Source organism: Pseudomonas sp. 43(2021) (assembly GCF_017490805.1).
Taxonomy (GTDB): domain Bacteria; phylum Pseudomonadota; class Gammaproteobacteria; order Pseudomonadales; family Pseudomonadaceae; genus Aquipseudomonas.
Genome location: NZ_JAFGYJ010000020.1, coordinates 56,270 through 111,851 on the forward strand (window position 1 = coordinate 56,270; position 55,582 = coordinate 111,851).

General features: G+C 63.3%; 53 protein-coding genes (2 of these 53 cut by a window edge). 27 read left to right on the forward strand and 26 right to left on the reverse strand.

What is annotated here, in order from left to right; translation table 11 throughout:
* The 3 genes in view from J5M71_RS17875 to J5M71_RS17885 are tightly spaced (at most 37 nt apart) and all read right to left on the reverse strand, a layout consistent with a single transcriptional unit that may run on beyond the window.
* A protein-coding gene (locus tag J5M71_RS17875) for a cob(I)yrinic acid a,c-diamide adenosyltransferase (protein WP_207834537.1) crosses the window boundary here: on the reverse strand, nt 1-40 show its beginning. It extends 527 nt beyond the left edge of the window; only the first 40 of its 567 coding nucleotides appear in the window; its start codon is at nt 38-40; the stop codon falls past the left edge of the window.
* Between the two features lies 1 nt (nt 41).
* Nucleotides 42-2,072, reverse strand: a complete 2,031-nt coding sequence (locus tag J5M71_RS17880; RefSeq protein ID WP_207834546.1) for an ATP-binding protein — start codon at nt 2,070-2,072, stop codon at nt 42-44.
* 37 nt (nt 2,073-2,109) lie between these two features.
* On the reverse strand, nt 2,110-3,027 hold the full coding sequence (locus tag J5M71_RS17885) for a putative 2-dehydropantoate 2-reductase (RefSeq protein WP_207834549.1): 918 nt from the start codon (nt 3,025-3,027) through the stop codon (nt 2,110-2,112).
* A 100-nt stretch (nt 3,028-3,127) separates the two neighbouring features.
* On the opposite strand from J5M71_RS17885, the gene J5M71_RS17890 reads away from it, so the two are divergent.
* The 3 genes from J5M71_RS17890 to J5M71_RS17900 all read left to right on the forward strand — a co-directional run bounded on the left by J5M71_RS17890 (nt 3,128) and on the right by J5M71_RS17900 (nt 5,930).
* Entirely contained in the window at nt 3,128-3,613 is a 486-nt protein-coding gene (locus J5M71_RS17890) for a YajQ family cyclic di-GMP-binding protein (RefSeq protein ID WP_013974099.1), read from the forward strand.
* Between the two features lie 113 nt (nt 3,614-3,726).
* Nucleotides 3,727-4,569: a mechanosensitive ion channel family protein gene (locus tag J5M71_RS17895; protein WP_207834551.1), complete on the forward strand. Its 843-nt coding sequence runs from the start codon at nt 3,727-3,729 to the stop codon at nt 4,567-4,569.
* Nucleotides 4,570-4,685: 116 nt separating this feature from the next.
* Nucleotides 4,686-5,930: an MFS transporter gene (locus J5M71_RS17900; RefSeq protein WP_207834553.1), complete on the forward strand. Its 1,245-nt coding sequence runs from the start codon at nt 4,686-4,688 to the stop codon at nt 5,928-5,930.
* Nucleotides 5,931-6,062: 132 nt separating this feature from the next.
* Here the strand turns inward: J5M71_RS17900 and J5M71_RS17905 are convergent, their stop codons facing one another.
* On the reverse strand, nt 6,063-7,610 hold the full coding sequence (locus J5M71_RS17905) for an AmpG family muropeptide MFS transporter (protein WP_013974096.1): 1,548 nt from the start codon (nt 7,608-7,610) through the stop codon (nt 6,063-6,065).
* Between the two features lie 43 nt (nt 7,611-7,653).
* Nucleotides 7,654-8,007 (reverse strand): MGMT family protein, encoded by a 354-nt coding sequence (locus J5M71_RS17910; protein WP_085592113.1) that lies wholly within the window; start codon nt 8,005-8,007, stop codon nt 7,654-7,656.
* Nucleotides 8,008-8,173: 166 nt separating this feature from the next.
* Between J5M71_RS17910 and J5M71_RS17915 the strand changes: the two genes are divergently transcribed.
* From J5M71_RS17915 to groL, 5 genes are all read left to right on the forward strand, one after another.
* The gene (locus tag J5M71_RS17915; RefSeq protein ID WP_207834555.1) at nt 8,174-9,184 is read left to right on the forward strand and encodes a DUF481 domain-containing protein; all 1,011 of its coding nucleotides are present in this window, start codon (nt 8,174-8,176) and stop codon (nt 9,182-9,184) included.
* Between the two features lie 182 nt (nt 9,185-9,366).
* Nucleotides 9,367-10,098, forward strand: a complete 732-nt coding sequence (locus J5M71_RS17920; RefSeq protein WP_063913289.1) for a DUF2470 domain-containing protein — start codon at nt 9,367-9,369, stop codon at nt 10,096-10,098.
* A 67-nt stretch (nt 10,099-10,165) separates the two neighbouring features.
* Nucleotides 10,166-10,627, forward strand: coding sequence for an FxsA family protein (locus tag J5M71_RS17925; RefSeq protein ID WP_063913288.1), 462 nt, complete (start codon nt 10,166-10,168; stop codon nt 10,625-10,627).
* Nucleotides 10,628-10,961: 334 nt separating this feature from the next.
* The gene (locus tag J5M71_RS17930) at nt 10,962-11,255 is read left to right on the forward strand and encodes a co-chaperone GroES (protein WP_003260750.1); all 294 of its coding nucleotides are present in this window, start codon (nt 10,962-10,964) and stop codon (nt 11,253-11,255) included.
* A 48-nt stretch (nt 11,256-11,303) separates the two neighbouring features.
* The gene (groL, locus tag J5M71_RS17935; protein ID WP_063913287.1) at nt 11,304-12,944 is read left to right on the forward strand and encodes a chaperonin GroEL; all 1,641 of its coding nucleotides are present in this window, start codon (nt 11,304-11,306) and stop codon (nt 12,942-12,944) included.
* A gap of 80 nt (nt 12,945-13,024) precedes the next feature.
* Here the strand turns inward: groL and J5M71_RS17940 are convergent, their stop codons facing one another.
* Both J5M71_RS17940 and J5M71_RS17945 read right to left on the reverse strand, forming a co-directional pair.
* Nucleotides 13,025-13,960 (reverse strand): RHS repeat-associated core domain-containing protein, encoded by a 936-nt coding sequence (locus J5M71_RS17940; RefSeq protein ID WP_207834557.1) that lies wholly within the window; start codon nt 13,958-13,960, stop codon nt 13,025-13,027.
* Between the two features lie 151 nt (nt 13,961-14,111).
* Nucleotides 14,112-14,840: a phosphatase PAP2 family protein gene (locus tag J5M71_RS17945; RefSeq protein WP_207834565.1), complete on the reverse strand. Its 729-nt coding sequence runs from the start codon at nt 14,838-14,840 to the stop codon at nt 14,112-14,114.
* Between the two features lie 183 nt (nt 14,841-15,023).
* On the opposite strand from J5M71_RS17945, the gene colR reads away from it, so the two are divergent.
* The 5 genes from colR to J5M71_RS17970 all read left to right on the forward strand — a co-directional run bounded on the left by colR (nt 15,024) and on the right by J5M71_RS17970 (nt 18,736).
* Nucleotides 15,024-15,707: a two-component system response regulator ColR gene (gene colR, locus J5M71_RS17950; protein ID WP_063913285.1), complete on the forward strand. Its 684-nt coding sequence runs from the start codon at nt 15,024-15,026 to the stop codon at nt 15,705-15,707.
* Entirely contained in the window at nt 15,697-17,004 is a 1,308-nt protein-coding gene (locus J5M71_RS17955) for a HAMP domain-containing sensor histidine kinase (RefSeq protein ID WP_207834567.1), read from the forward strand. Before colR ends, J5M71_RS17955 begins: the two co-directional genes overlap by 11 nt.
* 110 nt (nt 17,005-17,114) lie before the next feature.
* A complete protein-coding gene (locus J5M71_RS17960) occupies nt 17,115-17,798 on the forward strand; it encodes a class I SAM-dependent methyltransferase (protein WP_207834569.1) in 684 nt (227 codons plus the stop codon).
* 6 nt (nt 17,799-17,804) lie between these two features.
* The gene (locus J5M71_RS17965) at nt 17,805-18,506 is read left to right on the forward strand and encodes a lipopolysaccharide kinase InaA family protein (RefSeq protein WP_063913282.1); all 702 of its coding nucleotides are present in this window, start codon (nt 17,805-17,807) and stop codon (nt 18,504-18,506) included.
* Nucleotides 18,503-18,736: a hypothetical protein gene (locus J5M71_RS17970; RefSeq protein WP_063913281.1), complete on the forward strand. Its 234-nt coding sequence runs from the start codon at nt 18,503-18,505 to the stop codon at nt 18,734-18,736. The genes J5M71_RS17965 and J5M71_RS17970 overlap by 4 nt, the downstream gene beginning before the upstream one ends.
* Nucleotides 18,737-18,903: 167 nt before the next feature.
* Here the strand turns inward: J5M71_RS17970 and J5M71_RS17975 are convergent, their stop codons facing one another.
* The 11 genes from J5M71_RS17975 to J5M71_RS18025 form a co-directional block, all read right to left on the reverse strand.
* Nucleotides 18,904-21,948 (reverse strand): multidrug efflux RND transporter permease subunit, encoded by a 3,045-nt coding sequence (locus J5M71_RS17975; RefSeq protein ID WP_207834571.1) that lies wholly within the window; start codon nt 21,946-21,948, stop codon nt 18,904-18,906.
* A gap of 12 nt (nt 21,949-21,960) precedes the next feature.
* Nucleotides 21,961-23,109, reverse strand: coding sequence for an efflux RND transporter periplasmic adaptor subunit (locus J5M71_RS17980; RefSeq protein ID WP_207834573.1), 1,149 nt, complete (start codon nt 23,107-23,109; stop codon nt 21,961-21,963).
* Between the two features lie 233 nt (nt 23,110-23,342).
* Nucleotides 23,343-24,440 (reverse strand): DUF1513 domain-containing protein, encoded by a 1,098-nt coding sequence (locus J5M71_RS17985; protein ID WP_207834575.1) that lies wholly within the window; start codon nt 24,438-24,440, stop codon nt 23,343-23,345.
* A 2-nt stretch (nt 24,441-24,442) separates the two neighbouring features.
* Nucleotides 24,443-25,507, reverse strand: coding sequence for an imelysin family protein (locus tag J5M71_RS17990; protein WP_207834578.1), 1,065 nt, complete (start codon nt 25,505-25,507; stop codon nt 24,443-24,445).
* 20 nt (nt 25,508-25,527) lie between these two features.
* Nucleotides 25,528-26,955 (reverse strand): di-heme oxidoredictase family protein, encoded by a 1,428-nt coding sequence (locus J5M71_RS17995; RefSeq protein ID WP_207834580.1) that lies wholly within the window; start codon nt 26,953-26,955, stop codon nt 25,528-25,530.
* Nucleotides 26,956-27,151: 196 nt separating this feature from the next.
* Complete coding sequence (locus tag J5M71_RS18000) at nt 27,152-28,489, reverse strand: imelysin family protein (RefSeq protein WP_207834582.1); 1,338 nt, start codon at nt 28,487-28,489, stop codon at nt 27,152-27,154.
* Between the two features lie 157 nt (nt 28,490-28,646).
* Nucleotides 28,647-30,701, reverse strand: a complete 2,055-nt coding sequence (locus J5M71_RS18005) for a GGDEF domain-containing phosphodiesterase (RefSeq protein ID WP_207834585.1) — start codon at nt 30,699-30,701, stop codon at nt 28,647-28,649.
* 425 nt (nt 30,702-31,126) lie between these two features.
* The gene (locus J5M71_RS18010) at nt 31,127-32,095 is read right to left on the reverse strand and encodes a TauD/TfdA family dioxygenase (RefSeq protein WP_144171236.1); all 969 of its coding nucleotides are present in this window, start codon (nt 32,093-32,095) and stop codon (nt 31,127-31,129) included.
* Between the two features lie 29 nt (nt 32,096-32,124).
* Nucleotides 32,125-32,862, reverse strand: coding sequence for a TSUP family transporter (locus J5M71_RS18015; protein WP_043935892.1), 738 nt, complete (start codon nt 32,860-32,862; stop codon nt 32,125-32,127).
* 190 nt (nt 32,863-33,052) lie between these two features.
* Complete coding sequence (locus J5M71_RS18020; protein ID WP_207834587.1) at nt 33,053-35,509, reverse strand: membrane-bound PQQ-dependent dehydrogenase, glucose/quinate/shikimate family; 2,457 nt, start codon at nt 35,507-35,509, stop codon at nt 33,053-33,055.
* Between the two features lie 212 nt (nt 35,510-35,721).
* Nucleotides 35,722-36,624: a GntR family transcriptional regulator gene (locus J5M71_RS18025; protein ID WP_015271681.1), complete on the reverse strand. Its 903-nt coding sequence runs from the start codon at nt 36,622-36,624 to the stop codon at nt 35,722-35,724.
* 93 nt (nt 36,625-36,717) lie between these two features.
* Between J5M71_RS18025 and J5M71_RS18030 the strand changes: the two genes are divergently transcribed.
* Nucleotides 36,718-37,467, forward strand: a complete 750-nt coding sequence (locus tag J5M71_RS18030) for a TIM barrel protein (protein WP_054573318.1) — start codon at nt 36,718-36,720, stop codon at nt 37,465-37,467.
* 118 nt (nt 37,468-37,585) lie between these two features.
* Here J5M71_RS18030 and J5M71_RS18035 read toward each other — a convergent pair whose 3' ends face one another.
* Nucleotides 37,586-38,182 (reverse strand): Fe-Mn family superoxide dismutase, encoded by a 597-nt coding sequence (locus J5M71_RS18035; protein WP_207834589.1) that lies wholly within the window; start codon nt 38,180-38,182, stop codon nt 37,586-37,588.
* A 283-nt stretch (nt 38,183-38,465) separates the two neighbouring features.
* Complete coding sequence (locus J5M71_RS18040) at nt 38,466-39,065, reverse strand: LysE/ArgO family amino acid transporter (RefSeq protein WP_207834591.1); 600 nt, start codon at nt 39,063-39,065, stop codon at nt 38,466-38,468.
* Between the two features lie 104 nt (nt 39,066-39,169).
* Here J5M71_RS18040 and J5M71_RS18045 point away from each other — a divergent pair, with 104 nt between their 5' ends.
* The 3 genes from J5M71_RS18045 to J5M71_RS18055 all read left to right on the forward strand — a co-directional run bounded on the left by J5M71_RS18045 (nt 39,170) and on the right by J5M71_RS18055 (nt 42,062).
* A complete protein-coding gene (locus J5M71_RS18045) occupies nt 39,170-40,060 on the forward strand; it encodes a LysR family transcriptional regulator ArgP (RefSeq protein WP_207834594.1) in 891 nt (296 codons plus the stop codon).
* Between the two features lie 49 nt (nt 40,061-40,109).
* The gene (locus tag J5M71_RS18050; RefSeq protein ID WP_207834596.1) at nt 40,110-41,105 is read left to right on the forward strand and encodes an NAD(P)-dependent oxidoreductase; all 996 of its coding nucleotides are present in this window, start codon (nt 40,110-40,112) and stop codon (nt 41,103-41,105) included.
* An 87-nt stretch (nt 41,106-41,192) separates the two neighbouring features.
* Nucleotides 41,193-42,062: an ATPase gene (locus tag J5M71_RS18055; RefSeq protein WP_207834598.1), complete on the forward strand. Its 870-nt coding sequence runs from the start codon at nt 41,193-41,195 to the stop codon at nt 42,060-42,062.
* Between the two features lie 108 nt (nt 42,063-42,170).
* On the opposite strand, the gene J5M71_RS18060 is transcribed toward J5M71_RS18055, so the two are convergent.
* Together J5M71_RS18060 and J5M71_RS18065 are read right to left on the reverse strand one after the other, a co-directional pair.
* Nucleotides 42,171-43,220 (reverse strand): alkene reductase, encoded by a 1,050-nt coding sequence (locus tag J5M71_RS18060; RefSeq protein WP_207834600.1) that lies wholly within the window; start codon nt 43,218-43,220, stop codon nt 42,171-42,173.
* A 17-nt stretch (nt 43,221-43,237) separates the two neighbouring features.
* On the reverse strand, nt 43,238-43,540 hold the full coding sequence (locus J5M71_RS18065; protein WP_063913266.1) for a helix-turn-helix transcriptional regulator: 303 nt from the start codon (nt 43,538-43,540) through the stop codon (nt 43,238-43,240).
* Between the two features lie 150 nt (nt 43,541-43,690).
* On the opposite strand from J5M71_RS18065, the gene J5M71_RS18070 reads away from it, so the two are divergent.
* Complete coding sequence (locus J5M71_RS18070; RefSeq protein ID WP_207834602.1) at nt 43,691-44,275, forward strand: ACP phosphodiesterase; 585 nt, start codon at nt 43,691-43,693, stop codon at nt 44,273-44,275.
* A gap of 122 nt (nt 44,276-44,397) precedes the next feature.
* Here the strand turns inward: J5M71_RS18070 and J5M71_RS18075 are convergent, their stop codons facing one another.
* Together J5M71_RS18075 and olsB are read right to left on the reverse strand one after the other, a co-directional pair.
* A complete protein-coding gene (locus J5M71_RS18075; RefSeq protein WP_207834604.1) occupies nt 44,398-45,186 on the reverse strand; it encodes a lysophospholipid acyltransferase family protein in 789 nt (262 codons plus the stop codon).
* Nucleotides 45,186-45,941, reverse strand: coding sequence for an L-ornithine N(alpha)-acyltransferase (olsB, locus tag J5M71_RS18080; RefSeq protein WP_207834606.1), 756 nt, complete (start codon nt 45,939-45,941; stop codon nt 45,186-45,188). Before olsB ends, J5M71_RS18075 begins: the two co-directional genes overlap by 1 nt.
* A 160-nt stretch (nt 45,942-46,101) precedes the next feature.
* On the opposite strand from olsB, the gene J5M71_RS18085 reads away from it, so the two are divergent.
* The 6 genes from J5M71_RS18085 to J5M71_RS18110 all read left to right on the forward strand — a co-directional run bounded on the left by J5M71_RS18085 (nt 46,102) and on the right by J5M71_RS18110 (nt 50,892).
* Nucleotides 46,102-46,989, forward strand: a complete 888-nt coding sequence (locus tag J5M71_RS18085; protein ID WP_207834608.1) for an acyl-CoA dehydrogenase — start codon at nt 46,102-46,104, stop codon at nt 46,987-46,989.
* Nucleotides 46,990-47,102: 113 nt separating this feature from the next.
* A complete protein-coding gene (locus J5M71_RS18090; protein WP_207834610.1) occupies nt 47,103-48,185 on the forward strand; it encodes a serine hydrolase in 1,083 nt (360 codons plus the stop codon).
* The gene (locus tag J5M71_RS18095) at nt 48,182-48,478 is read left to right on the forward strand and encodes a hypothetical protein (RefSeq protein WP_063913260.1); all 297 of its coding nucleotides are present in this window, start codon (nt 48,182-48,184) and stop codon (nt 48,476-48,478) included. Before J5M71_RS18090 ends, J5M71_RS18095 begins: the two co-directional genes overlap by 4 nt.
* A gap of 44 nt (nt 48,479-48,522) precedes the next feature.
* Nucleotides 48,523-49,104, forward strand: a complete 582-nt coding sequence (locus tag J5M71_RS18100; RefSeq protein ID WP_207834612.1) for a YceI family protein — start codon at nt 48,523-48,525, stop codon at nt 49,102-49,104.
* A gap of 1 nt (nt 49,105) precedes the next feature.
* Nucleotides 49,106-50,263, forward strand: a complete 1,158-nt coding sequence (locus J5M71_RS18105; protein WP_207834614.1) for a phosphatidylserine/phosphatidylglycerophosphate/cardiolipin synthase family protein — start codon at nt 49,106-49,108, stop codon at nt 50,261-50,263.
* Nucleotides 50,264-50,313: 50 nt separating this feature from the next.
* A complete protein-coding gene (locus tag J5M71_RS18110) occupies nt 50,314-50,892 on the forward strand; it encodes a DJ-1/PfpI family protein (protein WP_063913257.1) in 579 nt (192 codons plus the stop codon).
* A gap of 118 nt (nt 50,893-51,010) precedes the next feature.
* Here J5M71_RS18110 and J5M71_RS18115 read toward each other — a convergent pair whose 3' ends face one another.
* Nucleotides 51,011-51,409: a nuclear transport factor 2 family protein gene (locus tag J5M71_RS18115; protein ID WP_025340507.1), complete on the reverse strand. Its 399-nt coding sequence runs from the start codon at nt 51,407-51,409 to the stop codon at nt 51,011-51,013.
* Nucleotides 51,410-51,524: 115 nt separating this feature from the next.
* Here J5M71_RS18115 and J5M71_RS18120 point away from each other — a divergent pair, with 115 nt between their 5' ends.
* Both J5M71_RS18120 and J5M71_RS18125 read left to right on the forward strand, forming a co-directional pair.
* On the forward strand, nt 51,525-52,115 hold the full coding sequence (locus J5M71_RS18120) for a GNAT family N-acetyltransferase (protein WP_063913256.1): 591 nt from the start codon (nt 51,525-51,527) through the stop codon (nt 52,113-52,115).
* Nucleotides 52,112-52,984, forward strand: coding sequence for a carbon-nitrogen hydrolase family protein (locus J5M71_RS18125; RefSeq protein ID WP_207834616.1), 873 nt, complete (start codon nt 52,112-52,114; stop codon nt 52,982-52,984). Before J5M71_RS18120 ends, J5M71_RS18125 begins: the two co-directional genes overlap by 4 nt.
* A 119-nt stretch (nt 52,985-53,103) precedes the next feature.
* On the opposite strand, the gene J5M71_RS18130 is transcribed toward J5M71_RS18125, so the two are convergent.
* Entirely contained in the window at nt 53,104-54,627 is a 1,524-nt protein-coding gene (locus J5M71_RS18130) for a fumarate hydratase (RefSeq protein ID WP_207834618.1), read from the reverse strand.
* Between the two features lie 277 nt (nt 54,628-54,904).
* Here J5M71_RS18130 and J5M71_RS18135 point away from each other — a divergent pair, with 277 nt between their 5' ends.
* Nucleotides 54,905-55,582, forward strand: partial view of an iron-sulfur-binding ferredoxin reductase gene (locus J5M71_RS18135; protein WP_207834619.1) — the 5' portion only. 243 nt of this gene lie beyond the right edge of the window; 678 of the gene's 921 nt are visible here — the first part of the coding sequence; the start codon lies at nt 54,905-54,907; its stop codon lies off the right edge, out of view.

The window sequence follows — 55,582 nt, forward strand, 5'->3', positions numbered from 1 at the left end:
CGCCGGTGCGGGTGTAGATCTTCGACAGGCGGTAGCCCATGTCACTTCTCCGTTTTGGCCGGCGCCGCCGTTGCCGGCTGGCCGAGGGGCAGGCGCAGGGTGAAGCAGGTGCCCTGGCCGGGCGTGGACTGCACTTCCATCTGCCCCTTGTGGTTGTTGGTGATGATGAAGTACGAGACCGACAGGCCCAGGCCGGTGCCCTGGCCGATTTCCTTGGTGGTGAAGAACGGCTCGAAAGTGCGCTTGCGCACCCCCTCGGGCATGCCGACGCCGTTGTCCTCGACCTGGATTTCCGCCCATGGCGGGTTCAAGCGGGTACGCAGGATGATGCGCCCGGGCTCGCTCGGCTGCGGCCGCTGGTGGATGGCCTGGGCGGCGTTTTTCAGCAGGTTGAGCAGCACCTGCTCCAGTTCGTTGGCGGTGCATGGCACCGGCCCCAGTTCGGGGTCGAACTGGCGCACGATGGCCTGGCCCTTGAAGTCGAAGCCGATGGCCAGGTCGAAGTCGTTGCTGGCAATCTCCACCGCCTGGTCGATCAGCGCCGGCAGGTCGCATGGCGCCAGCTGGCGATTGCTGCGTCGGCTGAAACTGAGCATGTGGGTGACGATCTTTGCCGCCCGGGCACCGGCCTGCTGGATGCCGTCGAGCAATTGCGGCACTTCGCGGCTCTCCAGGTAGCGGTTGACCGTGGGCAGGTCGATGCCCAGTTCCTCGGCCTGCTCCTGGTTGCGCGGCAGCTCTGGTGACAGGCGCCGGCGGATGTTCTGCACGTTGTGCAGGATCGCGCCTAGCGGGTTGTTGATCTCGTGGGCCATGCCGGCGGCCAGGCCACCGACCGAAAGCATCTTCTCCGATTGCACCATCATTTCTTCCAGCGACAGGCGCTGGGTGATGTCGTCGATGCGGATGACCACGCCACGGCCGCCGCCACCGGTCAGCGGGTAGAAGGTCAGGGCGTAGTGGCGCAGGTCGTCGCCCTTGGGCCAGGTGACCCGCTCGATCTTCGCAACGCGGTGTTTCTCCACGGTTTCCTTCAACTGCGGCAGGAACGGCTTGAGCGGTTCGAAGGCGATGAAGATCGGCTGGTTCAGCGCTTCGTCCAGTGGCGTGCCGGAAAGCACCGTGGCTTCGTGGTTCCACTGGGTCACGTAGAGCTGTTCGTCGAGGGCGATCAGCGCCGAGGGCATCGAGTCGATGATGCTGTTGAGGTAGTTCTGGAAACCGGTGAGTTTTTTCTCGATCTTGCTGCGCACCTGGACTTCCAGCTCCAGTTTGCGGTTGGTGTGGCGGGTTTCCTCGGCCAGGCCCTGGGCCTGGTCATAGGCCTCCTGGAACTCGTCGCGGGTGCGCTTGAGTTGCTGTTCGCGGGCCTCGATGCGCGAGAGCATGGTGTTGAACGCTTCGGCCAGGCTGCCGATTTCGTCGTCGTTGCCGCGCTGCGCACGCAGGGCATAGCTCTCTTCGCGGGTGACCTGGCGGCTGAGCTCTTCGAGCTGGTTGATCGGCTGGGTGATCAGGCGTTTGATTTGCCTGGCAATGACGATCCACAGCAGGATGCTGAACACCAGGATGCCCAGGCTGGCGCTGAGAGTGCCGGTGTAGAAGGCTGTGGGCAATTCGCTGCTGGCCACCAGCAGCAGGTGCGCTGGCGGGTTGGCGTCACGTGGCATGCGGATCAGCTGGGTGCTGCGAAACTCCATCAGGCGCCAGCCGTCAATGTCGCGAAAACGCTTGGGCAGGGCCAGCGGCTCGCCGTGCTGCAACTGCGCCAGTATGCGGCCATCGCCTCCATAGACAGCGGCGGCGCGCAGCGGCGTATAGCTGTCCAGTTCCTTGAGCAGGGCGCTGGCGGTGTCCGGCGCATCGCCGGCGCGTGCCGCCAGCTGCGGGTTGGCCACCAGCCGGCCGATGGTGTGCAGTGCCTGCGGTGCCATGCTTTCCTGGGTAATCCAGTAGGCGGCGCTGATGAAAGTGAGGTTGGCCACCAGCAAGATGGTCACCAGCAACACCAGCAGGGCCGCCAGCAGTTTCTGCCCGACCGGGAGGTTTTCCAGGCGTTGGCGCAAGGTCATGGGCTAGGCAATATCCGTATCCGTTTAAAGGGCCGCGTCAGTCGCAGGGCAAACCACGCACGCGCAGGTTATCGACCAGGCGCTGCAGCAGGCGTTCCAGCTCTGGCAGCTGCAGGCCATGGCGGCCGGCGGCGCGACAGGCGTGGCCAAGCAGGTAGTGCACCTCGGTGCGTCGGCCTGCGCGTACATCCTGGTACATGGAAGAGTAGTTGGCCGCGGTGGCGAGGATCACCCGCTGTACTTCTTCGTCCAGCCCGTCTGCCGCTTCTGGCTGGCCACAGCGGCGCAGCAGTTGGGCCAGCTCGCCGCACAGGGCATCCACTTCACCCAGGTGCCCCAGCAGCCCGCCGTTCTGGCAGTCGTGCAGTACGGTCAGCGGGTTGATGGCACAGTTGAGCGCCAGCTTGCGCCACAGGCGGGTGAGGATGTCCAGCGTCCACTCGGCGGGGATACCCGCCTGGTGCAGGTCGTCGAACCAGGCCGGGATCGTCGGGTTGCGTGGGTCACCCAGCCAGTTGAAGCCGTGGCCGGCAAAGCGTACCTGCCAGTCACCCTCGCGAAACGCCCCTTCGGTACTGGAGGCGAAGATGCAGCGCGTGCGCGGCACCAGGTCGGCGACTTCGTCCTGGCTGCCCAGGCCGTTCTGCAGCAGTAGCACTTCGGCGCCCTCGGCCAGACGCGGTGCCACGCCGGCGATAGCCGGGGCGGCGTCGTAGGCCTTGCAGGCCACCAGCAGGCGATGGATCGGGCCGGGTGCCTGCGCGGTTTCGGCGGGGATGGCGAAGTGGCGGGGCTGGTCCTGTTCGACCAGGGTCAGGCCGCCGGCCTGCTGGTAGGCCTGCAGCCGTTGCCCGTCACGCAGGATCAGGCGCACTGCCTTGCCCGCGCGCGCCAGGCGGCAAGCCCATAGGCTGCCCAGGCTGCCGGCGCCGAGAATATGCCAGGTGCTGCTCATATGCGTTTCGCAACCCGTTATAATGAGCCCGCATTTTAACCGTCAAACCCAGCGCGCTCCATCTTCAGCCTGAGCGCGCTTTTATTTTGGGAGAACAACCATGCCTTCGTTCGACGTGGTATCGGAACTGGACAAGCACGAAGTGCAGAACGCGGTCGACAACGCCATCAAGGATCTGGACCGCCGCTACGACCTCAAGGGCAAGGGTACCTTCGAGTTCAAGGACAAAGAGCAGACCGTGATGCTCACCGCCGAGGAAGAGTTCCAGCTCGAAGCGATGCTGGAAATCCTGCGCCTGGCGCTGGTCAAGCGCAAGATCGACGTGAAGTGCCTGGAAACCAAGGACCCGTACGCCTCGGGCAAGGAAAAGAAGCAGGAAGCCAAGTTCCGCGAAGGCATCGACAAGGACCTGGCGAAGAAGATCGTCGCCACCATCAAGGATGCCAAGCTGAAAGTGCAGGCCGCGATCCAGGGCGAGCAGGTGCGCGTTACCGGTAAAAAGCGTGACGACCTGCAGGAAGCCATTGCCCTGCTGCGTACCAAGGAATTCGACATGCCGCTGCAGTTCAACAACTTCCGCGACTGATCGCAGGGTTGTCCGGAACCCCGATGGCGTAATGATGTCCATGGGGGCCATGGCCGCCGAACCGACGGCGGCCTGCTATACGTGTACATGCCGCTCGGCATCAGGAGATGAATATGGATTTGAGCGCTGAAGTCGATCAGCTGGTCCGCCAATCGCAGACCTGGGTCCCCTTGATCATGGAATACGGCAGCCGCCTGCTGCTGGCACTGCTGACCTTGGCGATCGGCTGGTGGCTTACCAACGTGGTCAGTGATCGACTCGCCAGGCTGGTGGGTTTGCGCGTACAAGACCCGGCACTGCAGGGCTTCATCCGCACCCTGGCTAACATCATCCTCAAGGTCATGCTGGCGATCAGCGTTGCCTCGATGATCGGCATTGAGACCACTTCGTTCGTGGCCGCGATTGGTGGTGCCACGCTGGCCATCGGTCTGGCGTTGCAGGGCAGCCTGGCAAACTTCGCCGGTGGTGTGCTGATCCTGCTATTCCGCCCGTTCCGCATCGGCGACTGGATCGAGGCGCAAGGCGTGGCCGGTACCGTCGACAGCATCCAGATCTTCCACACCGTGGTGCGTACCGGTGACAACAAGACCGTGATCATGCCCAACGGCAGCCTGTCCAACGGCATCATCACCAACACCAACCGCCAGCCGACGCGCAAGGTGGTATTCGACGTGGGCGTGGACTATGAGGCCGACCTGCAGAAGGCCCGCAACGTGTTGCTGGAGCTGGCGCAGGACCCGCGTGTGCTGTCCGACCCGGCGCCGCAGGCGGTGGTCGCGACCCTGGGCGACAGCTCGATCACCGTGTCGTTGCGCTTGTGGACCAAGACCGCCGATTACTGGGATGTGATGTTCATGCTCAACGAGCATGCGCGTGACCGGTTGAAGGCCGAAGGGATCGACATTCCGTTCCCGCAGCGGGTGATTCGCGTGGTGCAGGAGACTGCAGCGCAGTAATACCGCGCTGAAGCCGGGGCACAAAGCGGCCCCGGCTTTTTTACACTTGTTCACAGCAATACCCCGGGATTTCTGGCATATAGCCTGACCCCACCTGCCACACCCGATACGCCATCATGAAACCACTGCTGTACATCACCCCCCTGCGCGCCTTGCTGTTCGGCCTGACCCTGGCCCTGTTCGAGCTGCTCACCTACCTGGCCAGCGATGCCGTCATGCCGGCCATGCCGGTGGTGGTCGGCGACCTGAACGCCAGCCCCGAATACATTCCCCACGCCCTCAACCTGTACCTGCTGGGCGGCGTGGTGCTGCAATGGCTGATCGGCCCGCTGGCCGACCGCTATGGCCGGCGCCCGTTGCTGCTGACCGGTTGCGCGTTCTTCGGCGCGGCCTGCCTGGCCTCCTTCTGGGTCCACGACATCGGCCTGTTCAACGTGCTGCGCCTGCTGCAGGGTATCGGCCTGGGCTTTGTGGTCACGGTCAGCTACCCGGCCCTGAACGAAGCCTTCAGTGAGGCGGACGCCGTGCGCATGATGGCCCTGCTGGCCAATATCGCCTTGCTCTCGCCACTGCTCGGGCCGCTGGTGGGCACCTTGCTGCTGCAGTGGCTGGACTGGCGCTGGCTGTTCGTGGCCTTTGCCATCGGCGCGGTCGTGGCCTGGCTGCTGCTGTACCGGCTGATGCCGGAAACCCTGGGCGTGGAGCGCCGTGACGGCTCGCGCCTGGCGTTCACGCCGATCCACCTGCTGCCGCTGCTGGCCGGTTACGGCCAGTTGCTGGCCAACCGCCGCTTTGTCGCTGGCAGCGCAGCCCTGGGCCTGGTCGGTTTGCCGCTGATTGGCTGGATTGGCCTGTCACCGGTGCTGCTGATCCACGACGAGGGGTTGAGCACCATGGCGTACGCCTTGTGGCAGTTGCCGGTGTTTGGCGGACTGATCCTTGGCAACCTGATCATCAACCGCATCGCCGACCGCTATCCGCTGCCGGCGCTGGTGCGCGGTGCGTTGTGGCCTTACCTGGCCGGCCTGTGCCTGATGCTGCTGGCGACCTGGTACTGGCCAAGCGTGACCAGCGTGGTGGCGGGCATGTCGCTGTACGCGCTGGGGTTGGGCGTGGCCAACGCGGTGCTGTATCGCATGACGCTGTTCGCCAGCGAGCAGAGCAAAGGCCTGGTCTCGGCCATGCTGGGGATGATCACCATTGCCTTGCTGGGGCTGGGTGGGGCGGTGCTGGCGATGATTGGTGCCGGGGCCAGCTTGCTGCACTTTGCCCTGGCGGCGGGTGTGGCGGGGGCATTGGCGCTGTGGCCGCTGTGGTTCGTGGTGGGTGGGCGGCCTGGGGAAGGGGCTGTCACTCAATAATCTTTGATTACCTGTACCGGCCTCTTCGCGGGCTTGCCCGCTCCCACAGGGATTGCACAGCTCTCAAGGGCAGTGCTTTACCTGTGGGAGCGGGCAGCCCGCGAAGAGGCCGGTACAGGCAATACAAATCTGTCAGGGCCGCTCGGCCGCCGAACCTTCCTCAGCCACCGGCTTGCCCGGCCCGGCTTCCTGGCGCCACTGCAGGGCAATCAGGATCAACGTCGGCACGCCCAGCAGGGCAGTGATCAGGAAGAAGTCGTGGTAACCGAACTTCTCCACCATGACCCCTGAATACCCCCCGATCAGCCTCGGCAACAGCAGCATGATCGAGCTGAGCAACGCATACTGGGTGGCCGAGAACTTCAGGTTGGTCAGGCTCGACAGGTAAGCGACGAAAGCCGAAGTGGCCAGGCCGGAGCTGAAGTTGTCCAGCGAGATGGTTACCACCAGCATTTGCAGGTTCGGGCCCATGTCGGCCAGCATCAGGAACAGGATGTTGGTGCCCGCCGAGGCCGCACCGCCGATGAACAGGATCGGCATGATGCCGAAGCGCACGATCAGCAGGCCGCCAACCCCGGCGCCGACCAAAGTCATGATCAGGCCGAAGATCTTGCTGACGCTGGCGATCTGGTCCTTGGTGAAGCCCATGTCGATGTAGAACACGTTGGCCATCACGCCCATGACCGTGTCCGACATGCGATAGGTGGCGATCAGGCCGAGCAACAGCAAGGCCTGCCAGCGGTAGCGGGCGATGAAGTCGTTGACCGGGGTCAGCACCGGGGCCAGGCCGCGACGGCCCAGGCTCGACAGGCACGCCCAGGTCAGCAGCACATAGAGGATCAGGCGCAGGAAGGCGCGGTCTTCCAGCAGCAGGTCCAGTGGCGTGGCATCACCGGAGATGACGCTGGACCAGCCGGTATTGAACATCTGGGTGAAGCTGGCCGGTACTGACACCAGCAGGATGATCAGCACGAACACCGAGGCCAGTTGGTGCACCAGCCCATAGCGCGCTGCCGACAGCTGGGTACGCATGGGCACGGGTGGCTCGCGCATGATCAGGGTGGTGAATACGGCGGGCAGCATCATCACCGCGAACATGACGTAGGTGCCGGCCCAGGCCTTGTGCAGGTAGCTGAAACCGGTGGAGCCGAACCACTCGGCGAAGAACAGTGCACCAGCCGTGGCCAGCAGGGCCGCCACCCGGTAGCCGGCCATGTAGCTGGCGGCGAGCGCGGCCTGGCGCTGGTCGTCGGCGATTTCCAGGCGGTAGGCATCGACGGCGATGTCCTGGGTGGCCGAAGCGAAGGCCACCAGTACCGCCAGGGCGATCAGCCATGACAGGTGCTGCTGCGGGTCGCACAGGCTCATGCCGACCAGTCCGATCACCACCAGCGCTTGTGACAGCAGCAGCCACGAACGCCGGCGCCCCAGGCTGCCGAGCAGCGGCAGGCGCCATTGGTCGAGCAGCGGTGACCACACCCACTTGAAGGCGTAGGCCAGGCCGATCAGGCTGGCGTAACCAATGGTCTCGCGGGCCACGCCCGCTTCGCGCAACCACACCGAAAGGGTGGAGAACACCAGCATGTAGGGCAGACCGGCGGCGAAGCCGAGCAGCAAAAGTACCAAGGTTGACGGGCTGGCATAGGCAGCAAGCGCAGCGCGCCAGGTTTTACGGGGCATGGGCCAACATCTGCCTCAAGTTTGCGAAAACAAAGCGCGCACTCTAACCGCTGTGCTCCATCGGGCGCCAGCCATGGCGCGTCATATCCACACGATTGTTGGTTACATTTACACCCTCCGCGCGCAGCCGCGCCCGTTGTTCATCCCCCGACGGGGTACCCAGTGCCAGGCTCAGCCGGCCGCCTGCGCCGAGCACCCGGTGCCAGGGCAGACGGGTGTCCGCGGGCAGTTGCCCAAGGGTGCGCCCGACCCAGCGTGCCGCCCGCCCAAGCCCCGCCAGCTCGGCCAGCTGGCCATAGCTGACCACCTTGCCGGCCGGCACTTGGCCGAGTACCGAATACAGCGCCGTCCGTCGGCCCTCGGCGGAGTCGAGGGCGTGTTCATATCCATCAGACATCAGGCCCTCCCTGGGCTGCAGATGAAACCGGACCGGCGGTCTGGCAAATGAGAGTTGAACTCAACGGCATGCTCCCGGTCTGTCCTTGCTCTGGTCGTCGTTATCTGGATAATGCCCGGCTTTTTTCGTCAAATCGAACCCGTAGTCTGCAAACAATAGCCCGCTTATGTATTCTAGATCCTTGTTGTGCCTGCTTGCTGTTTCCCTGTGCGCCTCCCCGGTGTTCGCCGACACCGTGTGGATGAAGAACGGTGATCGGCTCAGCGGCAAGATCAAAGTCTTCGACGGCGGCAAGCTGCTGCTGGAAACCCCCTATGGCGGTTCCATCGCCCTGGACTGGAAAGAGGTCCAGACCCTGCAGAGCGACCAGGAAATGCTGGTCAAGCAGGACGCCTACAGCGGTGAGCGGGCCAAGTCGCTGAAGGCCGCCGAGCCCGGCAAGGTGACCCTGGCCAATGGCGATGCGCCGAAGACCGTGGAGCTGGCCAGCATCGAGCAGATCATGAAGCCCAAGCCGCTGGTCGAGGACTTCGTGTGGAAGGGCAACGTTGACGTGGCGCTGGACTACAAGCGCGCCGAGAACGACACCGACGACTACGACGTCGGTTTCAAGACCAGCGCCCGCCATGGCCGCTGGCGGCACAACGCCGAAGGCGAATACAACCGCGAGACCAAGGACGACGTCACCACCACCGACAACTGGAGTGCCGAGTATGCCCTGGACCGCTTCCTCACCGAGAAGTGGTTCTGGCAGGGGCGCATGGAGTACAAGCGCGACCGCATCGAAGACCTGGCCCGCCAGCGCACCGTGGGTACCGGCCCGGGTTACCAGTTCTGGGACGACGAACTGGGCGCGTTCTCGCTGGGTTCGCTGATCAACCGCACCGACTTCGAATACCAGGATGGCGCCAAGGACAACTTCTATTCTGCGGCGGTGAAGTGGGACTACACCCGCTACCTGATCGGCAAGAACGTGCAGCTGTTCACCAACGGCGAGTTCGCCAAACCGCTGGGTGGCGTGGCCGATTATGCACTGGATGCCGAGGTTGGCCTGCGCTACAAGGTCACCGAGTGGGCCTCGCTCAACCTCAAGGCGGAGAAGGACATCATCACCGGTACGCGGGACAGTGACCTGGACAAGACCCGCTATACCGCAGGCTTCGGCGTTACCTGGTAAACCGCCGGGGGCGCGTTGCGCCCCTTTCGCCACACAAGGCCGCTCCCACAAAGGCAAGATGTACATCGGTCCATGTGGGAGCGGCCTTGTGTCGCGATGGGCTGCAAAGCAGCCCCATTGGCACTGGATCTGATAATGCTTATCTTGTCCCCATCCAGTCTGCCGCCAGGAGCCGCCCCCAAGTGAGTACCAACGCCATCCGTCCCGCCCGGGAGCTGCTGCTCAAGGAATACCGCGGCGTGCTCTCGACCCATTCCAAGTCGATGCCCGGCTACCCCTTCGGCTCGGTCGTGCCGTACTGCCTGGACGCCCAGGGCAACCCGCTGATCCTGATCAGCCGCATCGCCCAGCACACCCACAACCTGCAGAAAGACCCCAAGTGCTCGCTGCTGGTAGGTGAGCGCGAAGCCGAGGACGTACAGGCCGTGGGGCGCCTGACGGTGATGGCCGAGGCACACAAGCTGGTGGAGGAGGCCGCCATCGAGGCCGCCGCCGAGCGTTACTACCGCTATTTCCCGGACGCAGCCAACTACCACAAGGCCCACGACTTCGACTTCTGGGTGCTGCAGCCGGTGCGCCACCGCTACATCGGCGGCTTCGGCGCGATCCACTGGCTCGACCAGGTGACCCTGGCCAACCCGTTCGCCGGCAAGGCCGAGGCAAGCATGGTCGAGCACATGAACAATGACCACGCCAACGCCATCGCCCATTATGTGGAGCTGACCGATTTGCCACGCCATGCGCCGGCGCAAATGGTCGGGGTGGACAGCGAAGGCATGCACCTGCGTATTGGTCAGGCGGTGCACTGGTTACCTTTCCCCAGTACTTGCAACACACCGACACAAGTCCGCGAAGCCCTGGTTTTACTGGCCCGCGCCGACCAGTGGCCGGTTGCGACGGAAGTCGAGGGTTGAAAAGCCGAGCGCACGCATCCATCTGTTGGTCTTACAGGAAGGTTCTCTTCCAACGAGGAATGCTTTGATGCGTGCTTTTCTATTGTTGTTTCTCCTGTTTCCCGTGCTGGAGCTGTTCGTCTTCGTGAAGGTCAGTGCCGCCATCGGTTTTTTCCCGGCGCTGCTGCTGATCATCGCCGGCTCCGCCCTGGGTGTGCTGGTGATGCGGGTGGCCGGGCTGGCCACCGCATTGCGCGCCCGTGAAAGCCTGCAGCGCGGCGAACTGCCCGCCGAGGACATGTTCCAGGGCATGATGCTGGCTGTTGGTGGTGGCCTGCTGTTGCTGCCAGGTTTCATCAGCGACGTGCTGGGCCTGCTGTGCCTGCTGCCATTCACCCGTCACCTGGCTGCGCGCAAGATGCGCGAGCGTGCCGAGGCCCAGGCCATGCGCCAGCGCGCCTTCCAGGACGACCCGTTCCAGGCACAGCCGCGTGATGGCGGGCACCGTCCGAACGTGATCGAAGGCGAGTACGAGCGCCGCGACAAGTAACAACCGGGGGCCGCTTCGCGCCCCTTTCCCGACGCAAGGCCGCTCCGGCAGGGGACGCATACCTCCTGTGGGAGCGGCCTTGTGTCGCGAAAGGGGCGCGAAGCGGCCCCAGCTTTTTACGGGGCCAAAGACGCTAGTGAAAAATTTTCTGAAGCAAGCCTTGTAATTGAATATGGCGGCCTCATGTAGTGGTCACCGCAAGGTTTCTGGTGGCAACACCAGGCATAACTCAGGTGGTTCGCCCATTGCGGGCCACCCCCGGCAACGCCGGACAGCATCAACCCGCCGGTGTCGACACCGGCCGATGAAAACCACTATTTGGGAGAGATCGACAATGAAGCTTCGTCCTCTGCATGACCGCGTAGTCATCCGTCGCAGCGAAGAAGAATCGAAAACCGCTGGCGGTATCGTCCTGCCAGGTTCGGCCGCTGAAAAACCAAACCGCGGCGAAGTTGTCGCCGTCGGCACCGGTCGCATCCTGGACAACGGCGAAGTGCGTGCGCTGGCCGTGAAAGTGGGTGACAAAGTGGTTTTCGGCCCTTACTCGGGCAGCAACACCGTGAAAGTCGATGGCGAAGACCTGCTGGTCATGGCCGAGAACGAAATTCTCGCCGTTATCGAAGGCTGATTTCCCCGACTTCCCGTTACTCCAAAGAATTCCAAGGATTAAACGATCATGGCTGCTAAAGACGTAAAATTCGGCGATTCCGCTCGTAAAAAAATGCTGGTTGGTGTCAACGTTCTGGCTGACGCGGTAAAAGCTACCCTGGGCCCGAAAGGCCGCAACGTAGTGTTGGCCAAGAGCTTCGGCGCGCCGACCATCACCAAGGACGGCGTATCCGTCGCCAAAGAAATCGAGCTGAAAGACGCTTTCGAAAACATGGGCGCCCAGCTGGTCAAGGAAGTTGCTTCCAAGGCCAACGACGCTGCCGGTGACGGCACCACCACCGCTACCGTTCTGGCTCAGGCCATCGTCAACGAAGGCCTGAAAGCCGTCGCTGCCGGCATGAACCCGATGGACCTGAAGCGCGGCATCGACAAGGCCACCGCTGCCGTTGTCGCCGAGCTGAAGAACCTGTCCAAGCCATGCGCCGACTCCAAGGCCATCGCCCAGGTAGGTACCATCTCCGCCAACTCCGACAACTCCATCGGTGAGATCATCGCCGAAGCCATGGAAAAAGTCGGTAAAGAAGGCGTGATCACCGTTGAAGAAGGCTCGGGCCTGGAAAACGAACTGTCCGTTGTAGAGGGCATGCAGTTCGACCGTGGCTACCTGTCGCCGTACTTCGTCAACAAGCCGGACACCATGGTTGCCGAGCTGGAAGGCCCGCTGCTGCTGCTGGTCGACAAGAAGATCTCCAACATCCGTGAGCTGCTGCCAGTTCTGGAAGCCGTTGCCAAGGCCGGCCGCCCACTGCTGATCGTTGCCGAAGACGTTGAAGGCGAAGCCCTGGCTACCCTGGTAGTCAACAACATGCGCGGCATCGTCAAGGTTGCAGCGGTCAAGGCCCCAGGCTTCGGCGACCGTCGCAAGGCCATGCTGCAGGACATCGCCGTCCTGACTGGCGGCCAGGTCATCTCCGAAGAAATCGGCCTGTCCCTGGAAACCGCTACCCTGGAGCACCTGGGTAACGCCAAGCGCGTCATCCTGTCCAAGGAAAACACCACCATCATCGACGGCGCTGGCGCCGACGGCGAGATCGAAGCACGCGTCAAGCAGATCCGTGCCCAGATCGAAGAGACTTCCTCGGACTACGACCGTGAGAAGCTGCAAGAGCGTCTGGCCAAGCTGGCTGGCGGTGTTGCCGTGATCAAGGTGGGTGCCGGCACCGAAGTTGAAATGAAAGAGAAGAAAGCCCGCGTTGAAGACGCCCTGCACGCTACCCGTGCAGCCGTTGAAGAAGGCGTGGTGCCTGGCGGTGGTGTGGCCCTGGTTCGCTCCCTGGCTGCCATTGCCAACCTCAAAGGCGACAACGAAGACCAGAACGTCGGTATCGCCCTGCTGCGTCGCGCCGTTGAAGCGCCGCTGCGCCAGATCACTGCCAACGCCGGCGACGAGCCAAGCGTTGTCGCTGACAAGGTCAAGCAAGGTTCGGGTAACTTCGGTTACAACGCTGCCACCGGCGAATACGGCGACATGATCGAGATGGGCATCCTGGACCCAGCCAAGGTCACCCGTTCGGCGCTGCAAGCTGCTGCTTCGATCGGCGGTCTGATGATCACCACCGAAGCCATGGTTGCCGACCTGCCGGAAGACAAGCCAGCTGCTGGCATGCCTGACATGGGCGGCATGGGTGGCATGGGCGGCATGATGTAAGCCAGCCTTACCCCCTGCACCATCAGAAAGCCCCGGCTCGTGAGAGCCGGGGCTTTTTGCTTTCAAGGTTAATGTCAAAGTCAGATGGGCGATAGGTAATGCTTTTGATGTCCTTGCCGGATGCCGAGGATTCCGCGGGGACCAACAAACACGGAGGTCGTGGTTGAAGTTCCCTGATAACTGTCTGCCTCTCTAGAGGTCTGCCACACCTTCATGAGATCCTTGGCTCCAGGTTTGTAATCAGGGTAGCGCTCAGCGGCCATTTCTAAAGCATGTTTTGGCAGAATACCCTCCCGATTACCTTCAGCTGCAGCGAGAATCTCCATTGAATCGGAAAGCTGTTTAGCCCTATGCAAAGAGCGGGCGCCGATGGTGTTCGCGAGCGCTTTGGATGTTTGGGAAAGGTTTATGAGATCCTTATTACCCAGATGTGAAAGAATCTTGTCCATGGGCGGCAGGTGCGAAATTTTTTCTAGCCCTGCAGGTACACCCTGTAGTTCTGGCATGGAGAGTCTTCGCAATTTAGGTTGGGCGTGCAGGGTTGGTACTGAGTTGGACCTTCGTAGCCGTGAATGTCCGCTGGGGTCAGAGGCATTGATTGGGTCCCCTGCACAGTAAGCGTAAGCATTGAGCCCACCTGCGCCGAACGGGCTCAAGGTATCCGGTGAGTGAAACCGCATTTTCGTCGGACTATAAGCCCTATAGCCTGATCCCAAGAGGTAGGCATTGGTGGGGATGTCGAGATGCTGCCCGCTGAAGCTGAGAAAAAGCAATGCTGCTGAGGCATCGCTGCAATGTCCATAGACGCTATGGACGAATTGCAGCGTACTGCCTGCGAGATGCCAGTGCTGCACTGTATTTTGAGTGTCAGTGGTGAGCAGTGCCGCATTGCTTGCCGTTGAATGAAGCTGGGCCAGCAAGTGATGACTTGCTTGAAATGCGTAGCGCGACTGCGTTTCGGACAGCTCTACACTTAATTGGCTGCTGAGGTAAAAGAAATTGCATCGAGTAGTCATCGAATTTCAAGCTCTTCTCATCTGGCCTGGAAAGTGTGGCCGATAACTTGAGTCGAAGACACTGGTAAAAATGTCAGGTAAGGCTTAATGCCAGGAGCGCTGTGCCGTTTTGCACCTGCAACTGTGAGTAGGCCGCAAAGCGGCCCCTGGGTCAGGCGACGCTACGCTCAGCGGCAGGTACCTCAGCCATTCCCCGACGATACAGAACCAGGTAATACGACCCCAACCCGATCAACCAGCAGAACACCGCCGTCCACACGTTATGCGAAAGGAAGTGCGCCCCTTGCATCATCCTGCCAACCGACAGCACTGAGCCGGCTATCAGCGCCACTGCAAATGCCACCCGCGCCAGCCGCGGCTTGCGGTCACGCAGCATGAAGAACAAGCCAAACAGGCAGAACCCGGTCGCCGCATGCCCGCCCGGCCAGCACAGCCCGGGCTTTTCGGTTGCCGGTCGCGGTTCCAGCAGCTTGCTGTAGGTCTCGGTGCCGCCAAACTGGGTCAGGCTCCACGGGCACTGCACCTGGGTGACCTTTTTCAGCGGCGTGACAAACGCCGTGGACAGGCCCAGTGCCAGCACCAGGCAGCCCAGTTCACGGCGCCAGCCGAACAGGCGCTTCACGAAGAAGCTGGCGGCAAAGGTCAGTAGCGACAGCACGCCCAGCAGGATCACCACTTGCTTGACCCGGTCATGCAGGATGTTCTCCAGCAAGTAACTGTGGCGGCCGATGAACTGCCCGGCAGCAGGGTCGAAGAACAGGTTGGCAATGTCCATGTCGATCGAGGTCAGTTCCAGCAGGATCAAGCCCAGCGCGGTCGCCAGGGGGAGCCCAAGGTACAGCCAGAAATTGATCGGGCGAGGGCGGGTTGGTTGCTGCATGACGGCTCCAGGGCGCGAAAAAGATCGGGCATTGTCGACCGCCCGCTATCCTGTGTCCGTGAAGGATCAGTGAAAAAACCGTCAAGTGCGGTGAATTATCCCTGGGGCTGGCACCCTGCAGGCATAGGCCTTAAGCTGCGCCTGCCGCGCACCACAGCGAGAAGCGCCGCACAGGAGAAACCGATGCGCATTCTTTTGGTTGAAGACAACCGCGATATCCTGGCCAACCTGGCCGATTACCTGGGCATGAAAGGCTACACCGTCGACTGCGCCCAGGATGGCCTGTCCGGCCTGCACCTGGCTGCCACCGAGCACTACGACCTGATCGTGCTCGACATCATGCTGCCCGGCATCGACGGCTATACCCTGTGCAAGCGCCTGCGCGAAGACGCCCGCCGTGACACGCCGGTGATCATGCTCACCGCCCGCGACCAACTGGACGACCGCCTGCAAGGCTTCCGCTCCGGTGCCGACGACTACCTGCTCAAGCCCTTCGCCCTGTCGGAGCTGGCAGCCCGCATCGAAGCTGTGCTGCGCCGAGCCCAGGGTGGCGGGCGCCGCACCCTGCAGGTGGCCGACCTCAGCTATGACCTCGACACCCTTGAAGTCAGCCGCCAGGGCCGCCTGCTCAAGCTCAACCCGGTCGGCCTCAAGCTGCTGGCGGTGCTGATGCAGAAAAGCCCGCACGTATTGCGCCGCGAAGTGCTGGAGGAAGCCCTGTGGGGCGATGATTGCCCCGACAGCGACAGCCTGCGCAGCCACGTGCACCAACTGCGCCAGGTGATCGACAAGCCGTTCGAAAAACCGCTGCTGCATACCGTCCATGGCGTCGGCTATCGCCTCGCCGAGGGCCGTGATGGAGTTTAAGCAAAGCCTTGCCCAGCGCATCATCATCGCCTTTGCCCTGATGAGCGCGTTGGTGGCCGGGGCCTTCGCCTTCGGCATTGTCGGCACCGTGCACCTGGTCGAAGAGCGGCTGATTTCCTCGGTGCTGGGCGGTGACCTGCAGCGCCTGCTGCGCATGGACAGCGTCAGCGACTGGAGCCACCGGCCACGCCCCGACCAGTTGTTCTACTTCAGTGGCGGGCGTGACGACTTCGAGCTGCCCAAGGACCTGCGTCATCTCGACCGCGGCTTCCACGAGGTATTCCGCGACCAGCTGTCGTACCACGCCATGGTCGAGATCGTCGATGGCCGCCGTTATGTGCTGCTGCAGGACCAGAGCGACTTCGAAGAGCGCGAGCGCGTGCTGTTTGCGGTAGTGGTAGTGGGCTTCGTGCTCAGCCTGGTGCTGGCGGTCATCCTCGGCTGGTTGGTGGCGCGTCGGGTGATGGCGCCGGTGATCCGCCTGGCGCGCCAGGTTCGTCACCGCGACCAGTTGCTGGGCCTGGCCCCGCCGCTGGCGCCGGACTATGCCGCGGACGAAGTCGGCCAGCTGGCGGTAGCCTTCGACGATACCTTGGGCCGCCTGCGCGATGCGCTGACCCGCGAACGGTTGTTCACCAGCGACGTCAGCCACGAACTGCGCACGCCCTTGATGGTGCTGGCCACTTCGTGCGAACTGCTGATGGAGAACCCGACGCTGGACGCCCGCTCGCGCAGCCAGGTGGAACGTGTGGCGCGTGCCACGGAAGAAATGCGTGAACTGGTCAAGACCTTTCTGATGCTGGCCCGGGCACAGCGCGACGAGGGCGCGGTGGCTTCACGGGCCACCCTGCGGGAAGTGGCCGACGAACTCGTCGGGGTCTGGCGCGACACCATCGAGCAGAAAGGCCTGGCCTTGTATTTCGATGGCCGCGTCAGTGCCAGCCCGGTGCTGTACAACGCCACCTTCCTGCAGTCGGTGATGGGCAACTTGCTGCGCAATGCTGCGCATTACACCGACAGCGGCTACATCCGCCTGAGCCTGGAAGCCAACGGTTTCAGCGTAGAGGACAGTGGCGTGGGTATCCCGGAAGAACAGCGCGAGGCGATGTTCCGGCCGTTCGTGCGCGGCGATGAGCGGCGCGGCGAGGGCCTGGGCCTGGGCCTGTCGCTGGTGCAGCGGATCTGTGACGACCAGGGCTGGCGTGTCACCCTGACATCGACCTTGCCGCACGGCTGCCGTTTCAGGGTGGACCTGAGCAATACTGCGGCCAAGGGCAACCCGGAGGCTTTGGTCTAGTAATTTGTCGTAACAGGTCATGCGGGGCTCAACATTTTTTTCACATCGGCATGACCTGATTCCTACGCTCGCTTACCTAATGTGGGCGGAATGGAGTCAGGAGATGCCCAATGCGTAGCCCCATCAAGCTTGAATTTTCCGAGAAGTACGACAAAGAACATGCGCGCGAGTACTTTCTCAAGCACCAGGATGGCCTGGCGCGTCGCCTTTCCCACAAGCGAGATGAGCAGCTGGCGCGTCGCGCCCTGGCATTGGCGGGTGAGCCTGGCCTGGTCCTCGACCTGCCATGCGGTGCCGGCCGCTTCTGGCCGTTGCTGGCAGAAAAGCCCAACCGGGTGATCATCGGCGCCGACAACTCCGAAGCGATGATCGAGACAGCCTGTACCGCGCAACCGCCAGAGGTGGTGGCGCGGGTACGTCCTTTGCAGACATCGGCGTTTGCCATCGACTTGCCAGACAACTCGGTGGACAGCATTTTCTGCATGCGCCTGTTCCACCACATTGGCGAAGCGGCCCACAGAAAAACCATTCTTTCGGAATTTCAACGGGTTAGCCGTGATAGTGTGATCCTGTCATTGTGGGTGGACGGTAATTTCAAAGCCTGGCGCCGGAAGAAGCTGGAACAGCGTCGCAGCGCCAGGAAGGGCGACCAGGACAATTACCAGAACCGATTTGTGTTACCGGCCGAAACGGTCGAAGAAGAATTCCGAGCCGCCGGCTTCAGAATCCAGGAACGCCTCGACTTCCTGCCGTTCTATGCCATGTGGCGGGTCTATGTATTGCGTAAGGGGTAGTGTTTGATGGCTGTAGCCCAGAAAGGGGAGTCGCGGTTCGATTTTTACTGGCGCCAGCAGGGCGAGTGGGTCGAGGAGCCTAACCAGCGCCGTGGTGGCGAGAGTGGTGTGCAACGCCTCAACGATGGCAATGGCAAGCTGCTGTATGCCAAGCGCCAGGTCGGGCATATCTACCGGAGCCTGCTGCACCCTTTCGGTCGGCCAACCGTATTGCGTGAACTCGATGCGCTGAACAGCTTCGAGCAACTGGGCGTGCGCGTACCGCGCATCGTCTTCTGTGGCGCCGAGCGTGATGCCGACCACCAGTGGCGTGCGCTGCTGGTGAGCGAAGCACTCGACGGTTTCGTCGAGCTCGACACCTGGCATGCCGAAGGTGCCCGCGAGCGTTACCCGCAGGTGGTGCATGAGCGCATGCTCAAGGACCTGGCGGACAACCTGGCGCGGATGCACCTGGGGCACTGGCAGCACGGCTGCCTGTATGGCAAGCACGTGTTCATCAAGGTAATTGGCGAGGGTGAGCAGGCTCGGGTCGAAGTCGCGCTGCTGGACCTGGAAAAGTGTCGGCGACGTATCAGCTGCCAGCGCGCGGCGGGCAATGACCTGCGCCAGCTGCGCCGCCATTCGTCGATCAATGACGCAGAATGGCAAACCCTGCTCTACTTTTACCAGATGGCGTTTGGCAGCGCTGTCAAAGGGTTAGGGCAATGAAACTAGAAATAGCTCGAGCTTTGTTCCTGGTAGCTGGCCTGGCGGTGACCACCGTGGCGGTGGCCGCCTGGGAAGAGCCGAGGCCGACAGTGTTCAGCAAGGCCGAGACGGCTGACCAGTGCGCGTTGCCGCGGGAAGTGAAACCGCAGCAACAGGCCGAGGTCGCGCCGGATCAGGACCTGCTGCTATTCCTGTTCGGCATGCGCCAGGGGTTGCGGCCGTTCGGTTGAACCCGGTGTAGATGGATGCCAGAGGCCTCGCGATTGCGGGGCCTCTGGCATTTTTGCTTCTGCATTGCCGGCCTCTTCGCGGGTAAACCCGCTCCCACAGGTACTGCACCAATTTCGGATACCGGTGCCGTACCTGTGGGAGCGGGTTTACCCGCGAAGAGGCCGGTTCAGGCAACCGATGTCTGTCTGGCCACCTCTTTGTGCGCCAGCAAGGTGTAGATACAAGGCAACACAAACAGGGTGAACAGCGTGCCAATCGACATCCCGGTGGCAATCACCGTGCCGATGTCAAAACGGCTGACCGCCCCCGCCCCGGTCGCCAGGATCAGCGGCACCATGCCGAACACCATCGCCGCCGTGGTCATCAGCACTGGTCGCAGGCGAATCGCCGCGGCTTCCTCGATCGCTTCGCGCACGCTCAGGCCGCGTTCCTCACGCAACTGGTTGGCAAACTCGACAATCAGGATGCCGTGCTTGCTGATCAGCCCGATCAGCGTCACCAGCCCGACCTGGGTGTAGATGTTCATGCTCGATACGCCGAGGAACAGCGGCAGCAGCGCGCCACAGATCGACAACGGCACGGTCACCAGAATCACCAGCGGGTCGCGGAAGCTTTCAAATTGCGCCGCCAGCACCAGGAAGATGATTGCCAACGCCAGGCCGAAGGTCACCCACAGCGCACTGCCTTCCTGCACGTACTGGCGGGCCACGCCGGCATAGTCGAAGGCGAAGCCTTCCGGAGCCTCTTCGCGGGCGATGCCCTGCACGGTCTGCAGTGCCTCGCCCAGGCTGACCATGGGCACGCCCTGGATGATCGCCGAATTCAGCTGCTGGAACTGGTTGAGCTGGCGCGGGCGGGCGCGGTCGGTGAGGGTGATCAGGGTCGATAGCGGCAGCAACTGGCCCTGGTCGTTCTTCACGTAGTAGTTGTTCAGCCAGCCGGGGTTATCGCGGTACGGCCGCTCGACCTGGGCAATCACCTTGTAACTGCGGCCTTCGAGGGTGAAACGGTTGATTTCCGCTTCGCCCAGCAAGGTCGCCAGGGTGCCGCCCAAGGTGTCCATCGACACCCCCATCTGCGCCGCCTTGGCCCGGTCGATGTCCACCACCACCTCGGGTTTGTCGAAGGCCAGGTCGATGTCGAGGAAGGCGAACTTGCCGGACTCCTGGGCGCGGGCCTTGATGCGCTGAGCCACATCCAGCAGTGCCGGGTAGTCGCCAGCGCTGTTGATCACGAACTGGAATGGCAGGCCCTCGCCGGTGCCGGGCAGCGACGGCAGGTTGAAGCCGAAGATCTGCAGGCCGCTGATTTCCTCAAGCTTGCTCTGCACCAGCGGCAGCAGTTCCATCTGCGTGCGCTCGCGCTCGTTCCAGGGCTTGAGCAGGAAGCCGCCGATGCCGGTCTGCACGCCATTGAAGCCGTTGATCTGGAATGACGAGTAATACTCCGGGAAAGCCTTGAACAGCGGAGTGAATTGGTCGGTGTAGGCGTTGAGGTAATCAAGGTTGGCCGGCTGCGGCGAGCTGCTCATCATGAAGATCACCCCCTGGTCCTCGTTGGGCGCCAGTTCGTTCTGGGTGAACTTCAGCAGCACCGGGATCAGGCACAGGATGATCACGGCGAACACCAGCACCACCGGCCGGCTGTCGAGGGTAGCGTGCAGCAGGCGCTGGTAGCGCACCTTCAGGCGTTCGAACAGCACGTCCAGGCGATGGGCCAGGCCGCTGGGGTTCTGCTCCTGGCGCAGCAGCAGGGCACACATCATCGGCGACAGGGTGAGGGCAACGATGCCGGAGATGATCACTGCACCGGCCAAGGTCAGGGCAAACTCCTTGAACAGTGCGCCGGTGAGCCCGGTAAGGAAGCCGATCGGCGCATATACTGCCGCCAGGGTAATGGTCATGGACACCACCGGCATGGCGATTTCGCGGGCGCCCTCAAGGGCGGCGTCGAACGGCGATTTGCCTTCTTCCATGTGCCGGTGGATGTTCTCCACCACGACAATCGCATCATCCACCACCAGGCCGATGGCCAGCACCATGGCCAGCAGGGTCAGCAGGTTGAGCGAGTAGCCCATCATCTGCATGAAGAACAGCACGCCGATCATCGACAGCGGGATGGTCACCACCGGGATCAGCACCGAGCGCAGGGCACCGAGGAACAGGAACACCACCACGATGACGATCAGTACCGCTTCGCCGAGGGTCTTGATCACTTCGTCGATGGAGGCCTGGATGAACAGCGTGGCGTCGTAGGCGATCGATACCTTCAGCGCCGAGGGCAGCTGGCTTTCCAGCTCGGGCATGATACGCCGGACTTCCTTGATGACGTCCAGCGGGTTGGCGGCCGGTGTAGCCTTGATGCCGATGTACACCGATGGGGTGCCGTCGAACGAGCTGACCGTGTCGTAGTTTTCCGCACCCATCTCGACCCGCGCCACATCGCCCAGCAACACGCGGCTGTCGCCACTGGTCTTGACCGGTAGCGCGGCGAACGCCTCGGCCGACTTCAGTTCGGTGCTGGCGTTGATGCTGGTGACCACGTATTCGCCCTTTACCTCACCGGCCGCGGAGAGGAAGTTGTAGCGGCGTACGGCATTGGTCACGTCGGTGGCCGACAGGCCGAAGCCTGCCAGTTTCACCGGGTCGATCCAGATGCGCATGGCGAACACCTGGTTGCCGAGGATCTCCGCTTCGGCCATGCCCGGCAGGGTGGCCAGCTTGGGCTGGATCACCCGCGACAGGTAGTCGGTGATTTGCGGGTTGCTCATCTCCTTGCTGTAGAAACTGATGTACATCAGCGCCGAGGCATCGGCGGCTTCCTTGCTCAGTACCGGGTCTTCCGAGTCCTGGGGCAGCTTGTTGCGCACTTCGTTGGCCTTGGCCAGCAGCTCGGTGAACAACCGGTCGCTGTCAGCGCCGATACGTGCGTAGATGGAAATGATCGAGAAGTTCTGCCGGCTCACCGAGGTCATGTAGTCGATGCCTTCGGCGCTGGCCAGGCTTTGCTGCAGCGGCTGGGTGATATAGCCCTGGATGGTCTCGGCGTTGGCACCGGGGTAGGCAGTGGTCACCGTGATCAGGGCGTTTTCCATTTGCGGGTACTGGCGGATCTGCAGCTTGTTCCAGGCCTGGAAGCCCAGCAGCAGGATCAGCAGGCTGACCACGCTGGCCAGCACCGGGCGGCGGATGAACGGGTCGGTGAACGCCATGCCAGCCTCCTGTCAGTCCTTGCCCGGCGCGCCCTGTGCGGGCTTGAGGGCTTTGTCCTGGCCAATGCGGATTGCGGCGCCGGGGGTGAGCTTCAGTTGGCCGGCGGTGACCACCTGTTCCCCCGCCTGCAGGCCCTTGCTGACCACCACCACGCCGTCACGGCGCTCGCCGGTCTGCACCGTGCGCTGCTCGGCGGTGAGCTGCGGCTGGCCCTTGTCGTCGTTTTCCGGCTTGCCGTCCTTGTCCTTCTTCGGCGTGGCGACGTACACCGAGTTGCCATACAGGGTGTAGGTGATGGCGCTTTCCGGCACTACCACCTGTGGCTGCGGGTTGGGCAGCAGAATCAGCAGGCTGGCGAACATGCCCGGCAGCAGCTTGCCGTCCGGGTTGGCCATGGTTGCGCGCACCAGCAGGTTGCGCGTGGTTTCCTCGACCTTGGGGTTGATGGCGCTGAGGCTGGCGGGGAAGGTCTGGCCCGGGTAGGCGGCCACCTGCACCAGTACCTGCTGGCCCAGGCTGAGGTGTGGTAGAGCCTGTTCCGGTACGTTGAAGTCGACGTAGAGGCTGGATGTGTCCTGCAGGGTGGCGATCACCGTGCCGGCGGCCAGGTAGTCGCCAACGTCCACCTGGCGAATACCGATGGTGCCGCTGAACGGGGCGCTGATGCTTTTCTTGGTCTTCGATGCCTTGAGCTGGTCGACCACCGCCTGGTTCCGTCGGTATTGGGCGGTGAGGCGGTCAAACTCGCCGCGGGAGATGGCCGAGTCGCCGACCAGCTGGCTGCCACGGCCGAAATCGACCTTGGCCAGGCCCAGGTCGGCCTGGGCGGTGCCGAGCAGGGCGGTTTCCTGGTCGTCATTGAGCTGCAGCAGCAGCTGCCCGGCCTTTACCTGCTGGCCCGAGTCGAAGTGCAGGGCTTTGACGATGCCTTCCACCTCCAGGCTCAGCTCCACGCCCTGTAGCGCCTTGAGGCTGCCGACGGCGGGCAGGCGCTCTTGCCACGGGCGCTGTTCGGCCAAGGCGGCCGCCACGGTGATGGGCGGCTTGGGGGCAGTGAAGATCTGGATCTGCTGGTAGATCGAAAAGGCTTTGTAGCCCCCCAGGGCCAGCACGATCAGCAGAACCACGGCCAACATGATGAGCATGCGGCGGCGCAGCATAGGTCCGGTTCCTTGGATGCGGTTGTTATTCGCTTGGACACGACAACGGGCGATCCTGCCCACGTGTGAATGGGGGAAGTATTGACTGTTTTTTGTTGGATGGAGGGATAAATGCCTGTGAGGGCCCCTTCGCGGCTAAAGCCGCTCCCACAGGGACCGCGCAGTCAGTGGGTTGCGCTGTTCCTGTGGGAGCGGCTTTAGCCGCGAAGGGGCCAGTACAGCCAACCCGAAAATCAGACGAGATGCAGGTGGTTGTCCCAGAAACCGGACGGCAGGTTCATCGGCTGCCCGACCAGCTCGGCCTTGCGGCAATCATAGAACCGGCAACGGCCCTGCCCGGAGGTGACGACAAAACCGTCCTGCACCGCGCCCACCCCCGCACAATCGGGCATTGGCGCATCCAGCCGTACCGCGCCACTGTCCAGGTCCCAGATGAACAGGCGATTGGCCCGTGGCGCGGTCAGCGCTACCAGCCGCAGCTCACTGTGGATAGCCACGCTGGCGGTGTACTGGGCCATGGCCTGCAACTGCCGCTCCGGCACCGGGAAGGCCTTGAACGGCTCGCCCGGGCGCTTGATTGCCAGCAGTTCGGCGGTTTCATCGGCATCGCCCATGAACTGTTGGCAGGCGGCGATCGTGCCATCGCTGCCCACCGCCAGGTGGCGCACGCTGTTCATCTGCTGGGCCAGGGTTTCCTTGCTCAGCAGGGTACCGTCGCGCTGCATCAGCACCAGGCTCGGTTCCATGGCGTCGAGGTTCATCTCCACCCGGCTTTCGGCTTCGGTGCGGATACCACCATTGGCCACGATCAGCGTCTCGCCGTCCGGCAGCCAGGCCACTTCGTGCGGGCCGATGCCGTGGGTCGGAATCTCGCCGCTATGCACCAGGCGCTCGCCCTCGAAGCGGTATACACCGAGTACGCCACGCCCCGGGTCGGTGGTGTCGTTCTCGGTGGCATACAGCCATTCGCCACCTTTGTGGATGACCGCGTGGCCGTAGAAGTGCCGGTTCGGCTGCGAGGTGACGGTCTGCAGCAGGCGCCCGTCGCGCAGGTCGACCAGGTAGCTTTCGGTGCCGGGCCGGCGGGCGACGAACAGGGCGATCGGTAGTTGCGGGTGATGGATGATGGCATGGCAACGTTGGGCGACCTGGGTGCTGAACACCGGGGTGCCGTCCAGGCGGAACCCGACCGCATAGTGCTTGCCGTCGCCGTCGTCACGCGCCGACAGCAGCAGGGGCTCGCTGCCTTTGTTGCGGAACAGGCTCCAGCCGCCCAGGGTGAGGGCGCTGAGCAATACGCTACCGAGTTTGAGGGCCTGGCGTCGCAGCATGATCAGTCACCGTCGTTGGCATTGAAGCCCAGCTGGATGTTCAACGCCTTGGCCAGGTCGCCTTCGTGCAGGCGGTGGACGGCGTTGAGGCTGTCGTAGATCTGGTTCAGGGTTTGCTGGCCGGCGTCGTCGGCCAGCAGCTCGCCCAAGGTCTTCTGGTTGTCGGCCAGCAGTTTGAGCGAGGCAGCGTAGGCGGCGTCGATCTTGTCCGCCAGGGCTTTCTGATCGCTGGACAGCAAGCCGCGCAGGCCTCGGTTGTCGACCCCGACCCAGACCGCTTCGGCGGCCTTGAGGCTGGCCTCCAGGCTCTTGAGCGAGCTGTGGCTGCGCCAGGCTTCGGCCTGCAGTGGCTGCGGGATACCCTTGCTCTGGCGGCCCATCGGTGCACCGAGCTTTTTCTTCAGGCTGTCCAGGGCGGTGACCTGGGCGCGCAGCAGGTCGGCGATGGCCTCGTGGGAATCGGCGTAGCGCTGGTTGGGGAACTTGGTCATCTGCGAGAGCATGCCGTCGGTGCTGTTCCAGCCCTTGAGGATCTCTTCGGCCAGGGCTTTCTGGTGTTCAGCGATGGCCACCAGCAACGGGCAGTAGCGGGCTTTCTGCTCGGCAGTGGCGATATCCGGCTTGCTGTCGAAGAGGATGTACTCGTAGGCCGACAGGCCACGTACCACCACGCTGGCCTTGCCCAGGGCCGCGGCATCGACCGGCTGGTCGGCGTTGACCAGCTGCTCGACCTGGCGGCCGACCAGGTTCTTCTTGTCGGGCCAGAACTGTACCTGCCAGGCACGGTTGCCTTCGGCCAGCGGGCCGACCAGCAGCGGTTGCAGCTCGGCCCAGGCCTTTTGCGCGTTGAGGAAGTCGGTACGGGCCTTGTCCAGGGTTTCCTTGCCTTCGCAGTAGGCCAGGGCGCTGGCGGCCAACGTGCGGTCGGCTTCGACCCAGCGGCTGTAGGTAGGCAGGATCACCTGCTTGGCGATGGCAGCGGAGGTCACGGCTTGCGGGTCCTGCGGCGAGCAGGCGCCGAGGGCGAGTGCGGCGAGGCTGGTGAACAACAGTTTGGGTCGGAACATGCCCGGCTCCTATGCGCTTTTTAAAGTGAGTTCAGGAACGCCAGCAACGCGGCACGCTGCCCGGCATTGAAAGTGAGTACGAAATTGCGTGCCGCCTCGGCCTCTCCTCCGTGCCAGAGCACGGCTTCGAGCAGGTTGCGGGCGCGGCCGTCGTGCAGGAACTGGCTGTGCCCACTGACCGTTTCGCTCAGGCCGATGCCCCACAGTGGCGGGGTGCGCCAGTCCTGGCCGTTGGCGGCGAACTCGGTGCGCTCGTCGGCCAGGCCCGGGCCCATGTCATGCAACAGCAGGTCGCTGTAGGGGCGGATCAGCTGGTTGGCCAGCTCCGGCTCGGCGGCATTGGCGGCGGTGGTGAACTGCGGCGTATGGCAGCCCTGGCAGCCGGCCTGGTAGAACAGGTTCTTGCCCGCCAGCACCTGCGGCGAGCCCACATCGCGGCGGGCCGGCACGGCCAGGTTGCGGGTGTAGAAGGTGACCAGGCGCAGGATGTTGTCGCTGACTTCCTTCTCGTCACCGGCACCGTTGCCGTTGGGCGCGGCCAGGCAGTCGGCCTGCGCCGCGGTGCAGTCGTCGTTGGGCAGCAGGGTGGTGGTCAGGCCCATGTCGCCGGCAAAGGCGTGCACGTTCTGCTGGTTGACGTTGGGCTGCCCGGCCTTCCAGCCGAAGCGGCCGACCACGGTCTTGCCCTGGGCGTCGTCCCACACCCGGTTGGCCCGGCCGCGGATGCCGTCGCGGTTACGGTCGTCGGGGTCTTCGTTGGCCAGCAGGTCGGCTTCGGGGATGGCTTCGAGCAGGCCCAGGCCGATCATTGGCGGCGCCACCCGCGCCGAAAAGCGCGTGTCGGGGTGCATCACGCCATAGCCAAGCTGGGTGATCTGCAGGGCCGGCTTGCGCAGTTCGACCTGGTGGCCGTCCTTGAACGACACCGTTTCGCTGGTATAGCTCACCCGCACCTTGCCTTCTGGCGTCACGCCCGGGATGGCCATGTCCTGCAGCTGGGTGCCATAGACCGGTTCCGGCACCACGCCGAGGCGCTCCACCACCTTGGCCAGGTAGGGCTGGTCGGGGATCGACAGGCGTACCAGCATCGATACGGCATTGCTGTCGCCCGGTTCTGGCGGGTGGCCGCGGCCGTCACGTACGTGGCAGTTCTGGCAGGCATTGGTGTTGAACAGCGGGCCCAGGCCGTCACGTGCGGTGGTGGTGGACGGGGCGATTACCCAGGGGTTGCGGAAGAAACTGTTGCCGACGGCGAAGTCCAGGCGCCGCTCGGGCGAGAGGTTGGCCGAGGGCAGGGAATAGGCATTGCGGTCAGTGCGCTGCACGGTGGCGTTGCCGCCCGACAGCGCTTCGCCGGGCTCGGCCTGGGTGAAACGCGGGGCGTCGTCACAGGCGGCGAGGGCAAAGGCCAGCAGCAGGGGGGAGAGTCGGGACAGCGACAAGGACATCGAGAATCCTGGGCGTGAGCGAAAAACCGGCGTGCAAGCTTAGCAGGGTGGGGGAGTTTGAATAAGAGCAATTTGCAATTGCTGGATGAAATCGGTGTCAGTTGGCCATGGTTTGTGGGGGCCTGGTCGGGCCCAATCGCCGGCAAGCAAAAAAGGCGACCCGAAGGCCGCCTTTTTCAGAACCACTACAGCAGGATCAGAACTCGTGATCCGCGGTATCCGGGTTCAGGTTGGCAATACCCAGCTTGCCCGCGGCCTGCTCGATCGCACCGGTCTGCTTGACCAGGGCGGCAATGGCGTCGCGTACGATCTGGTTGCCGGCAGCGTTGTCGGCCGCGATCAGCTGATCGTAGTGCTCGCCCTTGAGGGCGTGGTCGACGATCACCTGGATCTTGGCCTCGGTGGCTTCGAGGTCGGCCTTGAGGGTGGCGTCGGCGGCCGGGTCGACCTTGGCCACCAGTGACGACAGGCTCGGGCCGGTCACCTTGGTGCCATCCGGGCGGGTGTACTCGCCCAGGTAGACGTTGCGGATACCCTTGGCGTCGTAGAAGTGCGAGTAGTGGGTGTTGTCGCTGAAGCAGTCCTGCTCGTCTTCCGGCGAGTTGGCTTCCAGCGAAACCTTCATGCGCTCGCCAGCCAGTTCGCCCAGCGACAGGCTGCCCATGCCGAACAGCATCTTGCGCAGGCCGTCGTTGACCGGCTCGGCTTCCAGCTTGGCTCGGTAGTTGTCTGCCACGTTGGGTGCCCAGTTGCCGACCATCTCTTCGAGGTCCTTGACCAGCAGGTCGGTGGCTGCTTTCAGGTAGGCACGGCGGCGGTCGTTGTGGCCGCCGGTGGCGCCCTTGCCTTCCAGGTAGTCCGACGCAGGGCGGTTGCCAGCGCCCGGGCCGGTGCCGTTCAGGTCCTGGCCCCAGAGCAGGAACTCGATGGCGTGGTAGCCGGTGGCAACGTTGGCTTCGGAGCCGCCCAGTTCGTTCAGGCTGGCCAGCTTCTCGGGGGTGATGTCCTTGACATCGACCTTCTCTTCGCCCACCTGGATCTCGGTGTTGGCGATGATGTTGGCGCTGGCCGCCGGGTTGCCCAGAGCGTGCTCGTAGCTCTTGTCGACGTAGTCGATCAGGCCTTCGTCCAGCGGCCAGGCGTTCACCTGGCCTTCCCAGTCGTCGATGATGGTGTTGCCAAAGCGGAAGGCTTCGGTCTGCAGGTACGGAACGCGCGAGGCGAACCAGGCTTCCTTGGCGGCCTTCAGGGTTTCGTCGTTGGGCTTGGCCAGGAATGCGTCGACCGCGGTCTGCAGGGCCTTGGCGGTGCTCAGCGAGTCGCTGTAGACGGTGTAGACCAGCTCGGCGTAGTGCTTGACCACGGCTTTGCCGGCAGCTTCGTCGACAGCCCCGGGCGCTGCAGCGGTGGTGCTGGCGGCAGCAGGTGCCTGGGCTTGCGGCGCGGCGGCCTTGTCGTCCTTGCCTTCACCGCAACCGGCGAGAGCGATGGCAATGGCCAGCAGACTGGCGGAGGCCAGAGGCATTCGAATCATTATTGGTTTTCCTGCATCGTGTGGTTGGACCAAGGGGTGGACCGTGCGCCGTGGCACGCGAAACCACAACATCATGCGAAAGATTTGCATTTGCTGTAAAGGGGCGGGCGTGCAATTCGGGTAAATGCCGGTCACGGCCTGTAACCGGGCAGGCGGCTCAGAACATCGAAACCTGGTTGCGCTGCGCCTGCTTGAGGAAGTTGGTCAGCTCACGGGCCGACAGCGGCTTGCTGTAGTGGTAGCCCTGGCCTTCGTGGCAGCCCTGGGCGACGATGTAGGTTTCCTGTTCGGCGGTTTCCACGCCTTCAGCGATCACCTGCATCCCCAGGCTCTTGCCCAGCTGGATGATGGCGCGAACGATGGTGGCGTCATCATCGTCGTCCAGCAGGTCCTGGACGAAGCTCTTGTCGATCTTGATCTTGTCCAGCGGCAGCGATTTCAGGTAGCTGAGCGACGAGTAGCCGGTGCCGAAGTCGTCGATGGCAATCAGTGCTCCGGAGCGGCGCAGGCTCAGCAGGTGCTGGGCGGCGGTGCTGATGTCTTCCATCAGGCCGGTCTCGGTGACTTCCAGCTCCAGGCTGCGTGGCGGCAGGCGGTAGGCCTGCAGCAGGTTGTTGACCACCCGCGGCAGTTCGTTGTGGTGCAGCTGTACGGTGGACAGATTGACCGCCATGCGCAGGTCGCTGAAGCCCATGTCGTGCCATTCGCGCAGCTGCCGGCAGGCCTGGTCGAGCACCCACTCGCCGATGCTGATGATGCTGCCGTTCTGTTCGGCGAGGGGGATGAACTGATCTGGCGGCACCATGCCCAGCTCCGGGTGCTGCCAGCGCAGCAGTGCCTCGACACCGACCACGCTGTGGTCGCGGTAGCTGATCTGTGGCTGGTACACCAGGTACAGCTGGTTGCGCGCCTGGGCTTCGCGCAGGTCCTTTTCCAGCTCGCGACGGCGGCGCATCTCGCTGTCGACGCTGGCGATGTAGAACTGGTAGCGGTTGCGCGAACGGGCCTTGGCCAGGGTCATGGTCTGTTCGGCTTTCTGCAGCAGCTTCTCGGTGCTGTCGCCGTCTTCCGGGAACAGGGTGATGCCGATGGTGGCGCGTAGGCGGATCTGCTGGTGGTGGTCGAGGTCGAACGGCACTTCCAGGTCGTCGAGGATACTCTGTGCCAGCTCGGCCGCCTCGTAGGGCTGCTCGATATTGGCCTGTACCAGGGCGAACTGGTCACCGCCCAACCGTGCCAGGGCGCCCAGGCGGCCGCTGTGGGCGCGCAGACGGTCGGCCAAGGCCAGCAGCAGCTGGTCGCCGACCTGGTAGCTGAACTGCTCGTTGATGCCCTTGAAGTCGTCCAGGCCTACGCATAGCACCGCCACACGGTGTTGCAGGCGGCCGCCGTCGACGAGGATCTTGTCCAGTTGCTGCTGCAACTGCTGGCGGTTGGGCAGGCCTGTGAGGAAGTCGTACTGCGCCATGCGTTGCAGGCTGTTTTCCGCTTCATGGCGCAGGTGGGTATTGCGCTCGATCGAGGCCAGCAACTGGTTGGCGGTGTTTACCCACAAGCCCAGTTCGTTCTTCTCGTGGCCCTTTAGCAGCGGCAGTTGGTGCTGGCTGGGGCGGTCGGGGTTGATCTGGGTAAGGTGCTCGATGATCTTCGACAGCGGTTTGGTCAGCAGCCAGTGGTAGACCAGGTACAGCACCAGGCCCATGGCCAGGGCCCGCAGCACACCGGAAATGAAGATGATCACGGCGTTGATCAGAAAGTCTTCGCCGTAGGACGAGGTGTCGAGGGTGATGCTCAGGTCGCCATAGTATTCGCTGTAGGGGCCGCGGCCGACCAGTTGCGTGGTGTAGGTACGTTCCTGGCCGAGGATAAGGTCGGTCAGCCAGCGCATGGGCGTGTCCTGCAGCGGGCGGGACTTTTCTGCCAGCATGGTTTCGTTGGGATGGCCGATGGACGCCATGCGTACCGATTCGTCCTGGAACAGGCCTTCCATCACCTGCATGCCCATTTCGCGGTCCAGGCTATATACCGCCTGGGTCGAGGGGTCGCGGAACATGTCGAGGATGCGCTGGGCATCGTTGTTCACGGCCTGGCGGGTCTTGTAGGTGTCGTAGACGATTTGCGCACAGCTGAGCACGACACCGACCGCCAGCGCCGACAGCAGCACGACCCTGAGCAACTTGACCGACAAGCTGTTCCGCAATTCCAGCTTCAATGGGGTTTCCTTAATCCATACGCATGGCATCATTTTGCCATCAACGATGACGATACACTATCGGCCGACCATTAGTAGTGTATCGGTTGCCTGACCCCGCAACTTGAATGCGCTGTATCAATCTTCCAGAGGTTTGATGTTAGCGTGGTATGCGGGTTGAGCAAGCATTTTGCGGGTGGGGCGCAGGTGAAAACTGTGCAGGCCACTTCGCGGGCAAGCCCGCCCCCACAGGCATTGCACATTCTTCGAACAGTGTAAAGCCTGTGGGAGCGGACCGGGATTTGCTCGCCGCTGGAGAAGCGGACGGATCCCTGCGATGAAAGGCAACCACCTGTGTACGCATGCAGACGAGCACAGCATCCGCCATCAGGCAGGCACTGTGAAGGCACGCGTTATCGGGCAGTTACAGTAGTGCGGGGAAAGGGTTATTGGCGATTGGCACTGCTGGCCGGCCATTGTTCAAGTTCGGCACAGGGCGGGGTCAGGAACATGTCCGACTGAAACCGAATCCCGCAACTGTAATCGATGAAGGCAGGCGCGTTCTCGGCGGCGGCAATATTGTATTTCTGGAACGGCAACATGGCCCTGCGCACCGGCGACTGGTTGAGAATATTCTTGAATACCATGCTGGTGTCATCGGCAATCCACAGCCGACGGACTTTTCTTTTCATGTTGCCGTCAGTGAACTGGTGGCGTGCATGCAATACTCGCAAGTTGTCCATGACCAGGATTTCGCCGGGTTCCAGGCTAATGTTGGTGATGTAGTCCGGGTTGGTTGAATATTTATCCTGGATATATTGGAAGGCGGAACTGGCCCATTCCGGACTGAACGCAGTGCTGTCATACCGGTAGCGAATACGCAGTTTGTTCTCGTTGACCTTTTCGAAGACAGAACAATCGATCGACAGCAGGTCATCACGGCAGTACGTGACACTGCCACTGGTCATCAGGATCTTCAGGATGTCGGGATGATTCACCAGCAGGTCATTATAAATGCGCTGCCCATCCACCAGGAAATTGTCGCCGCCAAACTGCGGTTTGGAAACGCACTGCAGAATGACGTATTTGGGCGGGGTAATCTTCCTGGCAACCCCATCGATATACGCCATGCCATTGAGGAACGAGCCATCCGTATGGGGATAGAAGTCGCTCGACAGTTCGCCGTGGTAGTCGTCCCTGAACGCTTGCCAGTCCTTGTTGATCGGATCGCCGCCGCCGACCACGCCAGTCTTGTCGGATTTGGTATGGAACTGGATCAGGCCGAACCGGCCTGCCACCGCGCGAAAGGCCTCGAGCGAATCGTCCTCGGGGTTGATTACGCAATATCCATGTTCATGAAGAAAAGTCGAGATCCCCTGGGTGTCCTTGGAATCAAACTTTTTACGCGCGATCATTTCAAACTCCTTGTTTGAATGGATGAAGCTCAGACGTTTTGAATAAAGTGGTCCACAATCATTTTCAAACCGAAGAACGTCACCCCGGCTTTAAGCAGGATGGCGCCAACACGTTGCGATATTCGATTTCGAAGAAAGCCGCCCAGGTAGGAACCGGCGGTGGAGGCGGTGATCATGATGATGATCAACTGGGCATAGTCCATGAAGGCAAAGCCGGCAAAGACAAAGGCAGCTACTTTCAGGCCGTGCAATACACTCATCTGCATGGCGTGGGTGACGATGACCTGATCCTTGTTGATGTTCATCCTCATCAGGATCGGCTGGGAAATAAGCCCGGTGACGGCAACGAACAGTGATAGAAACGTTTGCAGGAAGCCAACGATGGCAAAGTTTTTCAGGACAAAGCCGAGCGAGGCGACCAGCTTGGTCCAGGTAATCGCCAGGATGAAGATGCCGAGAATCAACGACAGGTACTTTTCCGGGAAATGCCCAATGAAGAAGTAACCGATGGCTGCCCCTGAAAGGCAGCCGATGACATAACGCGGGAGAATCTCGATTTTTGCGTGCTTGTAATCGAAGGCGAAGCGGCTGCCGTTGCTGACCATCTGAATCAGGCCATGCACCGGCACAACGGCAGAAATGGGCAGGAACTGCGGCATGACTGCCAATAGGCCAATCCCGCCGCCTACGCCGATAGCGGCAGTCATCAAAGAAGTTAAAAAGCTGACGCCCACCAAAACATATAGGCCAGCGGATAGTTCAAACATTGTCACTCCTGTCTGATTGACATGAATTCAAGCGGGCACTTCTGTACCGCAGTTGCTCGTTGCTGTTTGTGGCGCGCACGCAGCCACCCGACGGCGCACGGCGCGCCATCGGCTGTCGATGATTGGTTGATAGCGGGTATGTCAGCGCCTGGCTTTCAGTGCCGAGCAGCGCCTTTACGCAGCGGGCGCGCTATTTCTCCGGCAGCGCCCAGGCAATGATGCTGTCACCCAGCTTGGTCGGAATCCGGTCATGCCCGCCGACCACGGCAACAACGTACTGCCGCCCTTCGCTCATGTAGGTCAGGGGCGAAGCCTGGTTGCCGGCCGGTAGGCGCTCCTCCCACAGCAATTCACCACTTTCGCTGTTGTAGGCGCGCATGAAACGGTCGATGGCAGCGCCAATGAAGGTCACGCCTCCTGCTGTAGCCACGCCAGTGGCGTCGCTCGGAGTGCCGATTTCGAAGCGCAGTTTCGAGGCGATGCCCAAGGGCCCACTGTCATAGCCGGTGCCGAACGGGCGGCTCCAGCGCACTTCACGTGTGCGCAGGTCGATAGCGGAGATGAACCCCCAGGGTGGTGCGATGCACGGCTGTTCCAGCGCTGACATCCATGGGTCCTTGATTGCCCCGAACGGCAGACCGGCCTGGACGCGGAACCCCTGGTTATTGCCCGGCGACTCCTGGAACGACTTGGCATTGATCGCATCGAGCTGCTCCCGTGGAACCAGCCCCTGCATGTACGGCAGCCGCTGGTTGTTGATGATCAGCAGGCCTCGTTGCAGGTCCACCATCACCCCGCCCCAGTTCAGGCCGCCGTGATGGCCGGGGAAGATCAGGCTTTGCTGGCCGACCACCGGTGGCGTAAAGATCCCTTCGTAACGCGCCTGGCGAAACTCGATGCGGCATTGCAACTGATCGAACGGCGTCAGGCCCCAGGCATTGGTTTCGTTCAGCACTTCCGGGGTTTTCGATGGGCGGCCCATGGTGCTCGGCATGCCCGGTGACAGCGGCTGCGTGGCCGCGGTGTAGTCCCCAGGGGCCGTGCCTTGCGGGACGGCAGCCTGCACGACATCGACCAGCGGTTCGCCGGTGGCGCGGTCGAGGACGAACAACTGGCCTGATTTGGTGGCTTGAATGACTGCCGGGCGTGGGCCGCTGCTCGTGGGGAAATCGATCAGCGCCGGTTGTGGGCTCAGGTCGTAGTCCCAGAGGTCGTGATGGACGGTCTGGAAATGCCATTTGACCTTGCCGGTGAGCGCATCCAGGGCCACCAGTGAAGAGCTGAACTTGTCTTCCTGTTCGGTACGGGTACCGCCATAGAAGTCGCCTGCAGCATTGCCGGTGGTGATGTAGACCAGCCCCAGTTCGTCGTCGGCGGAAATCGGCGCCCATGAGTTGGGCGTGCTGAGCGTGTAGGTTTCATCGGCGTCGGCAGGCGCAGTGCTGTCGGGGCGACCGAGGTCCCAGGCCCACTTCTGTTTGCCGCTGACTGCGTCGTAGGCGCGAACCACACCTGACGGCGCCGGGCGCACATCCGAGTCAAGCACCCGGCCACCGGTAATGACCACACCGCGGATTACCAATGGTGCAGAAGTGATGCCGGTGGAGCCTTTGCGGAACGTGCCCAGGCCGTCCTTGAGGTCGGCAAAGCCTGCCGTGCCGAAATCTGGGCAGGCCTGCCCGGTGAGCGCATCAACTGCACCCAGGCGGATGTCGTTGGTGCCCCAGATGATGCGTTTGGCGCACAGGCCACTGGCATTGGGTACTTCGTAGTACGAGACACCACGGCAATAGGCACCACCGTTGGCGAAATAGTCCGGGTCGACTTTCGAGTCGTAGCGCCAGTTCTCCTTGCCGGTAGTGGCGTTCAACGAAATGATGATTTGCTTGGGCGTGCAGGTATACAGCGAGTCGCCAACCTTGATTGGCGTGGCCTCGTTCAGATACTTGGTTTTTTCGCCAGGCTGTTTCACATCGCCATGATGATACTCCCAGGCCTTGACCAGGCCGGAAACGTTGCTTGGGGTAATCTGCGCCGCAGCGGAATAGTGGTTGCCGAGGTTGGAGCCGGCATAGGCGGTCCAGTTGGTCTTGTCGTGGGACGCGGCGACATTGGCGTCCGGTGAGGTCACAGTACTGCGGCTGAAGGGTTGCTGTGTATGCGCGGTGATAGCGGGCGAGTCGGCCAGGTGAACGGTGTTGGGGAAGAACAGCGGTGTCAGGATGGTGGCCGCCATCAGCAGCGGCAGCCCCCCCATGATGCTGAAATACAGTGCCTTGTTGACTTTGGCAAAGTCGCGCCGGACAAGAGGCCAGAAGGCCAGAAAGATCACACTGAGAAGTACCAGCCATGCCAGACGTGGGATATAGGCCCAGCCGTTGTAGCCGGATTCCCAGATTGCCCAGCCGTAGGTGGCCAGGGATGCTGCACCGTAGAGATAGATGCCGAGCGACTTCTTCAGGCCCATGAGTGCGGCTGACAGCAGCAATGCGGTACCCATCATTGCGTAGTAAGGCGAGCCGCCGGCACTGACCAGCGTGCTTCCCTGACAGGCCAGCGTCAGGCCAAGCAGGGCCAGCAGAATCGTGTACACCCCGAACAGCAGGCTGGAGACCCCCGTCCCGTTAGCCAACGTTCCTTGTTTCATTGCAATCATCCCTGTGTGATTCGGTGCCACAGTGCGTCCGAGCGGCGCGCATAATTGCTTATTCTTGCAATGAAATACAATAAGTGGCGCGAAATTTACTCCTGGCGCTGAATCTCAGGGTGGTTTTGTATCTTGCATGAAAAGAAGGCAATGTCTAAGCTGCCTTCCCTGATCTGAACGCGCGGGTAATGAAAGGTAGGCGGGGGAAGGGGTTACGCCTGCTGGCTTTCCAGCAAGGCATCCTGACGGGTCTTGAGCCGGCCGACTTCGTCCAGATGTTTCCAGAGAAACTGAGCGGCTTCTTCACGCCGACCGGACTCGATCAAGTCGAGCAGGTGCAGGTGCTCCAGGCATTGCGTCATCAGGCGACTGCGGTCGACGTTGGCTTTGTAGCTCATGAAGCGTCTGAGCTGGTTTTGCCGGCGTATGGCATCTATGAAGAAGAGATTGCCCGAGCACTGCACGATCATTTCGTGAAACTGGGCGCCAATTTCGAACAGTTGGGCACGTGACAGCTGGTGAATTTCGCCGTCGAGCATGGCCTGCTGTTGCTCCCGGGCTTTGGCAAATGCGGCCTGGTTGACCTTGTAGCCTGGCTCGCGCAGTGCGGCCGGCTCGATGGCCATGCGGAAGCGGTAGCTCTGGATGTGGGTCTGGGCGTTGTGTACGAATTCGTTAAGGCTCCAGCCTTGCCCGGGCTTGCGCTCGACCATGGCTTCGCTGGCCAGCCGGTTGAGGACCTTGAGCAGTTGCCCGCGGGGCACGGAGTAGCGTCGCAGTAATTGGGCCTCAAAGAATTCGGCAGGGACTTCCCCGCTGAGGATGTCGTCCACCACGCGCAGGTAGAAGTCTTCGAATGGGTCGCAGGTGGGCGGTACAGTGGTTTCCTGGATCTGCCCGGCGTCCTGTTTCAGAAAGTAGCCGCGATTGGGCTCCTGCACCGCGATGTTCCACTCGGCGAGCAGGGCAAATACCCTGCGAATGGGGGAGCGGGAGACATCGAAGGCTTGGGCGAAGGTCTGCTCGCGCAATGGCTCGCCGGCCTTCATCGACCGGGCGCGGATCATCTCGATGACGCGAGGGGCCAACTGCAGGGCGAGATCTTTCTTTATCACAGGCTGTATTCCGAATGGTTATCTTCAGTCGATCCAGCAGATTCGGGTCGGACTGGGGGCAGGAAAATACCACACACGGATGGATCTATACGCATGCTCAAATTCAATGCTCATCTCGGCTTCCAGTTCAATGAACTGCCTTTTCTGCAGCGTATCGAAGCCGCTGCCGCCGCCGGATTTCGTGCGGTGGAATTCCCGTCGCCCTATGAATTCGATGCGAGTTTGTTGGCTGATCAACTGGCGCAATATGGGTTGCCATTGGTCCAGTTCGCTGCGCCGGCTGGCGTTTCCAAGGGTATTGCCGCGGTGGCGGGCAAGGAGCCCGAGTTCCGTGACGGGTTACGCCAGGCCGTCAGCTATGCCCGCGCACTGGCGTGTGCGGATGTGCACCTGATGTCCGGGGTAACCCATGAGGATGGCGCCGACAAGGTGTATGCGAGCAACCTGGACTATGCCGTGAAGTATTTTGAAGACCAGGGGCTGCGGCCATTGATCGAGGTGATCTGCACGCAGGCAATGCCGGGGTATTACATGTCCGACTTCGGCAAGGCGCAGCGGGTGCTGGAGGCGCATCCCGGTATGGGGCTGATCCTTGATCTTTATCATGCACAGTTGCTGACCGGAAATGCTGCCGATGTGCTGGCGCAGTTCTTTGAGCGGACAGTGCATGTGCAGGTGGCCGACTGCCCGGGGCGGCATCAGCCGGGGACGGGGCAGATGGATGTTGCAGGGTTGCTGGCGGCGCTGGAGCAGCGCGGGTATGCAGGGTGGGTTGGATGTGAGTATCGGCCTACGGGTGCCACTGTAGATAGCCTTGGCTGGCTTGATCGGTACGTTTCCTGAAAATACGGCGTTCTGGCCCCTCGCATGCCCCGAAAAAAAATCCGATACCAGAGGACTGGCATCGGATTTTCGAAGAGCCCCGGCGTGGCGCCGGGGTTCTGTCTCAAGGCTGGATGATTCAGGCCTTGAAGGTCTTGCCTTCGAACTGTTCGGCAACGAAGGCCCAGTTGACCAGGTTCCAGAATGCCTCGACGTACTTGGGACGCAGGTTGCGGTAGTCGATGTAGTAGGCGTGTTCCCAGACGTCGCAGGTCAGCAGCGGGATGTCGCCGCTGGTCAGCGGGCAGCCGGCGCCGATGGTGCTGGCCAGGGCCAGGGAACCGTCAGCCTTCTTCACCAGCCAGCCCCAGCCGGAACCGAAGGTGCCAACCGAGGTCTTGGTGAACTCTTCCTTGAACTTGTCGAAGGAACCGAAAGCGGCGTTGATGGCGTCAGCCAGGGCACCGGTCGGCTGGCCACCGGCGTTTGGTGCCAGGCAGTTCCAGTAGAAGGTGTGGTTCCAGACTTGAGCGGCGTTGTTGAAGATGCCGCCCGAAGAGGTCTTGACGATCTCTTCCAGGGTCTTGCCTTCGAATTCGGTGCCTGGGACCAGGTTGTTCAGGTTCACGACATAGGTGTTGTGGTGCTTGTCGTGGTGATACTCCAGGGTTTCCTTGGAGATGTGCGGCTGCAGGGCATCGTGGGCGTACGGCAGCGGCGGCAATTCAAAAGCCATGGTGGATCTCCTGATTCAGGTCTGTTTGCGGTTTGCGCAAGGCCGATCACGGGCGGCCCGATGAGCGTCGGCGAGTTTGTACTCTTTGCGACGCAAGGGCTGGATCATAGCACCGGGCCCGGCGCATAACCACGCAACAAAGATAGGGAATAGAGGTTCCAGAGCGGGTGGGGCGTGCCGACCGGTGGTGCTCGGCTTACCCCTTGTGGCGCCTGGCAGATCGAGCGCCGCCCGCGCGGCGCTCGATCTCACAGGCGCTAAAAATGTTGTGACAAGCCCAGAGTCAGTTGAAGATCAACTGCGCCGCCACCGCGAACATCATCACCGCCACCATCAGGTCGAGCATGCGCCAGGTCGCTGGCCGGGCCAGCCACGGTGCCAGCCAGGCCGCGCCGATTGCCAGGGTCGAGAACCACAGCAGCGAGGCACTGGCGGCACCGGCCACGTAGGCACCAGGTGCGGTCTGCTGGGCACCCAGCGAGCCGATCAGCAACACCGTGTCGAGGTACACGTGCGGGTTCAGCAGGGTCACCGCCAGGGCACTGAGCAATACCGCGCGGCGTGAGCGTGCTCCCTGGCCTTGCTGATGCTGCAGGCTCTGCCTGGAGCAGGCGCTGCGCAAAGCCTTGGCGCCGTACCAGATCAGGAACACCGCGCCGCCCCAGCGGGCGATCGCCAGCAAGGTCGGGTTGTGCGCCAGCACCGTCGCCAGGCCGAACACTCCGGCGGCCACCAGAATGGCGTCACAAATGATGCACAGGGCCGCCACTGGCAGGTGATGCTCGCGGCGCAAGCTCTGGGCGAGGACGAAGGCGTTCTGTGCACCGATGGCCATGATCAGGCCGAAGGCCACGAGCATGCCGTTGAGATAGCTTTGCCACATGGCGTGCTCTCCAGAAATGAATTGCCGTAAAAGATGCTGGCCATTGTGATGAACTGCGCTGTATAAGAAAAACAAATAGAGCTGATCAGTCATTAGGGAAATCGATGTTCGACTACAAGCTGCTGGCCGCCCTCGCCGCGGTGATCGAACAGGGTGGTTTCGAACGCGCGGCGCAGGTGCTTGGGTTGTCGCAGTCGGCCATCTCCCAGCGCATCAAGCTGCTTGAGGCGCGGGTCGGCCAGCCGGTGCTGGTGCGAGCCACACCGCCAAGCCCGACCGAAGTCGGCCGCCAGTTGCTCAACCATGTGCAGCAGGTGCGCCTGCTTGAACGCGACCTGCAGCGCCAGGTGCCGGCGCTGGACGAGGAGGGCATGCCGGAGCGCCTGCGCATCGCCCTCAACGCCGACAGCCTGGCCACCTGGTGGGCCGGCGCAGTGGGCAATTTCTGCGCACAGCAGAACGTGCTGACCGACCTGGTGGTGGAGGACCAGGAAGTGGGCCTGAAACGCATGCGTGCGGGCGAAGTGGCGGCCTGCCTGTGTGGCAGCGAGCGGCCGGTGGCCGGGGCGCGCAGCCTGCCACTGGGCGCCATGCGCTACCGGGCGCTGGCCAGCCCCGGGTTCATGGCGCGGCATTTTCCGCAGGGCTTCGCTGCCAGCCGCCTGGCCCGTACCCCGGCGATCGTGTACGGCCCGGACGACTTCCTGCAACACCGCTACCTGGCATCGCTGGGCATCGCGGATGGCTTCCTGCACCATTTGTGCCCGTCGTCCGAAGGCTTCCTGCGCATGACCGAAGCCGGCCTGGGCTGGGGCCTGGTGCCCGAATTGCAGGCCCGCGAGCAACTGGCCAGCGGCCAGTTGGTGGAAATCTGCAGCGATACCCCCATCGATGTGCCGCTGTACTGGCATCATTGGCGCAATGGCGGGCAACTGCTCGCGCAACTGACCGACCACCTGCGGCACACCGCACGGCAATGGCTGGTGCCCTTGTAGCCACGGCTGGCGTCAGTTGCATCTGAAATCTGGCAAGACGGAGTCTTACATGCGAATTCTGGTCACCGGCGCGAGTGGCTTCATTGGCGGGCGCTTTGCGCGCTTTGCCCTGGAGCAGGGCCTGGACGTGCGGGTCAGCGGCCGTCGGGCCGAAGGGGTCGAGCACCTGGTCAAGCGCGGCGCCCAGTTCATCCCCGGCGACCTGGGTGATGCCGAGCTGGCCCGTCGCCTGTGCCAGGGCGTCGAGGCCGTGGTGCACTGCGCTGGCGCGGTGGGCAACTGGGGGCGCTACCAGGACTTCTACCAAGGCAATGTGGTGGTCACCGAAAACGTGGTCGAGGGCTGTTTGAAGGAGCACGTACGACGCCTGGTGCACCTGTCATCGCCATCGATCTACTTCAATGGCCGCTCGCGCCTGGATATCCGTGAAGACCAGGTGCCGCGCCGCTTCCACGACCACTATGGGCAGACCAAGTACATGGCCGAGCAGAAAGTGTTCGGTGCCCAGGAGTTCGGCCTTGAGGTGCTGGCGCTGCGTCCGCGCTTCGTCACCGGCGCCGGCGATGCCAGTATCTTCCCGCGGCTGATGCAGATGCAGCGCAAGGGGCGTGTGGCGATCATCGGCAACGGCCTGAACAAAGTCGATTTCACCAGCGTGCACAACCTCAACGAAGCGCTGCTCAGCGCCCTGCTCGCCGACGACCGGGCGCTGGGCCAGGCCTACAACATCAGCAACGGCCAGCCGTTGCCGCTATGGGACGTGGTCAACTACGTGATGCGCCAGATGCAGCTGCCGCAAGTTACCCGCTACCGCTCCTACGGCCTGGCCTACAGCCTGGCCGCGCTGAACGAGGCGGCCTGCATGTTGTGGCCTGGGCGCCCGCAACCGACCCTGTCGCGCCTGGGGATGCAGGTGATGAGCCGCGATTTCACCCTGGATATCAGCCGCGCCCGGCAGTACCTGGACTACCAGCCCAAGGTCAGCCTGTGGACGGCGCTGGATGAGTTCTGTGCCTGGTGGAAGCACCAGCCGCCGGGGCAGTGAAACCGCCGGGCCGACAATGGACATCAACACGCCGCGCTGGCGGTTTATACTCGTGCCTCTTTGCGACTACCGCGGTTGAATGTATCCATGCGTAACCATGCTCACGATGACTACGATGACGTGCCTACCCTGCGGGCCGGCACCCATGACGATGACGAACTGATGCCGGCGCACGTGGTGCGCAGCCGCCAGAAAGCCGCTCGCGGTGCCAGCACGGCACCGCTGTGGGCATTGCTCGGGGCCTCGTTCATCGCCTTGGCGGGCCTCGGCTGGTGGAGCTTCCAGCAGATCTCGCTGATGGAGCAGCAGCTGGTGGCGACCCAGGAAAGCTTTGCCCGCATCAGCGAAGAGGCGGCCGGGCGCCTGCAGGCGATCAGCGGCAAGGTGGCGGCCAGCGAGTCCGGCGCCACTACCAGCAGCGAGGCGCTGAAGCTGCAGCTGCGCCAGTTGCAGAAGGGGGTGGCCGGGCAGACCGGCGACCTGGGCAAGCGCCTGGAGCAAGTGCTGGCCGATACCCGTGAACAGCAGAAGGCCGTGACCGAGCTGCAAAGCCAGTTGCAGGCGCAGTTAAAGCTGGTGAATGGCGAACTGGCCGCGTTGCGCTCGGGTCAGGTCGATGGTGGCAAGCTGGATACCCAGTTCAAGGGCCTGAACGAACAGGTTGCTGCGCTGAAGGCCGCGCAGGTGGATGGCGCCAAGCTGGACGGGCAGCTCAAGAGCCTGGGCAGCGAAGTGGCGGCGCTGAAGAAGCAGGGTAACCCGAGCGCGGCCATCCAGGACCTGGAGCAGGACATCCTGGTGCTCAAGAGCCAGATCGACAACCGCCCGGCTGCGTCGTCGGCGGGTGGTGCTTCGGTGCAGGAGTTCGATGCGTTCCGGGCGCAGACGACCCGCAACCTGAATACCTTGCAGAGCCAGATCCAGAACCTGCAGCAGCAGATCAACGCCCGGCCCTGAGATTACCTGAGCCTTCTTCGCGGGCACGCCCGCTCCCACAGGGGCAGCACAATCTTCAAGCTTGTCGCTGTACCTGTGGGAGCGGGCGTGCCCGCGAATGGCCCTCAATCACAACCGCGGATAGTCGATATACCCCACCGCCCCCTTGCCATAGAAGGTCTCCGGCCGCGCCTCGTTCAGCGGCGCATCCGCCGCCAGCCGCGCCGGCAGGTCAGGGTTGGCGATGAACGGCACGCCAAACGCCACTGCATCGGCCTTGCCACTGGCCAGGGCCGCATTGGCGCTGGCCTTGTCAAACCGCTCATTGACGATGTACGGGCCACCGAACGCCTCTTTGATCAGCGGGCCGATGCTGTCATCGGCTTCCCGTTCCCGCGAGCAGATGAAGGCGATGCCCCGTTTGCCCAGCTCACGGGCCACGTAGGTAAAGGTTTCGGCACGGTCGGCATCGCCCATGTCATGGGCATCGGCACGCGGCGCCAGGTGCACGCCCACGCGGTTCGCGCCCCACACCTCGATGGCCGCATCGGTCACTTCCAGCAGCAGGCGCGCACGGTTTTCCAGCGAGCCGCCGTAGTGGTCGGTGCGCTGGTTGGTGCTGCTCTGCAGGAACTGGTCGAGCAAATAACCGTTGGCACCGTGGATCTCCACGCCATCGAAACCGGCAGCCTTGGCATTCTCGGCTCCGCTGCGGTAGGCCTCGACGATGTCGATGATTTCTTCGGTTTCCAGCGCGCGCGGGGTGGGGTAGTCGCTGAGCGGGCGCACCAGGCTTACATGGCCCTTGGGCTGGATCGCGCTGGGGGCCACCGGCAGTTCACCGTTCAGGTAGCTGGGGTGGGAGATGCGGCCAACGTGCCACAGCTGCAGGAAGATGCGCCCGCCAGCGGCATGCACGGCCTTGGTCACGTTGTTCCAGCCACGCACCTGCTCGTCGTTCCAGATACCGGGGGTATCCGGGTAGCCGACGCCCATGGCGCTGACCGAAGTCGCCTCGCTGAGAATCAGCCCGGCACTGGCGCGCTGCACGTAGTACTCGGCCATCAGCGCATTGGGCACGCGGCCTTCGTCGGCCCGGCAGCGGGTGAGCGGGGCCATGATGATGCGGTTGGGCAGTTGCAGGTCGCCCAGGGTGATCGGATCGAAAAGCGTGGTCATGACGGTTACCTGCCTGTTCAGAGTGCTTGGCGCAGTTGTTCGAGAAACGCCTGGATGGTGGTTTCGTTACGTTTGAAGAAGTGCCATTGGCCGATCTTCTGGCTGCTGATCAGCCCGGCGCGCTGCAGGGTGGCCAGGTGGGCGGAAACGGTCGACTGCGACAGGCCGCAGCGTTGGTCGATCTGCCCGGCACACACACCGTTCTCGGTGCTGTGGTACTGGTCGGGAAACTGCGTTGCCGGGTCCTTCAGCCAGCTGAGGATTTCTCGCCTGACCGGGTGGGCCAGCGCTTTTATGATTTCGTCGAGATCGAGAGGCATGGGTTGAGGCTCGTTGTAGCGGTATATCGCGATAGGGCGAAATGTAAATCGTGGTTTCCCGATATACAAATACCAAGAGGTTCTGAGCTGAGTGCGAATCGCTATATCGCGTTATAACGATATACTGGCCGGCGGTGTTAGACTGCGCTCATGAACTACCTCGCACACCTGCACCTCGGCGGCCCGGCGCCGCAACAACTGCTTGGCAGCCTGTATGGCGACTTCGTCAAGGGCTCGCTGGAAGGGCGCTTCCCACCTGCGCTGGAGGCGGCCATCCGGCTGCATCGGCATATCGACAGCTATACCGACCAGCACCCGTTGGTGCAGGCGGCACTGGCGCGCTTCCCACGGGAACGGCGGCGTTTTGCCGGCATTGTTCTGGATGTGTTTTTCGACCATTGCCTGGCGCGGCATTGGCGGGATTATGCCGAGCAACCGTTGGAGCAGTTCACCGGGGACTTTTATCGGGTGTTGCTGGCGGAGCCCGAGTTGCCGGGGCGGCTGGCGCGGATTGCGCCGTTCATGGCGGCGGATGACTGGCTGGGGGCGTATGGGGATTTTGCCACGCTGGAGCAGGTGTTCAACGGCATTGCCCGGCGCTTGTCGCGGCCGGAGGGGATGGTTGGGGTGATGGGGGAGCTGGAGCGGCTGTATGAGCCATTGCTGGCGGACTTCAGGGCGTTTTATCCGCAGTTGCAGGTGTTTGCAGCGGCTGGCCGGTTGTCTGGCTGTTAGTCCTGTGCCAGCTTCTTCGCGGGTGAACCCGCTCCCACAGGTACAGCGCTATCTTCGGGATCACACTATCCCTGTGGGAGCGGGTTTACCCGCGAAGAGGCCGGTACTGGCAGTGCAAGAATTCAGGCTGCCCGCGCCTGCCGCCGTGGCGCCAGCTCAACGTCTTCAACCCCGAACAACGCCAGGTGAATCGCCTGCTGCGCCTGCAACGCCAGCACCGCTCGCTCCTTGCCCACGCTGCCGATCGGCTGCAGCAGCTGAATGCAAACCTCCCCGCGCGGCTGGGCGAACAGGCGCATCAGGTGCGACACCAGGTCATCATCACCAATGAACGGCGCAATCGGGTCGATCTGGCCAGCGCGCAGGTACTGGATGGCGACCGGCTGCACCGCCACGCCGCGGTCGATGGCGCCTGCCAGCAGGCGGCCATGGAAGGTGCGCAGGTTACGGCCGTTGGTGGTGGTGCCTTCCGGGAAGATCAGCAGCGGCCGGGCCAGGCCCAGTTGCCCGGCGATCTGTTCACGCAGGCGCTGGCTGTCGCCCCCGCCACGGCGGATGAACAGGGTGCCGGCCTTCTCCGCCAGCCAGCCGGCCACCGGCCAGTGGCGCACCTCGGCCTTGGACAGGAACGACAGCGGCAGCAGCATGCCGAGCAGGGGGATATCGGTCCAGGACACATGGTTGCTGACCCACAGCATCGGCCGCTGCGGCAGCTCGCCAACCACCCGCACATCGAAGGGCAGGGCCGCGACCAGGCGCTTCATGAACAGGCAGGTCCAGCGCTGGCGGCGCTCGATGGGCGCCTTGAACCCCAGGCGTTCGCCCAGGGCGATCACGCTGGCCATCAGCATGCCCTGCAGCAGTACCAGCAGCAGTCGAGTCAGGCGGGCCAGTACCCGCAGCTTCGGCATCAGACCGCTGCCTTGAAGTGGCGGGCGTAGCGCGGGCACAGCTCGTCGCGCTTGAGCAGGATGAACACGTCGGCCACCTGGAAGTCTTCGTCCCAGCATGGCTCGCCGCAAATCTTCGCGCCCAGGCGCATGTACGCCTTGAGCAGCGGTGGCATTTCGGCGATGACGTTGTGTGGCAGGGCCAGGTTGGGCAACGGGTTCTTTGGCTCGGCACGCAGGTGCTCGGTGCACAGGTAGCGGTCACGCAGGCGCTGCATCACCGCGTGGGCCTGTACTCCGCCATCTTGCATGGGGATGCTGGCGCAGCCCATCAGGTAGCTGTAGCGGCCTTCGTTGAGCACTTCGGCCAGTTCGCCCCAGAGCACGGCGATGGTGCCTCCGTTGCGGTAGTCGGGGGCTACGCAGGTGCGGCCCAGCTCCAGGATCGGGCCCTGCAGCTGCAACAGGCCGTGCAGGCTGAATTCTTCTTCGCTATAGAAGCGGCCCAGGCTGCTGGCGGCCTGATGGTCGAGCAGGCGGGTGGTGGCGACCAGCTCGCCGGTACTCAGGTCGCGTACGCCAATGTGGCGGCAGTGCACGTCGTAGTCGTCCATGTCCAGGCCTTGCTCGGCACCTTTGAGCCTGGCCTTGAATTCGGCGCTGAACACTTTGTAGCGCAGGGCCTGGGCTTCTTGCAGGGCCGCGGCGCCAACCAGGCGTTCGGCTTGCAGACGGCGTTCGGTGCTGTTGTCGCCAGCGTGAGCGATCCGAGTCATTACGAGTCTCCATAAGCCAGCCATGAAGGGTTGCGGCCGGTCGGCTTTGTTGTGCAAAGTCAGCCTAGGTAGACGGGGTGTCACCCCTGTGAATCTTTGGTGATGCTTGCGTGACACCCCCTGAGTCTTAACAGAAAGCCCCTCAGCAAGGAGCCGACCGATGGCCTGGTTGCAACGACTCAACGACCCGCTTCGCCAAGCGTTGGCGGGCACCCTGGGCGAAACCTACGCAGCGCTGCTCGAGCGCCTTGGCCCGGTTGCCCCGTTCGAACTGGCGGTGCTCGGTGGGCGCGCAATGGCCACCCCGGGCCTGGCTTTCCTGGTCGGCTACCAGGCCGCCTTGCGCGTGCTGTGGCCCAGTGCCCCACCCAGCCTCGGTGCCCTGTGTGCCACCGAACGGCGCAGCGTGCGGCCGGCGGACATGCGCACGCGCCTGGACGGCTTGCGGCTGACCGGCAGCAAGGATTTCGTCACTGCGGGCCTGGAGGCGGAATGGCTGCTGGTGGCGGCGCGCAGCGAGGCGACGGGGGCGGCGCCGCAGTTGAACCTGGCGGTGGTCTACCCCGGGGAGCCAGGGGTGACGCTGGAAGCGCTGCCCACCCTGCCGCTGATGCCAGAGGTGGGCCATGGGCGGCTGGTGCTGGAGCAGGCTGCGTGCGAGTTGCTGGCCGGTGATGGTTGGGATGACTATGTGAAGCCGTTCCGTTCGCTGGAGGACTTGTATGTGCTTACGGCGTTGACGGCCTGGCTGTATGGCGTTGGGCAGGAGTGCGCCTGGCCGCAGGCCCTGCGCCTGCAGTTGCTTGGGCTGCTGGCCGGGTGTGCCGAGGGTAGCCGGCAGTGTGCCGATAGCGTTGGCTGCCATTTGTTGCTGGGCGGGTTGTTTGCGCAGTTCCAGGCGCTGCGGGGGGAAATCGATGCCGCGTTGGCGGCGGGGGCGGCGCATTGGGCGCAGATCTGGCAGCGTGACCAAGGGGTGATGGCGCTGGCGGCGGCGGCGCGGGAGAAGCGGCTGAACAAGGCGTGGGCTGCTGCGGGATTGTCATGAATGCCTGGTAGGTTGGTGTGATCCGATGATTCCTGGGGCCGCTGTGCGGCCCTTCGCGGGCTTGCCCGCGAAGGGCTGCAAGGCAGCCCCAAATAACGCGAGCCTGTACTGGGATGCTGAAAGGTCTGCTGCTGTTTTTTTGTATGGCCATGGCCCCTGCCAAGGCTGAGGTCTGGCCTGACCCTGACTGGCACAACGACCCTGCCCCCCTCGACTGGCAAGCCGTCGACGCCTACGCCTTCCCCGCACGCACCACTGCCGAACGCAGCGGCATCCGCACCGACGCGCTGCTGATCATCCGCGACGGGCGCATCCTCCACGAACGCTACGCCCCCCCGACCAGCGCCGCCACCGCCCACCTCACCTGGTCGATCAGCAAGAGCGTGCTTGCCACGCTGCTGGGGGTAGCCCAGGGCGAAGGCCGCTTCCAGCTGCAGGACCCGGTCACCCGCTTCTACCCGGCCATGCAGGCCCATCCTGGCGTGCGCATGGCCGACCTGCTGCATTGGGCCAGCGGCCTGGACTGGCAGGAGGACTACGAGTACGCCCCGCTCAAGTCATCAGTGGTTGCCATGCTGTATACCCGTGGCCGCGAGGACATGGCGGCCTATACGGCAGCGCGGGACACGGTGGCCAGCCCGGGCCAGCGGTTTCTCTACTCCAGTGGCGACAGCAACCTGCTGGCCGCCGCGCTGCGCGGCATGCTCGATGCCAGTCAGTACCCCGACTACCCCTGGCATGCGCTGTTCACCCCGTTAGGGATCGACAGCGCGGTATGGGAGCGTGACAGGGCGGGGACCTACGTGGGCTCGTCCTACCTGTACCTCAGCGCTCGCGACCTGGCACGCATCGGCCTGCTGATGCAGCGTGAGGGGCGCTGGCAGGATCGGCAATTGCTGCCCAGGCCCTGGGTGGCCTTCAACCGCACGCCGTTCGCCGCGGCCGAAGCAGTGCCCGGCGAGGCCAACCCCGGCGGACACTGGTGGCTCAACCAGCCGCTGGCCGGCGCTGCACGGCCTTGGCCGAGTGCGCCTGCCGACACCTACGCAGCCCTTGGCCACTGGGGCCAGGCGCTGTACGTGCTGCCCGCGCAAAAGCTGGTGATCGTGCGATACGCCGATGACCGCGACGGCAGCTACCAGCACGACGAGATGCTCAGGCGAATACTGGTGGCGCTGGCCGGGAAGGGGGCATGAAGCGGGTAGTACTGCTGGTATTGCTGGGGCTGGTGTACTGGGCCTGGCACGAGCGCCAGGCCCTGGCGGACTTCCCCGGTATCCTTTCGGCCTACTCGGCCAAGGAATACTGCTCGTGCCGCTTCGTCATGGGTTTCGAACCGGCGTATTGCCAAGGCTACGTGAAGCAATGGCTGCCGCTGAGCCTGCTGGAGGAAAACAGCCAACAGCGGCAGGTCACCGCCGAAGGCCTGGGCCGACGCAATCAGGCCGCCTGGCAAGGCCCGCGCGAGGGCTGCCGCTTGCTGCCATGAAGGCGGGCGGGTAAGGTTGGCGGTCTGGTTTCACGAGATCTGTCATGTTCAAGCTGCCCCGCCTGCTGCCCGCCTTGTTGCTGGCTTTTTGCCTGCCCGCCCACGCCAACTGGCACCTCGATGGCGAGTCTTCGCGCCTTTCGTTCATTACCGGCAAGAACGGTAACACCGCCGAAGTGCACCGCTTTCTGGTGCTGCATGGCACGGTCGACCGCAAGGGCGTTGCCGGGCTGAGTATCGAGATGGACTCGGTGAGCAGTGGCGTTCCGCTGCGTGACGAACGCATGCGCGAGGACCTGTTCGAGGTCGAGCGTTTTGCCGAAGCCAAGGTGCAGGCGCAACTGGACCTGCGGCCGATCAACGACCTGGCCAACGGTGCCCAGATCGAGCTGCGCCTGCCGCTGACGGTGACTCTGCATGGCCAGTCGCACAGCTACAACGCTTTGCTGCTGGCCACCCGCCTGGACGAGCGACGCTTCCAGGTGGTGACCCTTGAGCCCCTGGTGCTGCGCGCCGAGGATTTCGGCCTGCTGCCCGGGCTGCAACGCCTGCGCAAGTTCGCCGGGCTCACGTCCATCAACCCGTCGGTGCCGGTTAGCGCGGTGCTGATCTTCACCGCCCGCTGACATGCCGGGGCCGGTCTTCCCCTGGCGGGATGGCAACCAGTTCGAACTGCTGATCGACGGCCCCGAGTTCTTTCCGCGCATGCTCCTGGCGATCATGCGCGCCGAAATCCAGGTCGACCTGGAGCTGTACCTGGTCGAGGCCGGTGACTGCGCGGATGCGGTGGTCGAAGCGTTGGAGCAGGCCGCCCGACGCGGCGTGCGGGTGCGCTGCCTGTTCGACGACTATGGCTCGCTGGCTTTCAACAGCAAGCTGCGTCAGCGCCTGCTGGACGCGGGTGTGTACCTGCGCTGGTACAACCGCCTGCGCTGGAAGCGCGGCCTGCGCAACCTGTACCGCGATCACCGCAAGCTGCTGCTGGTGGATGAGCGCTGGGCCGTGGTGGGCGGCACGGGCGTCACCGACGAGTTCTGGACGCCGGGCGAGGCGACCAGTGAGTGGCACGAGGTGATGGTGCAGATGCAGGGGCCTGTGGTGAACGACTGGCAGTTGCTGTTCGACCGCCAGTGGCACGCCAACAACCGTCGCACCGCCTGGCGCCCCGCCGAGGGCTTTGGCCTGCCGCGCCTGCCCAAGGTGCCTGCGCAGGGGCAGGGCATGGGCCGGGTAGCCTATGCCGACGCCCGCCAGCACCAGGACATCCTGCATTCGCTGGTGCGGGCGATCAACAGCGGCAAGCAGCGAGTGTGGCTGGCCACGCCTTACTTCCTGCCGACCTGGAGCGTGCGCCGCTCGCTGCGACGGGCTGCCGGCAAGGGGGTCGATGTGCGGCTGCTGCTGACCGGTCCGCGCACTGATCACCCCTCGGTACGTTACGCCGGGCACCGCTATTACCCCCGTTTGCTGCGCGCCGGGGTGCGCATCTACGAGTATCAACCGTGTTTCCTGCACCTGAAGATGGTTTTGATCGACGACTGGGTCAGTATCGGCTCATGCAATTTCGATCACTGGAACCTGCGCTTCAACCTCGAGGCCAATATCGAGGCCCTCGACCCGCCGCTGACGGCGGCCGTGCAGGCCAGCTTCGAGCGTGATTTTGCCTTGAGCGAGGTGGTCGACCTCGGGCAGTGGCATGCCCGGCCGCTATGGCGCCGGGTGAAGCAGCGGTTGTGGGGTTGGCTGGACCGGTTGGTGGTCAACTTGCTCGACCGTCGCGACTGAGACCGGCTATCGTGCAGTGACTTCTCAAGGCAATCGAAGGAGTGGGTGCGATGACGGCGAAGAAAATTCTCATGCTGGTTGGTGACTACGTCGAAGACTACGAGGTCATGGTGCCGTTCCAGGCGCTGAGCATGGTCGGGCACACGGTGCATGCGGTATGCCCGGAAAAGGTCGCGGGGCAGACGGTGCGTACCGCGATTCATGATTTTGAGGGCGAACAGACCTACAGCGAAAAGCCGGGGCACAACTTTGCCTTGAATTATGACTTTGTGCGGGTGCGGGCCGAGAGTTACGACGCGTTGTTGATCCCGGGTGGCCGTGCGCCAGAGTACCTGCGTCTGGATGAAAAGGTGCTGGAGCTGGTGCGTGCGTTCGACCAGGCCGGCAAGCCGATCGCGGCGGTATGCCATGGTGCCCAGTTGCTGGCAGCTGCCGGTGTGCTGGAAGGGCGTGAATGCAGTGCGTACCCGGCGTGTGCGCCGGAAGTGCGCCTGGCGGGTGGGACATTCATCGATATCGCGGTGGACCAGGCGCATGTGGACGGCAACCTGGTGACGGCACCGGCATGGCCGGCGCATCCGGCGTGGCTGGCAGCCTTCCTCAAGGTGCTTGGTACCCGTATTGTCTGACAGGGCCTCTTCGCGGGCATGCCCGCTCCCACATGTACCTCACTGCTCTGAAGTCGTGTGGGATCCTTGTGGGAGCGGGCGTGCCCGCGAAGAGGCCAGTACAGGCAATCCCCCCTGATCAGGCCACCTGCTCGACCCAGTCATTGAGGTTGTAGTAGTTGGTCACCCGGGCAATCTTCCCACAGTGGATATAGAAGAACGCCCCCGCCGGCAGCACATAGGTCTGCCCGTTGGCCGCCGGCAACCCTTCGTCATCGGCCAGATATTCCCCATGCACGGTGAACTCCGCCGCCGCGCGGCTGCCGTCGGCGTTCTGCATCACCACGATATCGGCCAGGCGCTCGCGGTAGCAGCGGTTCATCTTGTCCATGAACGCTGCAAACCGGGCCTTGCCCATCTGCCGCTCGCCCTGGTTGATGTCGTGGATCACATCCTCGCTGAGCAGGGCGAGAAAGGCGGGCATGTCTCCAGCGTTGAAGGCGGCGTAGTAAGCATTTACCAGTTCGGTAGCGGTCATGGAACAATACCTGTCGTGGAGGGAAAAGGCGGGTCGTTGCTCCGGATGATAGGGTTTCCCCTCAAGCCCGGCTTAGCCGAGCGCGTCATCCACATCGACAAAACGACCGCCAAGCATGGAAATACGCCTGTTGCACGGCGCCGCTATCGCGCCTTACATCGATGACCTCGCTCGCCTGCGCCTTACCGTGTTCCGCGAGTTTCCCTACCTTTATGACGGCACCCCGGAGTACGAGGCCGAGTACCTGGCCACCTATGCGCGCTCCGGGCGCAGCCTGGTGGTGCTGGCGCTGGACGACGGCAAGGTGGTCGGCGCCTCCACCGGCCTGCCGCTGGTGGATGTCGCCCCCGAGTTCCAGCAGCCGTTCCTGGCCCAGGGGCGTGACCCGGCCAGCGTGTACTACTTCGGTGAATCGGTAGTACTGCCCGAATACCGTGGCCAGGGCCTGGGGGTGCGCTTTTTCATCGAGCGCGAGTCCTACGCGCACAAGCTGGCCGAGTTCGATTACTGCGCGTTCTGTGCGGTCGAGCGGCCAGGGGTGCATCCGCGGCGGCCAGTGGACTACAAGCCGTTGCACGGCTTCTGGCGGAACCGCGGCTTCCTGCACGACCCGTCGCTGCGCACCAGCTACGCCTGGCGTGACCTGGACGAGCAGGAAAGCTCCGACAAGCTGATGTCGTTCTGGCTCAAGGAACTGCCGATATGATCCGTCTGGCTGCCTGCCAGTACGCCATCGAGCTGCATGAAACCTGGGACGCCTACGCCGACCACCTGCAAGGCCTGTGCGCCGAGGCGGTGGAGGCGGGGGCCCGCCTGCTGCTGTTGCCGGAGTACGCCGGGCTGGTGCTGAGCGGGCAGCTGAGTGCCGAGCAGCGGGGTGACCTGAAGGCTTCCATCGCCGGCATCCAGCCGCTGATCGAGCCATGGAAGGCGCTGTGCGAGAGCCTTGCCAGGCGCTGGGGGATCTACCTGCAACCGGGCAGCGTACCGGTGCTGGACAGTGATGGGCGCTACCGCAACCGTGCCTGGCTGTTCGGCCCCAAGGGTGTAATGGGCTACCAGGACAAGCTGATGATGACCCGCTTCGAGCGGGAGCAGTGGGACATAGCTGCGGGCCAGGGGCTGCAGGTGTTTGAAACCGAACTGGGGCGCATGGGGATCCTGATCTGCTACGACAACGAATTCCCGATGCTGGCCCGGCGCCTGGCCGAGGCTGGTGCCGACCTGATCCTGGCGCCGAGCTGTACCGACACCGAGGCCGGTTACCACCGGGTGCGCATTGGCGCGCAGGCGCGGGCGTTGGAGAACCAGCTTGCGGTGTTGCAGAGCCCTACGGTCGGGCTGGCGCCCTGGTCGCCGGCGCTGGACGAGAATATCGGCCGGGCAGGGTTGTTCGTACCGCCGGATCACGGGATGCCGGGGGATGGGGTGGTGGCCTTGAGTGAAGAATTGAGCCCTGTCACTAGTCAGTGGCTGGTCTGTGAGGTGGATCTGGAGGAAGTACGGCGGGTGAGGCGGGAAGGGCAGGTTTTTACCCGCAGGGACTGGCCGGAGCAGTTCGAACGAATTGTGTAGAACAGGGGCGGCCTCTTCGCGGGTGAACCCGCTCCCACAGGTAGCGCGTAGCCCCAGGCTTGCGCTGTCCCTGTGGGAGCGGGTTTACCCGCGAAGAAGGCGACACGGTTACATCAGGCTTACTTCAATTCGACTGCCAGGCTCTGGGCAATCTTGCTCTGCCACAGGGCAGGGCCAGTGATGTGTACCGACTCACCGTTGCTGTCCACGGCGACGGTCACCGGCATGTCCTTGACCTCGAACTCGTAGATCGCTTCCATGCCCAGTTCGGCGAAGGCCAGGACCTTCGACTTGCGGATGGCCTGGGCCACCAGGTAGGCAGCGCCGCCGACGGCCATCAGGTACACGGCCTTGTTGTCCTTGATCGCTTCGATGGCGGCAGGGCCGCGCTCGGACTTGCCGATCATGCCCAGCAGGCCGGTCTGTTCGAGGATCTGGCGGGTGAACTTGTCCATGCGGGTAGCGGTGGTCGGGCCGGCTGGGCCTACCACTTCGTCACCGACCGGGTCGACCGGGCCGACATAGTAGATGAAGCGGCCTTTCAGGTCCACCGGCAGCTCTTCGCCGCGGTTGAGCATTTCGACCATGCGCTTGTGCGCGGCATCGCGGCCGGTCAGCATCTTGCCGTTGAGCAGGATGGTTTCGCCCGGCTTCCAGCTGGCGACTTCTTCCGGGGTGATGGCGTCGAGGTTGACGCGACGGGCGCTCGGGCCGGCTTCCCAGACGATTTCCGGGTAGGCGTCCAGCGACGGCGCTTCCAGCTCGGCCGGGCCGGAGCCATCGAGCACGAAGTGGGCGTGGCGGGTGGCGGCGCAGTTGGGGATCATGCACACCGGCAGCGAAGCGGCGTGGGTCGGGTAGTCCATGATCTTGACGTCGAGCACGGTGGTCAGGCCACCCAGGCCCTGGGCGCCGATGCCCAGCTGGTTGACCTTCTCGAACAGCTCCAGGCGGATTTCTTCCAGGCGGTTCTGCGGGCCACGGGCTTTCAGTTCGTGGATGTCGATGGACTCCATCAACACTTCCTTGGCCATCACCGCGGCCTTCTCGGCGGTACCGCCGATGCCGATGCCGAGCATGCCAGGCGGGCACCAGCCAGCGCCCATGGTCGGGACGGTCTTCAGTACCCAGTCGACGATCGAGTCGGACGGGTTGAGCATGGCCATCTTCGACTTGTTCTCCGAGCCGCCGCCCTTGGCCGCGACATCGACCTCGACCTTGTCGCCGGGGACGATGGAGTAGTGGATCACTGCCGGGGTGTTGTCCTTGGTGTTCTTGCGGGCACCGGCCGGGTCGGCCAGGATCGAAGCGCGCAGGACGTTTTCAGGCAGGTTGTAGGCGCGACGCACACCTTCGTTGATCATGTCGTCGACGCTCAGGGTGGCGCCGTCCCAACGCACGTCCATGCCCACGCGCACGAACACGGTGACAATACCGGTGTCCTGGCAGATCGGGCGGTGGCCGGTGGCGCACATGCGCGAGTTGATCAGGATCTGGGCGATGGAATCGCGCGCAGCAGGCGACTCTTCACGCAGATAGGCCTCGTGCATGGCCTGGATGAAATCGACGGGGTGGTAGTACGAGATGAATTGCAGGGCATCGGCGACGCTCTGAATCAGGTCGTCTTGCTTGATCACGGTCATGCAGCGCGCTCCTCTTAAAGACGGGAACATTCATATAGACGCTCGACGGTGCCGACCAGCGTGTCGAAACGCCTTGCAAAGGCGCGCCGGCAGCATGGCCGACGCAAAAGGGCGCGGCAGTATAGCGTGCCTCTCCGTCTGAAACACCTGCGAGTGGTCTGGACCATGGTCGGCAGGGGGCAGGCATTGTTCTTGCTGCCTTGCTGTAGAGATAGGATGCTGGGAGGGGGCCGCAACGCGGCCCCGGAAACCCAAGAGCTGGAAGAGATAGCTGAACATGCCCGAACTTTGCGTGGGCGAGCGCCGCTGGGCGGTGCCGGCCGGCAGCAACCTGCTCGATGCCTTGAACGAGGCCGGGCTGAATGTGCCTTACAGCTGCCGCGCCGGCAGCTGCCATGCCTGCCTGGTGCACTGCCTGGCCGGGCAACCGCTGGATGCGCTGCCCGAGGCCATGGCGCTGGAAAAGCATGCCTTGGGCTGGCGTCTGGCTTGCCAGTGCCGTGTGGTCGAGGACCTGCATGTAGCGTTGTTCGACCCGCAACAGGATGGTGTGCCGGCTCAGGTCTGTGCCCTGGACTGGTTCGGCGATGTGTTGCGCGTGCGGCTGCGGCCCGAGCGGGCACTGCGTTACCAGGCGGGGCAGCATGTGGTGTTGTGGAAGGGTTCGGTAGCGCGGCCGTATTCCCTGGCCAGCCTGCCGGGGGAAGATGACTTTCTGGAGTTTCACATCGATTGCCAGCGCCCAGGTGCTTTTTGCGACAAGGTCCGTGGCCTGCAGGTGGGTGATGTGCTGCGCCTGGGTGAATTCAGGGGCGGGGCTTTGCATTACGACCCGGACTGGCAGGATCGGCCGCTCTGGCTGCTGGCTGCCGGAACGGGGCTTGCTCCGCTGTGGGGCATCTTGCGCGAGGCAGTACGGCAGGGGCACCGTGGCGAGATTCGGGTACTGCATGTG

Bases quoted from the DNA above. Each gene is read 5' to 3' on its own strand.
- J5M71_RS17880 (WP_207834546.1), bottom strand. From the start codon at position 2,072: ATGACCTTGCGCCAACGCCTGGAAAACCTCCCGGTCGGGCAGAAACTG.
- J5M71_RS17885 (WP_207834549.1), bottom strand. From the start codon at position 3,027: ATGAGCAGCACCTGGCATATTCTCGGCGCCGGCAGCCTGGGCAGCCTA.
- J5M71_RS17890 (WP_013974099.1), top strand. From the start codon at position 3,128: ATGCCTTCGTTCGACGTGGTATCGGAACTGGACAAGCACGAAGTGCAG.
- J5M71_RS17895 (WP_207834551.1), top strand. From the start codon at position 3,727: ATGGATTTGAGCGCTGAAGTCGATCAGCTGGTCCGCCAATCGCAGACC.
- J5M71_RS17900 (WP_207834553.1), top strand. From the start codon at position 4,686: ATGAAACCACTGCTGTACATCACCCCCCTGCGCGCCTTGCTGTTCGGC.
- J5M71_RS17905 (WP_013974096.1), bottom strand. From the start codon at position 7,610: ATGCCCCGTAAAACCTGGCGCGCTGCGCTTGCTGCCTATGCCAGCCCG.
- J5M71_RS17910 (WP_085592113.1), bottom strand. From the start codon at position 8,007: ATGTCTGATGGATATGAACACGCCCTCGACTCCGCCGAGGGCCGACGG.
- J5M71_RS17915 (WP_207834555.1), top strand. From the start codon at position 8,174: ATGTATTCTAGATCCTTGTTGTGCCTGCTTGCTGTTTCCCTGTGCGCC.
- J5M71_RS17925 (WP_063913288.1), top strand. From the start codon at position 10,166: ATGCGTGCTTTTCTATTGTTGTTTCTCCTGTTTCCCGTGCTGGAGCTG.
- J5M71_RS17930 (WP_003260750.1), top strand. From the start codon at position 10,962: ATGAAGCTTCGTCCTCTGCATGACCGCGTAGTCATCCGTCGCAGCGAA.
- groL (WP_063913287.1), top strand. From the start codon at position 11,304: ATGGCTGCTAAAGACGTAAAATTCGGCGATTCCGCTCGTAAAAAAATG.
- J5M71_RS17940 (WP_207834557.1), bottom strand. From the start codon at position 13,960: ATGACTACTCGATGCAATTTCTTTTACCTCAGCAGCCAATTAAGTGTA.
- J5M71_RS17945 (WP_207834565.1), bottom strand. From the start codon at position 14,840: ATGCAGCAACCAACCCGCCCTCGCCCGATCAATTTCTGGCTGTACCTT.
- colR (WP_063913285.1), top strand. From the start codon at position 15,024: ATGCGCATTCTTTTGGTTGAAGACAACCGCGATATCCTGGCCAACCTG.
- J5M71_RS17955 (WP_207834567.1), top strand. From the start codon at position 15,697: ATGGAGTTTAAGCAAAGCCTTGCCCAGCGCATCATCATCGCCTTTGCC.
- J5M71_RS17960 (WP_207834569.1), top strand. From the start codon at position 17,115: ATGCGTAGCCCCATCAAGCTTGAATTTTCCGAGAAGTACGACAAAGAA.
- J5M71_RS17965 (WP_063913282.1), top strand. From the start codon at position 17,805: ATGGCTGTAGCCCAGAAAGGGGAGTCGCGGTTCGATTTTTACTGGCGC.
- J5M71_RS17970 (WP_063913281.1), top strand. From the start codon at position 18,503: ATGAAACTAGAAATAGCTCGAGCTTTGTTCCTGGTAGCTGGCCTGGCG.
- J5M71_RS17975 (WP_207834571.1), bottom strand. From the start codon at position 21,948: ATGGCGTTCACCGACCCGTTCATCCGCCGCCCGGTGCTGGCCAGCGTG.
- J5M71_RS17980 (WP_207834573.1), bottom strand. From the start codon at position 23,109: ATGCTGCGCCGCCGCATGCTCATCATGTTGGCCGTGGTTCTGCTGATC.
- J5M71_RS17985 (WP_207834575.1), bottom strand. From the start codon at position 24,440: ATGCTGCGACGCCAGGCCCTCAAACTCGGTAGCGTATTGCTCAGCGCC.
- J5M71_RS17990 (WP_207834578.1), bottom strand. From the start codon at position 25,507: ATGTTCCGACCCAAACTGTTGTTCACCAGCCTCGCCGCACTCGCCCTC.
- J5M71_RS17995 (WP_207834580.1), bottom strand. From the start codon at position 26,955: ATGTCCTTGTCGCTGTCCCGACTCTCCCCCCTGCTGCTGGCCTTTGCC.
- J5M71_RS18000 (WP_207834582.1), bottom strand. From the start codon at position 28,489: ATGATTCGAATGCCTCTGGCCTCCGCCAGTCTGCTGGCCATTGCCATC.
- J5M71_RS18010 (WP_144171236.1), bottom strand. From the start codon at position 32,095: ATGATCGCGCGTAAAAAGTTTGATTCCAAGGACACCCAGGGGATCTCG.
- J5M71_RS18015 (WP_043935892.1), bottom strand. From the start codon at position 32,862: ATGTTTGAACTATCCGCTGGCCTATATGTTTTGGTGGGCGTCAGCTTT.
- J5M71_RS18020 (WP_207834587.1), bottom strand. From the start codon at position 35,509: ATGAAACAAGGAACGTTGGCTAACGGGACGGGGGTCTCCAGCCTGCTG.
- J5M71_RS18030 (WP_054573318.1), top strand. From the start codon at position 36,718: ATGCTCAAATTCAATGCTCATCTCGGCTTCCAGTTCAATGAACTGCCT.
- J5M71_RS18035 (WP_207834589.1), bottom strand. From the start codon at position 38,182: ATGGCTTTTGAATTGCCGCCGCTGCCGTACGCCCACGATGCCCTGCAG.
- J5M71_RS18040 (WP_207834591.1), bottom strand. From the start codon at position 39,065: ATGTGGCAAAGCTATCTCAACGGCATGCTCGTGGCCTTCGGCCTGATC.
- J5M71_RS18045 (WP_207834594.1), top strand. From the start codon at position 39,170: ATGTTCGACTACAAGCTGCTGGCCGCCCTCGCCGCGGTGATCGAACAG.
- J5M71_RS18050 (WP_207834596.1), top strand. From the start codon at position 40,110: ATGCGAATTCTGGTCACCGGCGCGAGTGGCTTCATTGGCGGGCGCTTT.
- J5M71_RS18055 (WP_207834598.1), top strand. From the start codon at position 41,193: ATGCGTAACCATGCTCACGATGACTACGATGACGTGCCTACCCTGCGG.
- J5M71_RS18060 (WP_207834600.1), bottom strand. From the start codon at position 43,220: ATGACCACGCTTTTCGATCCGATCACCCTGGGCGACCTGCAACTGCCC.
- J5M71_RS18065 (WP_063913266.1), bottom strand. From the start codon at position 43,540: ATGCCTCTCGATCTCGACGAAATCATAAAAGCGCTGGCCCACCCGGTC.
- J5M71_RS18070 (WP_207834602.1), top strand. From the start codon at position 43,691: ATGAACTACCTCGCACACCTGCACCTCGGCGGCCCGGCGCCGCAACAA.
- J5M71_RS18075 (WP_207834604.1), bottom strand. From the start codon at position 45,186: ATGCCGAAGCTGCGGGTACTGGCCCGCCTGACTCGACTGCTGCTGGTA.
- olsB (WP_207834606.1), bottom strand. From the start codon at position 45,941: ATGACTCGGATCGCTCACGCTGGCGACAACAGCACCGAACGCCGTCTG.
- J5M71_RS18085 (WP_207834608.1), top strand. From the start codon at position 46,102: ATGGCCTGGTTGCAACGACTCAACGACCCGCTTCGCCAAGCGTTGGCG.
- J5M71_RS18090 (WP_207834610.1), top strand. From the start codon at position 47,103: ATGCTGAAAGGTCTGCTGCTGTTTTTTTGTATGGCCATGGCCCCTGCC.
- J5M71_RS18095 (WP_063913260.1), top strand. From the start codon at position 48,182: ATGAAGCGGGTAGTACTGCTGGTATTGCTGGGGCTGGTGTACTGGGCC.
- J5M71_RS18100 (WP_207834612.1), top strand. From the start codon at position 48,523: ATGTTCAAGCTGCCCCGCCTGCTGCCCGCCTTGTTGCTGGCTTTTTGC.
- J5M71_RS18105 (WP_207834614.1), top strand. From the start codon at position 49,106: ATGCCGGGGCCGGTCTTCCCCTGGCGGGATGGCAACCAGTTCGAACTG.
- J5M71_RS18110 (WP_063913257.1), top strand. From the start codon at position 50,314: ATGACGGCGAAGAAAATTCTCATGCTGGTTGGTGACTACGTCGAAGAC.
- J5M71_RS18115 (WP_025340507.1), bottom strand. From the start codon at position 51,409: ATGACCGCTACCGAACTGGTAAATGCTTACTACGCCGCCTTCAACGCT.
- J5M71_RS18120 (WP_063913256.1), top strand. From the start codon at position 51,525: ATGGAAATACGCCTGTTGCACGGCGCCGCTATCGCGCCTTACATCGAT.
- J5M71_RS18125 (WP_207834616.1), top strand. From the start codon at position 52,112: ATGATCCGTCTGGCTGCCTGCCAGTACGCCATCGAGCTGCATGAAACC.
- J5M71_RS18130 (WP_207834618.1), bottom strand. From the start codon at position 54,627: ATGACCGTGATCAAGCAAGACGACCTGATTCAGAGCGTCGCCGATGCC.